The organism is Methylobacterium sp. Leaf85, from assembly GCF_001422125.1.
In the GTDB taxonomy this organism is placed as follows: Bacteria; Pseudomonadota; Alphaproteobacteria; order Rhizobiales; family Beijerinckiaceae; genus Methylobacterium; species Methylobacterium bullatum.
The window spans coordinates 280866-335968 of the sequence record NZ_LMME01000032.1 but is presented as its reverse complement, the minus strand read 5'-3'; the positions used below and the strand labels follow the sequence as shown (position 1 = coordinate 335968).

The following is a 55103-nucleotide window of genomic DNA, read 5'->3' as shown; positions in this document are numbered from 1 at the left end:
CGGCGCTGTAATCGTTCGTCCGCACGTACTCCGCATAGGCTCCGTCGAGGACGAGGAGGACGTTCGGCGGCAGGCCCGCATGCAGGCGCCGGATCTCGGGGAAGGGCAGGTAGGTGCCGGTCGGATTGTTGGGATTGGCGAGGTAGACGATCCTCGTGCGCGGCGTGACGGCGGCGAGGATCGCGTCGACATCGGCGTGCAGATCGCGCTCGGGCACCACCACGGGCGTGCCGCCGGCGGCCAGGATGGCGATGCGGTAGACCAGGAAGCCGTGCTCGGTGAAGATCCCCTCGTCGCCCTCGGAGAGATAGGCGTAGGCGAGGAAGGACAGGAGCTCGTCCGAGCCGGCGCCGCAGACGATGCGGGCGGGATCGAGCCCGTAGCGGAAGGCGATGGCCTCGCGCAGGCGGGTCGAATTGCCGTCCGGATAGAGGGCGAGGCGGAACGCCTCTTCGCGCATGGCCTCAATGGCCAGCGGGCTCGGGCCGAGGGGCGTCTCGTTGGAGGAGAGCTTATGGACCTTCACCGCGCCGGGGGCGCCGCTCTTGCCGGGCACATAGGCCTCGATGGCGAGGATTCCGGGGCGGGGGACGGGACGGGACACGGAGGGAGCGGAGGACATGAGCGCGGGCCGGCTGGAGTTCAGGCTGCCCGTCTAACGCAGCTTGCCCGCCTTGACGAGTGAACCGCCTCTCTCCCGCCTAAGCAGGTTCGCATTGGCAAGCCAACGCTTCACCTCGTTGAGGCCTCTGACGTGTCGCAGGTTTTGGAACGCAAAACCGATGACCACTTTTGCTAAACCTGCTTCTGCGTCACACCCGGAACCGGGCGGCGTGGCTGCCGATCTCGTCGAGGCTTTCCACCCTCGCGCCGGCCCGTTCCAGGGTCTCCCGCAACTGCCGGCCGCCGACTCCGCCCGGCACGGCGATGAGAAGGCGGTGACCGTCCGTGACGGCCGCGCGCGCCACCACCTCGCCGTAGAGGTCCTGCAGGGCACGGGCGCTCTCGGGCGTCCAACTCTCGAGCCGGGCCGCATGGAGCACCCAGTCGCGCTGGGCGGCGGCCGGATCGTCGAGGGGGTTGGCCACCACGAAGACCGGCGTGCCGGCGGGATGGGTCGGCCGCTCGATGAAGGGCAGCCGCGCGATCACCTTGGGCCGGCCCTCGCCGACGAGGCCCTCCCACCAGGGCGCCTCCGGGCTCGGCGGTGCGGACCCGTCGGGGTCGAGGCGGAAGATGCCGAGATCGCCGCGCGAGGCGGCCACGGCCTCGATCACCGCCGCGCAGGTGGGATGCGGCCGGTAGGGCACCGTGAATCCGAAATGGAAGCGCGCCGAGTCGCGCATCGGTGCGTCGCCGCCGGACACGTCGGCATGGACGCTGAACGGGGCCTGGACCCAGGTGAAGGTGGCGATGATGACCCGCCATATCCCCTCCACGGTGTCGAGGGGGAGCAGCCCGCGATGGCGCTCGGCCACGCGCCGCATCATCGAGGCCTCGCGGCCGGGCCGGAAGGCCGAGCCGCTGGCCGAGGTGCGCTTGACCGCGATGAGCCGGTCGATGATCGAGCCGCGCTGGATCAGCAGGGCATGCATCTCCGCGTCGATCCGGTCGATCTCGGCGCGCAGCTCGGCGAGATTGTCGAGGGGCGGTGCGGGTCTCGTGGTGAAGCGCATGCGGGCTGTCGCGTCCGGCGGCGGGTATGGATCGGGTATGGATCTTGCCGACCCCGCATGAGGGAGACGGCCGATCGTGTCTACGTTTCCCGAAGCTCGAGGACCAGAGCACCGGTTGTGACCTTCTCGCGCGCGGCCCCTTTCGTTGACGCCCGTGCATACGCACATTACGCCCACATGTCGTCCGGCTGGGCCGGGCACCGATGGGGATGGACCTTCGCGACGCGTCGATGGGGTGGCGACCGGCCGCCCCCCTCGCATCACCGCGAAAGCGAATCGGCGAACAACGCGCGAAGACGCCTGATGACCATGTCGCTCGACAGTCTCGCAAGGCCCGACGAGGGGAACATCCGCCAGGACGGCATCCCGACGGATGCGCCGCCCTCCCTCGATCCGCGAAGCCCGGTGGCCTCGTTCGGCCTCGACGAACCGCTCGCGATGGATGCCGGCGTCGATCTCGCGCCGTTCCGGATCGCCTACCAGACGGCCGGCACCCTCAACGCCGACCGGTCGAACGCGGTGCTGATCTGCCATGCGCTCACCGGGGACCAGCATTTCGCCCACACCCATCCGGTGACGGGTAAGCGCGGCTGGTGGGAGACCCTGGTGGGACCGGGCAAGCCCATCGATACCGACCGCTATTTTGTCATCTGCTCGAACGTGATCGGGTCATGCATGGGCTCCACGGGTCCGGCCTCCACCGATCCCGCCACGGGCAAGCCCTACGGCCTCGACTTTCCGCTGGTGACGATCCGCGACATGGTGCGGGGTCAGGCGATGCTCCTCGACCGTCTCGGCATCCGCGACCTGTTCCTCTGCGTCGGCGGATCCATGGGCGGCATGCAGGTGCTGCAATGGGCGGCGCTCTATCCCGACCGGGTCTTCGCCGCGATGCCCATCGCCACCGGCGCCCGGCATTCGGCGCAGAACATCGCCTTCCACGAGGTCGGCCGTCAGGCGATCATGGCCGACCCGGCCTGGGCGGAAGGGCGCTACCTGGAGGCCGGCACGCGCCCCGCCAAGGGCCTCGGCGTGGCGCGGATGGGTGCCCACATCACCTATCTCTCCGAGCCGGCCCTGCACCGCAAGTTCGGCCGCCGCTTCCAGGGCGGGTCCGCGCCGACCTTCTCGTTCAACGCCGATTTCCAGATCGAGAGCTACCTGCGCCACCAGGGCCTGAGCTTCGTCGAGCGGTTCGACGCCAACGCCTACCTCTACCTGACCCGCGCCATGGATTATTTCGACCTCGCGGCCGACCATGGCGGCGTGCTCGCCAACGCCTTCCGCAACACCCGGACGCGGTTCTGCGTGATGTCCTTCACCTCCGACTGGCTGTTTCCCACGGCGGATTCCCGCGCCATCGTGCATGCGCTGAACGCGGCCTCGGCCTCGGTCGCCTTCGTCGAGGTCGAGAGCGACAAGGGTCACGACGCCTTCCTCCTCGACGAGCCGGTGATGTTCAACGCCGCCAAGGGCTTCATCGACGCCGCGGCCCGGGCGAGGGGCTTGTGACGTCGGTGAGTCGCGTGGCCCTCGCCCCTTGGAGCACGACCGACACGCTGCCGCGCAGCGACGGCGCCCGCGTCGACCATCTCGTCGTGCTCGGTCTCGTGCCGCCGAGCGCCCGCGTCCTCGATATCGGTTGCGGCGACGGCACGCTCCTGGCGCTGCTGCGCGACCGGCGCGGCGTCGACGGGCGCGGCATCGAGCTCTCCCGCGAGGGCGTCAACGCCTGCCTGGCGCGTGGCCTGCCGGTGATCCAGGGCGACGCCGACACCGATCTCGCCAATTACCCCGACGACGCCTTCGACGTGGTGGTCCTGTCCCAGACCATCCAGGCGACGCGCAACCCGCGCATCGTGCTGGAGCACCTGCTCCGCATCGGCCGGCAGGTGGTGATCTCGTTCCCGAATTTCGGCCATTGGCGGGTCCGCTCGGAACTCGCCTTCCGGGGGCGGATGCCGGTGACCGAGCTGATGCCGGAGGAGTGGTACGAGACCCAGAACATCCACCATTGCACCATCCGCGACTTCGTCGGCCTGTGCCGGACCGTGGGGGCCGAGATCGAGAAGGCCACGGCGCTCAACGCGCGGGGCCGGCCGATGCGGATCTCCATGCCGTGGTGGGTCTGGAACCTGTTCGGCGCGCAAGGCGTGTTTCTCCTGCGGCGCGGTGACGGAACGCCGTCCGACGCCAACTGAGGCGATCCGGGCGCATACCCCTCCCGAAAGCCGGTGCCCGGCATGCGGCAATCTCCACCGATGGCCTGCATGGGCTGCATCCGGCATGAGGGGCGGCCGATGGGGCAGGAGGAGACAGCCTATTGAGAACCGGGGATCGAGACCGGGCAAACGGGGAAGAACCGCGTTCGCCGACGATCGCGCATCTGCAGCAGGCATCGAGCGGCCGGTCCTTCGCCCTGCAGTTGCTCATCGTCCTGGTCCTGCTCGCCACCGCGCAGACCTATGACGGATCGATCCACGGGCTGGGACACTGGATCGTCCTGTCGGTCTATGCCGGGGCCTCGATCCTCCTGGCGCTGCTCAGCCTGCGAACGGCACCGGGTACCGGCATCCCCGTGGGCCCGAGCCGAGGGTGGCTCGGCTGGGGCTCGACCCTCCTCAATGCCAGCGTCGCGATCTACGTCCTCGTCGAGCACATGTTTCTGGGCGCCGCCGACACGGAGGAGGCAGCCGCCGCGGTCAGCCGGATCCCGGCCTTCCTGATCCTGCTGCAGACCGCGCTCACCATGCGCGTCTGGCACACCTGCCTCTTCGCCGGTCTGGTGACGGCGGGGTGGGGCGGCGCCATCCTGTTCGTCTATCTCTCGCCCGAGAGCCATCATCTGGGACCCCACGTCACCCTCGACGAGGAGGTGCCGGGGCTTCTCACCTTCATGGTCGCCAGCCTCGTGGTCCTCGACGGCGTGCGGCGGCTGACCTGGGCGGTGGCGGCGACGTTCCGGCTGGAGCGGGAGCGCCTGATCCTCACCCGCTTCGTGCCGGCCGCCGTCGCCGAGGATCTGGCGCAGGGCGGCGGTCCGGGCGAGGTCCAAGAGCGTCATGCCTGCCTGTTCGCCCTCGACATCCGCGGCTTCTCGGCGCTGACGCGGACACGGCCTCCCCAGCAGGTGGTGGAGGTCCTCATGGAGATGCGCGCCCTGACGCACCGGGCCGTGACGGAACGCGGCGGCATCGTCGACAAGTATATCGGCGACGGGGTGCTGGCCCAGTTCCTCGTCGGCCCTCCCCAGGCGCAGGCGCGCGCGGCCTTCACCTGTGCCGAGGCGGTCCAGCTGCGGCTGGCGGCCCTCAACCGGCGCCTCGCGGAGAAAGGCCTTCCCTCGTTGCGCGTCACCATCGCGCTGCATGCCGGCGACGTCCTCGTCGGCGTGTTCGACGACGGTCATCGCGCGGAATTCACCGTGCTCGGCCCGGCGATGAACACCCTCGCCCGCATCGAGGCACGGGCCAAGGCCGTGGACCTCCCGATCGCCATCTCGGAGGATTTTCGCGATCTCCTTGCCGGCTCCGGCGCGAGCGGCCTCAACTGGATCTCGGCCGGGACGGTGAGCGAGGCTTCCGGGCCCCGGCTCTACGCCGTCGCGCGCTGAATCGTATCCGGTCCGATGCCATCGGCAGGCTCGTCACTGAGTGTCTCTCACAAAACTCCCTCTGCACCGTCGTGCCGTGAGCGAGAACCGACGGTGACCGGGAGTTTTGTGAGGCACTCTTAATCCCGCATGGTTCGTGTGGCGTGGCACGTCATGGAGGAAAGAGACTTCCTATATCAGTTTCATACAGAGCGAAGCGGGCCAAACATCTGGTCCGCACTGTAAAGGAACTTGTAAAACGCCATGATGAACCGTATCGCCGCCGTCGCTACCGCTCTTGTGCTTGGCGCTGCTTCGATCTCTTCTGCAACGGCGTTCGAGCGCCCCTCGCGCTACACCGCTTTCTCGCCCTATGACGTCACCGAGACGGGCTCCCTCAGGGAGGTCAGCCGCCCGCCCGCCTATCTCGGCTGCCCGATGAGCTCGGCCGCCGAAGGCAATGCCAACCAGCAGAATTTCCCGGTCCAGCAATACGGTCAGACCTCCGGCGGAAACCGCTGCTGATCCTCTGAGGCGAGAGGGACGAGCATGGTTCTGAAGGGCTTTTCCTACGCCATGATCGGTGCCTTCGCGGGCGGCCTGATCTGGACGATCGTCGGCACCGCGAGCGTCTTTCTGGCCTCGTAGGTCGGACGTTCACCGAGACCGGAACGCAGTGCGGCGGGGCGAGAGCCCCGCCGTTTCCATGTCAGGGATCGCGTCGGATCTCCAGGGTGGCGACCTCGTACGTGATCGCCGCCCCTCCCCTCTCGAACTGCCTGATCACCGTCCGCAACGCGCCGGGCGACAGGGGACGGACGATGCCCGGCGTTCCCGCCCCGATGGTGCGAAGCGATCGGAGGAAGCCCCGGCCGTCGGCATGTGTCTCGACGACCGGCTTCAGGAACACGTTGCTCGTGCAGCCGGAGAATCGGAGCCGGGCCAGGGCCTCCGCCGTCGGATAGGACGGTGTGGCGGGGCGATGGCCGACGGCGTCGTGCGCCGCGTGCCATTCGCGGAACGTGCCGGACGCCAGGGTCGTCACCGCGAGGAACCCGCCGGGAGCCAGCAGGCCGGAAAGGCGGCCGAGCGCGCTCTCCAGATCCTCGAACCATTGCACCGCCAGGCTCGAACAGATCAGGTCGAAGCCCGGCGCCAGGCAGGGCCGCTCGCCGTCCATGACGAGAAAGGCCAAATCCGGCCGATGCTGCATGCGCTCGCGAGCCCGGCGGATCATGGCGGGGGACATATCCGATGCCACCATCAGGCCGGGCGTCACATGAGCGAGGACGGCCCGCGTGAGGAAGGCGGTGCCGCAGCCGATCTCGAGAATGTGTGGCGACGGGGGAAGGGGCAGGGCGGCGACGCGCTGCGCCAGCCGCGCAGCGACCTCCGCCTGGATAATTCCCGCGGCATCGTAATCGTCCGCCCCGTCGAAGGCCCGGGCCACAGCCTGTTTCCAGGGACGCATCGGTGCCGTCGGCGGGATCATCGGTGAGGCTGCGATAGACCGGGCGCGGGGCGCGCTCAAGCGTCCCGGCGCGACTTGCGCTTCCGGCCGCGCAAGAGGGAAGCCTCGGCCGTCCACACTCATACACAGGTGAGCGATCACTCGGCATCGTTGACGAACGCTTTACGAAAAGCTGCCCATTGTTCCGACATGTGGCGTAGCGTACTCGCGTTTTCCGTTCTCGGACTTATCGGCGCAGGTCTCACCGGCTGTGGACGCAGCCCGTTCGAGAGCCGCGAGGCTTGGCGCGACCAGACCGAACAGGCCTGCAACGCCAAGCGACTGGTGGAGACCACCGAGTTCGTGACGCCGGTGAAGGAGATCGCCGGTCCCGGCGTCTGCGGCATGCTGCAGCCCTATCGGATCACCCGTCTCGGCAAGGGCTCGGTCGCCCTGAAACAGCGGATGACGCTGGCCTGCCCGGCCCTGGCCGAGGCCGAGGCATGGCTGGCGGATACGATCCAGCCCGCCGCCAACCTGTATTTCGGCCAGCCCGTGGCCGAGATCAACGCCGGCTCCTATGCCTGCCGCGGCCGCAACAACCAGGCCGGCGCCAAGCTCTCGGAGCATTCGTTCGGCAATGCCGTCGACATCATGTCGTTCAAGCTCGCCGACGGCTACGTCATCACCGTGAAGGGCGGCTGGCGCGGCACCGAGGCCGAGCAGGGTTTTCTGCGCGAGGTGTTCATCGGCGCCTGCGCACGCTTCTCCACCGTGCTCGCCCCCGGCTCCAACGTGTTCCACTACGACCATATCCACGTGGATCTCGCCCGCCACGACCCGCGCGGCCTCAAGCGCATCTGCCAGCCGCTGCTGAAGTTCACGCCGCAGCTCGGCGCCGACGGCGTGCCCCGGCCGGTCTCCCGCCCGCGCCCGGTGGAGCGCCAGCCCGCCCCGCCCCAGGCCCCCCTCGATGTCGAGGAGGACGATCCCTACGGCGTGGCCCCGATGTCCTCGAACCGGACCCCTGCCAGGACGAGCCCGCAGGTCGCCCGCGCGCCCTCCCCCGCCCTGTCCGCTGCCGCCCCGTCGAATCGGGCGCCTTCCGCCTATGCCTCCACGCCGGCGGCCCGGCCGGTACCGCGCCCGCAGTCCTCGCGTCTGGCCTCCGCGCCGACTTATGCCGAACCGGCGCCGGGCTTCTCGGACGAGCCGCTCTCCCTCGCCGCCCCGGGCCTGTCGGACCCGATCTACTGAGGGCCGGACTGTGTTCCGGTCGCCCCAGGCCGGAATGAAAGCGATGCCGCCCGGCCTCTTGCGCTTGACACCGCCCGGACAGACGCCATCGTCCCCGGATGAACGGACTCCAGCGAAAAGACGCCGGCATGCGCCCGAATTCCCTCGCCACCGCCCTGGCCCTCGGCCTCGTCCTCGCGGGTAGCCTCCAACCCGCCTTCGCCCGCTCGGGCCGCGAGGAGATCACCCCCGCCGAGGAACGTGAGTTTCCCTTCGACGGGCAGATTCCGGGCTGCCAGGATTCCTCGGTGCTGGAACAGATGTCGAGCCAGTTCGCCGAGAAGGAGGCGAAGTTCTGGAACTCGAGCCTCACCATCGTCGGCTATGACCGGATCGAGCGGACGGCCTGGCGCCCCTGGGGCCTCGACACCTACCCCCGCCGCTTCTGCAGCGCGGTGGCGACCACGTCGGACGGGATCAAGCGCAAGGTCGATTATTCCGTCCGCGAGGGCCTCGGCTTCATCGGCGTGACCTGGGGCGTGGAGTTCTGCGTCCACGGCCTAGACCGCAACCTCGCCTATGCCTACGCCACGGCCTGCCGCGAAGCCCGTCCGTGAGACGAGTCGCCGCGCTCGCCGGACTGGCGCTGACGGCTTTCGCCGGAACCGCGCAGGCGCAGGGCTATGGACGCGGCGGCACGCCCGGCGAGTTCGATTTCTATGTGCTGGCCCTGTCCTGGTCGCCGACCTATTGCGAGACGGCCGGACGGCGTGACGCCGACGGCCAGTGCCGGCCGGGTCGCGGCCTCGGCTTCGTCGTCCATGGGTTGTGGCCGCAATATACGCGGGGCTACCCGTCCGACTGCTCCTCCGTGGAACGCTCTCCCACCCGCCAGGCCATGGACGTGGCCGGCGAGGTCTATCCGAGCGAGGGGCTCGCCCGCCACGAGTGGCGCAAGCACGGCACCTGTTCGGGCCTCGATCCGATGTCGTATTTCAAGGCCGCCGCCCAGGCGCGGGAGGCGGTGACCATCCCGGCCGGCTTCGTGAAGCCCGATTCCGACACGCGCATCGCCCCCGTCGATATCGCCCGCCAGTTCGTGGCGGCCAATCGCGGCCTGCGCCCGGACATGATGTCGGTCACCTGCACCCGGGGAGAGTTGCAGGAGGTGCGGATCTGCTTCACCAAGGATCTGCGCGGCTTCGCGCCCTGCCCCGAAGTGGCGCGGCAGAATTGCCGTGCGGGCGAGATCGCCGTCGACGCGAGCCGGTGAGGCCAGGAACCTGCGCCCATGAACTACAGGCACGCCTTCCACGCCGGCAATTTCGCCGACGTGCTCAAGCACCTCGTGCTGACGCGCGTGCTCCATCATCTCCAGGCCAAGCCCACGGGCTTTCGTGCCATCGATACCCATGCGGGCCTCGGTTTCTACGACCTGACCGGTGACGAGGCGGGGCGGACGGGTGAGTGGCACGATGGCTGGGGCCGCCTCGATACGCCCTTCCCCGACGAGGTGGAGGCACTGTTCACCCCCTATCGCGCGGCCGTCGCCGCCACCCAGGCGCGCTATGGGGCGACTATCTATCCCGGCTCGCCGGCGATCATCCGCGAATTCCTGCGGCCCAGCGACCAGGGCGTCTTCGTCGAACTGCACCCCGCCGATGCCGAGATCCTGCGCGAGCGCTACAACCAGGATCCGCGCACCAAGGTGATGCATCTCGACGGATGGACCGCCCTCAACGCGCTGATCCCTCCCCCCGAGCGGCGGGGCGTCGTGCTGATCGACCCGCCCTACGAGGAACTCGGTGAGGTCGACCGGCTCGGCGCGGCTCTGGCCAAGGCCGTGGCGAAATGGCCGACGGGCATCTATCTCGGCTGGTATCCGATCAAGGACGTCGCGCTCATCGACCGCATGGTGGCGGAGCTCGACCGCTCGCTCTCCCGGCCCGCCCTGCGCATCGACCTGATGATCTCGGAGCCCTATCCGAACCGTCTCAACGGCAACGGCCTCATCGTCATCAACCCGCCCTGGCGTCTCGCCGACGAGGCTGCCCTGTTCCTGCCCGCCCTGGCCGAACGGCTGGCGCGGGGCGATTACGGCGCGTTTCGCTGCGATGCGTTCGGCGTCGAGGCTTGAATCCTGTCGTGAAGGTCGTCCCATCGATGAATTCCGCGATTCCCATCGCCAGCGCCGCCATTCCGGGCAGCGTCGAGACGATGCGTCTCGTCCGCTACGACGATGCCTTCTCGATCATGGTCGGCACGGCCGAACTGATGAACGACCGGCACCGCGATTCGGAGCGTGCCCTGGCCACGGTCACCTGCGCGCGGCTCGAGGGAAAACCGGCGCCGAGGATCCTCATCGGCGGCCTCGGAATGGGATTCACCCTGCGTGCCGCCCTCGACGCCCTCGGCCCGCAGGCGGAGGTCGTCGTGGCCGAACTGATGCCGGCGGTCATCGCCTGGGCGAGCGGACCACTTGCCCATCTCTTCACCGGGAGCCTCGACGATCCGCGCGTGAGCCTGGTCGAGGCCGACGTGAACCGCCTCATCCAGTCGGGACAGGCTCAGTACGATGCCATCCTCCTCGACGTCGACAATGGCCCCAAGGGCCTGACGCGCAGGGAAAACGACCGCCTCTACGATGGCTGGGGCCTCAAGCGGGCGCATTATGCCCTGCGACCGGGCGGCATTCTGGCCGTCTGGTCCGGGGGGCCGGACCGCCGGTTCAAGAAGCGGCTCCGGCGCTTCGGCTTCGATGTCGAGGAACACCGCTATCCCGCCCATCCCGGCGGGCGCCGGCACGTGCTCTGGATCGCCGTGAGGACGAACGTACAAGCCGAGGCGGCCCGTGGAACGGGTAGCTCCGTCGCCGGCCCGCCCCGGCCGGATCGATCTCAGTAATTGTAAGACCGACGCGGATAGGCCTGGTTCGGTGCGTAGCCGGCTCCACGCTGCTGCACCCGCGAGCCGTACTCGATCTCGCGCTGCTGCTTGGCGCGGCGATTGGCGAGATAGCGACCGCCGATGCAGCCCGCCACCGCGCCCACCACGCCGCGCTCGGCGAGGTAATGCCCGGCGAGGCCGCCGATGATCGCGCCCTTGATGCAGCCTTTGGCTTCGGCCGCCCCCGTGCTCGCCACGGTGAGCAGCGCCAGGGCCGAGAGCGTTGCAACGATGCGCATGATCATCCTCCACGATTGTGCGGGGAGGAAACACCGGCCCGGAGCTTAGCGTTCCGGGCATGGTTCGGCGGGATGGCGAGAAACCGCGTTGCGCGGCGCGCTGGCCTCAGGCGGCGACGCGCCCCTCCAGCGGGAACACCTTGGCGGGGTTCATAAGCCATTTCGGGTCGAACACGTTGCGGACCCGCATCTGCTGGTCGAGATCGACCTGCGCGTACTGGAAGCGCATGAGCTCGCGCTTCTCGATGCCGACACCATGCTCGCCGGTGAGGCAGCCGCCGACCTCGACGCAGAGCTTCAGGATCTCGTCGCCCGCGGCCTCCGCCTTCTGCAATTCGCCCGGCGTGTTGATGTCGAACAGGATGAGGGGATGGAGGTTGCCGTCGCCCGCATGGAACACGTTGGCGACGCGAAGGCCCTTGTCGGCGCAGATCGTGCCGATGCGCTCCAGCACCAGCGGCAATTGCCCGGTGGGGATCGTGCCGTCCATGCAGATGTAATCCGAGATGCGGCCCGTGGCGCCGAAGGCGGATTTGCGCCCCTTCCAGATCGCGGCGCTCTCGGCTTCGGATTTCGAGACGCGGATGCTGGTGGGCCGGTAGTCGCGGGCGATGGCCTCGATCCGGGCCAGCATCGCCTCGCATTCCTCGTCCGAGCCTTCGACCTCGATGATCAGCATCGCTTCGGCGTCGCGCGGATATCCGGCCTGGGCGAAATCCTCGGTGATGAGGATCGCCTCACGGTCCATGTACTCCATGGCCACGGGGATGATGCCGGCGGCGATGATGGCGGCGGTGCAGGCGCCCGCATCCTCCACCGAGGAGAAGCCCACCAGGGCCGGGCGCGCGCCCTCGGCCGCGCGCAGGATACGCACCGTCGCCTCGGTGACGATGCCGAGCTGACCCTCCGAGCCGCAGATCAGGCCGAGGAGGTCGTAGCCGGCGCTGTCGAGATGCGCCCCGCCGATCTCGGCCACGGTGCCGTCGTTCATCACCAGGGTGACGCCCAGAAGGTTGTTGGTGGTCACGCCGTATTTCAGGCAATGCGCGCCGCCCGAATTCATCGCGATGTTGCCCGCGATGGTGCAGGCGAGCTGGCTCGACGGGTCGGGCGCGTAGAAGAACCCCTCGTGGCTGACGGCGCCCGAAATGGCGAGGTTGGTCAGGCCCGACTCGACCCGAGCGACGCGGTTCTCGAAATCCACGTCGAGGACGCGGGTCATCTTGGCGACACCGAGGATGATCGCGTCTTCCTGGGCGATCGCCCCGCCGGCGAGGGATGTGCCGGCGCCGCGCGCCACCACCCGCACGCCGTTGGCGTGGCAATAGGCCATCACGGCGGAGACCTCGGCGGTGGTCGAGGGCAGGACCACAGCCAGCGGCATCTTGCGATAGGCGGTCAGGCCGTCGGTCTCAAAAGCGCGGCGCTCGTCCTCGGTGACGATCAACGCCTCGGCCGCGACGAGCGGCCGCAGGCCGGCGATGATCGTCTCGCGGCGGGCGAGAATGTCGGGGTCGGGCACGGGAAAGGCGATCGACATGGGCGGGCGCTCCTCGACGCATCGACCTGTCTTCAGCCACCGCTCAGCTTGGAAGGACTAAAAACGAGCCGTGAACCGTTCAGGACAATGGAATTGGAAGACATCTAAACGATAACCGGTTTCGATGCATCAGGATCGGATGCGTCGACGTTTCCGGAGGGCGGAAAGGCCGGTTTTGGGCTTCGTTTCGCCGCACGGACCCTAGGCGAGTTTGGAACGTTCCCAGTCTCGATCTGTTCTAAAACCAAAAGCTCTGCCATAAGCTCGGCTGGCTCATGCCGCCCAACGGAGGAAAAAATACAATGCGTCACCTCATCCTCGGCGCCGCGCTCGCTCTGATGCTTCCGCTCTCCGCACAGGCCCAGGAAGCCGGCGACGCGGCAGCCGGCGAGAAAGTGTTCTCGGCCTGCAAGGCCTGCCACAACTTCGAGAAGAACGGCGTCGGTCCGAGCCTCAAGGGCGTCTACGGCGAGAAGGCCGGCGAGGGCCATGACGGCTACAGCTTCTCGGCTGCCCTGAAGAATTCCGGGATCACCTGGGATGATGCGAACCTGAAGGAATGGCTCAAGGATCCCAAGGCCAAGGTGCCCGGCACCAAGATGGTCTATCCGGGCCTGAAGGACGACAAGAAGATCGCCGACCTCATCGCCTATCTCAAGTCCAAGTCCTGATCTCAAGTCCACGTCCTGAGGGACCGAAGCCGTAGCCGATCACGGCGGTCGCGGCTTCGAGCCTTTGGAAACGGCAGCGTCCCATCGATGGAGGCCGTCCCTGTTCGCTCAGGGGCGGCCTTTTGCGTGATCAAAGCCGCCGGGTGACGGTTCCCTTGAAACGGTTACTTGGAGGTCGGAGATTCCTCGTTGGCGCCGGCCACGTTGTCGTGGAGCGCTCCCCGCAGCATCACCAGCGAGTCGAGGAGCGCTCGGCGTCCGTCTTCCGACATCCCGGTCAGGGCTCCCGCGAGACCGGGGACGCAATCCATCCGTCCCTCGAGCTCGCGCCCCTTTGGCGTCAGGAAGATGCTGACCTGGCGCTCGTCGGCCCGGTCGCGGGCCCGGCGGACATGGCCCGACGCCTCCAGCCGCTTCAGCAGAGGCGTGAGCGTTCCGGAATCGAGGAACAGCTGGGTTCCGATCTCTTTCACCGTCAGCCCTTCCTGTTCCCAGAGGACGAGAAGGACCAGGTATTGCGGATAGGTGAGGTCGTGGGCGGACAGGAGCGCCCGGTAGGCTCGACCGAAGGCGTGGGCCGCCGAATAGACCGCAAAGCACAGCTGACCGTCGACGCCCCGACCCGGGGTCACGACGTCGTCGATGGCATCTGCTTGCGTGATACGTCGGCCTGCCATTCCTGGGGCCTCCCTCATGTTGGTCGCGTCCGGTGTCGGGTCCGGCCCAACCACCCTATCTAATTGATAATGCGGAATGGTCACCAGCGTTCACGGGATTCCCGCATCATGGTTGCGCGCAATCCGGTTTGATGCGATACGGAATATCAGTTGCGCACAATTCGGTTTCGGTTTTCAGCCGGATCTCGTGATGGCGGACGTTTCCCTCCGTCGGACGGGTTTCCCCGTTCTTCTGTGAGACCATCTTTCCTCGACGCGACCCCCTTCGATCTCAAGCAGGATGACCGACCATGAAGGCACTCTACACCGCTCACGCCCATGCCACCGGCGGCCGTGAAGGCTCCGCCTCCACCGACGACAAGGCCGTCGACGTCACCCTGGTGACGCCGAAGGAACTGGGCGGCGGTGGCGGCAACGGCACCAATCCCGAGCAGCTCTTCGCCACGGGTTATGCCGCCTGCTTCCTCGGCGCGATCAAGTTCGTGGCCGCCAAGGACAAGGTGAAGATCCCCGAGGACGCCAAGGTCGAGTCCTCCGTCGGCATCGGCCCGCGTGACGACGGCGAGGGCTTCGGTCTCGTCGTCACCCTGAAGGCCACCCTGCCGGGCATCGAGCGGGACAAGGCCGAGGATCTGGTGAAGCGCGCCGATGTGGTGTGCCCCTATTCCCACGCCACCCGCGGCAACATCCAGGTCGATATCAGCGTCGCCTGAACGCGCTCGTCACGAAGCCGGAGGGGCCTCCGCCCCTCCGGTATCCTACTTCCGTCAGGCCGTCGTCACGGTGAGCACGGTTCCGTCGATCCCGGTGACCCGGATGCGTGTACCGGCCGGTGCATCGGGACCGGAGACGCGCCACAGCGTGTCATTGACCCTGATCCGTCCGAGCCCGTTCGCGATCGCGGCGTCGAGGTGGAATTCCCGGCCGATCAGGCCCTGCGCGCCTCGGTTGAGGCTGTTGGGACGCCCGGTCATCCGCTTCTGCGCGAGCACGACGAGTCCCACCGACAGGACGGCGAACAGGACGATCTGCGCCTGCCACGGCATCGGCACCACGGCGACTTCGAGCCCCGTGACCATGGCCGCCGTGCCGAGCCAGACCAGGAACACGCCCGAAATCGCGAGTTCCGCTCCCATCAGGACCAGCCCGATCAGGATCCAGGTCCAGACCGGCCCCAGCGCCGTCACGCCATCGACGATCACGCGGCCCCTCCCCCGCTCGGGCCGACCTTCGGCGGTAGGCCGGAACTCTTTCTCTGCTGCGTCGCGCCCTCGCCGAACACACCGCGGGTGATCTCGGCAATGCCACCGAGGGTACCGGCGAGGGACGCCGCCTCGATCGGCACCACCACCACCCGCTGGTTGGGCGCGGTGGCCAGCGCCTTGATCGCGTCCACGTATTTCTCGGCCACCAGGAAGTTCGCCGCCGCGAGGTCGCCTTGTGAAATGGCCTCGCTGATGAGGCTCGTGGCGCGGGCCTCGGCCTCGGCGCTGCGCTCACGGCCCTCCGCATCGCGGAACGCGGCTTCGCGCCGCCCTTCGGCTTCGAGGATGGCGGATTGCTTGCGGCCTTCCGCGCGCAGGATATCGGCCTGACGATGGCCCTCGGCTTCGAGGACGGAGGCGCGCTTCTCGCGCTCGGCCTTCATCTGGCGCGCCATGGCGCCGGCGAGATCGGCGGGGGGCAGGATGTCCTTGATCTCGATCCGGGTCATCTTCACCCCCCAGGGCGAGGAGGCCGCATCCATGACATGGAGCAGGCGTTCGTTGATCTCGTCGCGGTGGGACAGCAGCTGGTCGAGGTCCATCGAGCCGACGACGGTGCGGATGTTGGTCATCGTCAGCGTCATCATCGCGGTTTCGAGATTCGAGATCTCGTAGGAGGCCTTGGCCGCGTCGAGGACTTGGTAGAACACCACCGCGTCGATCTTCACCCCCGCATTGTCGCGGGTGAAGGCCTCCTGGCTCGGTACCTCGATGACCTGTTCCATGACGTTCACGCGCCGGCCGATGCGCTCGATATAGGGGGCGATGAGACCGAGCCCGGATTCGAGGGTGCGGGAGTACCGGCCGAACCGCTCCACCGTATAGACGTGGCCCTGCGGGATGATGTTGATGCCGATGGCGAGGGTGACGACCACGAGAACGACGAGCGCCACCGCCACCACGCTCAACCCGATCGAGAGATCCATGCCTGTCCCCACTGCCTTTTCGGAAGGGACATTGAGGCCGAGCGTCTGCCCCTATGCAAGGTGAATCGTCCTCGCGTCAGCGTGCCCAGACCCCCAGACGCTCCGTCCGCGCACGGTCCTCGGCGGCGACGAGATCGGGGGTGGCTTCCGATGAGGCGCGGCCTCCGCCGTTGAAGAGCACGACTTCCGACAGGTCGCGGCCTTCCACCGCGCAGAGATAGGCGGCACTTCCAGCCACGGGCTGGCAGGTCACCGCGCGACCCGCGAGGTAGCGCGTCAGTTCCTCCGGCTGTCCGCCGCGGACCCATTCCACGCCGAACAGGCGCACGAGCTTGCCGCCGACGCGCAGGGTCGCGGTGTCGATCACCTCCGTCTTGCCGGTGATGGCGTTGGACGGCTCCGCCGGCTTCGTCCGGCTCTCCTCCGCCGAGGGTGGGCTCGGCTCCTCGGCGGGAATGCCGGGGGGCGCCGTCGGGGACACCGTTTCGCGCGGATTGGCCATGGTGGAGGGCCGGTTCTGCGCCGGCTGGGACTGGGGCGGCGGTGTCGCCTGGGCCGGATCCTGCGCCTTCGCCTCCTGCCGGGGAGCCTCCGCATCGGGGGTGGAGGCCGGCCTGTCGTCCCCGCCGCCATGGGTGAGAAGCAGGACGAGGGCGAGGCCGCCGAGCAGGCCCACGCCTGCGACGAGCGTGCCCGGCCGGGTCAGGATCGTACCGTCATCCCGGCCAAGGCGGCGCAGCCGGTCGCCGGCGCGGGCGACGAGCCCGGGCCAGCGGGCCGGTTGCCCTCCCTGGACCGGCGTTGCCGAGGGAGAGGCCGCGCCATCCCCGGCGGCGAGGCCCGAGAGACGCTCACGGGCGATGGCGACCGTCTCGCGGGCCCTGTCGCCGAACGAGGCACCGATGCGCATGCCGCGTTCGCGCAAGCTCGGTAGCGGGCTCGAGCCCTGCCCGCCGGTGGGGCGATCCGCCAGGGAGTGACGGATGGTGCTCAGCGTGCCCGCCAGACTCGCCGAGACGGTGGCCGCGGCCGACCTTCCCATGGCGGCCGAGCGGGCCATCACCGAGCGGGCTCGTTCCGACTGCGATTCCACGAACCGCGCCGTCGCCGCCTTGATGTCGTCCGACGCCGTGGGCTCGGGCGGCGCCTCCACCACGGGTTTCGGCGGCACCGGCACGAAGAGAGCGCCATGGCGCTCCCGCAACTCGGCGAACAGGTCCTCCAGGGTCAGTGGGCCGGTCTCACCCTCTCGCGGTGCCCCGGTGCGATCGACGACCCTGTAGAAGGGCGGCTCGGCGGCGGGCTCGACCACGGCCTCGGCCAGGAGCTGCAGCGTCCGGCGAGCCACCGGAAACGCGTCCTGGCGGCGGATCTCCGCTTCGATCATCGACCGGACCGATTCCCGTGCCGCACGCGCGGCGACGATGGTCGAAGCTTCGGCCTCGTCGGACACCGTCGTCGGGGATGTCTTGTCGGATGCGCGTGACGTGTTCGTCGCGCGTGTCTTGGCTGCGGTCGCGATCATCGGTTCGACTGTGTCTCAGGCACCGGGCCGTGTCGATGCGGCGGCGCTCAGCGGTCCCGGTGCGAAGCGGCGCAGGACACGGCTCGACTCGGATACGATCACCGGGCGCGGTCCGGCGAAAGAGATTTCCAAGGTCAGTTCCGCCACGCCCTGCGAGCGGGCACCGTTCCTCGGATTCGCCGCCCGGAAATCGAAGGTGGAGCGCACGATGCAACTGCTCGTGCCGACGCTGCAGGCCGTGCGCGGGGACCCGTCCTGCAGCACGTAGCGGCGGTCCGGCCAGCGTCGGACGAAGCGGCGCTTCTCCGCCATCACCGCGGCCAGCGACAGGGTGCGACCGTGGAAGCGCACGGACTCGGCATAGAAACGCGGTGCGGCGGCGACCATGCCGTCGCCGGGCTGGGAGATCGCGTCGAGATACTCCTCGTTCAGCCTCTGGGCCTTGCGCGCCCATTCGGGAAAGCGGTCCTCGGAGGCCATCGCCATGCTCGGGGATGGTGCGCCCGGGGAGACGGTGAGGGGGAGGGCGTTCGGCGGAACCTGCGAGAGGCGGCGTGGGGAATGCCTGATCCCGGCCTCGGCGTGGCGGCTGCCGCGACGGGAGCGCCGCGGTACCTCCGCGCTCCTCTCCGCGACGGAGGCGGCACTCGGCGTGGTCTCGGGTTTCGCCGCCTGGGCCGGGCTCGCCTGGGGCGCCTCCTGCACGGCCTGGGGGGAGGCGGGCTTCGCGTCGCCCTTCGGTTCGGGCTTCGTATCGGCCTTGGCAGGAGGATCGACCCAGGCCGGACGGCCCTGTGCCCCGGCGCTACCAGTGGACATCAGAGCCCCGAGGAGGGCCGCCGAGCAAGTGGAGAACAATCCGTAGCGCATGGCATCTCACCGCTGTCGCGAGCGACGTGGAGGGTGGGCACGACCGCATGACAGCGTCCGGCCGGAAGGAAACGTCAAGGTCGGGCGTTCGGTTGCCCGCGTCGAGGCGGGCCGTTCGCGACGGGGTCGCGTCGACGCACGAGACCTGTGCGGGTTCGCGTTGGAACACCAACGCTTCACCTCGCCTAGGCCTTTGGAGTGTTGCAGGTTCTGGGACGCAAAACCGGTGACCACTTTTGCTAAACCTGCTTAGCACACGGCATTGCCAGGCGGTTTCGATCGGGCACCGTTCCCCGCGCTATGCCCGCTGTTCCCAGCCATCTGCGATCGGCGTCCGCCGAGGTTGCGCGTGACCATCTTACCGCAACCGGCCTGCCTCCAGAATATTGCCTCTTGCCATCGGCGTGGAAGCGCCCACCTCTGGAGAGCTTGACGGGTCCGGGCCCCTCTGGCGGCCGAGGCGTCGGCCGCGATGTCGGACTCCTTCTCTGCCTTTGCGCTGACGCGGCGCGAACGCACCGGGGGGTTCTGAAACACGTGGTTGTTGCGATGATCTCATGCCGCATCTCGAGATGCCGCTTTCCGGAGGCCGCCTCGTGAGCGCCGCCTCCGCCCGCCGGGCTCTTCTTCTCGTCAACCCGAACGCCCGGAACGGCTCGTTCTCCCTCGATGCCGTGCGGGATGCCTTACGTGCCGCCGGCATCGAGCCGTTCGAGCCGCCGGGCGATCCCGATTGCACGGCGGTGATCAAGCGCCATGCAAAGGAGTGCGATCTCGTCATCCTCGGCGGCGGCGACGGCACCATGAACTCGGCGGCGCCGGCCCTGGTGGAGACCGGTCTGCCGCTGGGCATCCTGCCGCTCGGCACCGCCAACGACCTCGCCCGTTCCCTCGGCCTGCCCACCGACCCGGTGGAGGCGGCCGAGCTCATCGGCACGGCCAAGCCCCAGGCGGTGGACCTCGGCTGGGTCAACGGCCGCTACTATTTCAACGTGGCGAGCATCGGATTTTCGGCCGACCTCGCCGGTGATCTCACCGCGGAATCGAAGAAGAAGTGGGGCACGCTCGGTTATGCCATCGCCGCCCTGCGCGTCCTGCGGCGGGTGCGTCCCTTCACGGTCTATCTCGAACATGACGGGCTGACCGAGACCATCACCACGATCCAGGTCTCGGTGGGCAACGGCCGCCATTACGGCGGCGGGATGACCGTGGAGGAGACCGCCACCGTCGATGACGGCAAGCTCGATTTCTACAGCCTGGAGGTCACGCATTGGTGGCGGCTCATCGCGCTGCTGCCGGCCCTCAGGCGGGGCACCCAGGGCAAGGCCGCCGACGTGCGCGCCTTCAACACCACCGAGATCGTGGTGAAGACGAAGAAGCCTCGGCCGGTGAACACCGACGGGGAACTCTCCACCTACACGCCGGCCCATTTCAAGGTCGTGCCGAAGGCCATCCGGATCTATGCGCCGGAACCCGCCGACCGCCCCGGCATCATCCCCGCCGCGTCCTGATCTTCCGCCGCTTTCCGACCTGACGACGTTCGAGGTTCTCTCCCCGTGGATTCCCTTCTTCAACTCGCCGCAGACCCGACCGCCTGGGTGGCGCTCGCCACCCTCATCGTGATGGAGGTGGTGCTCGGCATCGACAATCTGATCTTCATCTCGATCCTCACCAACAAGCTGCCGGCCCATCAGCAGACCAAGGCCCGCCGCATCGGCATCGGCCTCGCGCTGGTCCTGCGTCTCGGCCTGCTCGGCACCGTCGCCTACATCGTCCACCTGACGCAGCCGGTCTTCGAGATCTTCGGCAAGGCCTTCTCCTGGCGGGACATGATCCTCATCGGCGGCGGCCTGTTCCTCTTGTGGAAGGCGACGAAGGAGATCCACGAGACCGTCGATCCCGATGACGGCCACGAGGATGCGTCCTCCCCGGTGGTGCTGAGCTTCGCCGCCGCCGTCGGGCAGATTCTCGTCCTCGACCTCGTCTTTTCCATCGACAGCATCATCACGGCGGTGGGCATGACCGATCACGTGCCGATCATGGTGATCGCCGTCATCACCGCCGTCACCGTCATGCTGCTGGCGGCCGACCCGCTGGCGCGCTTCATCGATGCCAACCCCACCGTGGTGATGCTGGCGCTCGGCTTCCTCATCATGATCGGCATGACGCTGATCGCGGAAGGTTTCGGCGCCCACGTGCCGAAGGGCTACATCTACACCGCCATGGCCTTCTCGGCCGGCGTCGAGGCACTCAATCTCCTCGCCCGACGCCGGAGACGGAACAAGACGACGGCGGGGTAAGGGCGTAACCCCCTTCCCTTCCGTTTCACGGGAAAACGAAGAAAGGCCCGACCGGGATCAACGGTCGGGCCTTTCTTCGTTTTGGCAAGATCGAAGGGGCTTGGTGGGTGTGTCGGGGCGCGCCCGGCGTGACCCGCGCTCAGGGCCTCGGCCGCCGCCGCGCCCCCGTAGCCGTCTACAGGATGGGTTCGCGCAGGGCCGAGGTCTCGCGGGCACAGATCGCCGCGTCCGGCGGCGAGCCTTCCTGCGACAGGTTCTTGCCGATCTCCGCCCGCGCCTTCTCGAGATCCGCGCGGAAGCCCGGATCGCCCTGGAGCGCGCTGACGACGACGCTGGCCGTCGTGCGGCCGGCTTCCACGTCGCTGGCCCAATGCACGCCGCAGACGATGCGGTTCTCACCGTAGGCCTTGCCGCGGACGAAGAACTGTGTCGCTTTCTCCGGCACCAGTGCGGCGAGGATGGACGCGTAGGCCCACCCTTGAGTCGCGTGGCTGGACGGGAAGCTGAAGGCGTCGCCGAGCTCGCGGGTGCGCGCCACGCAGATCTCGGCCTCGTTGCCGACGAAGGGCCGCAGGCGACGGTAATGCTCCTTGAGCGGGCGGGTGGCCCGGCCGATATCGAGGCGGGTGCGTTCGAGCAGGGTCATCAGTGCCGGGGAGCGGGACTGATCGATCTTGCGGCCGAGCACGCAGGCGAAATCATCGAGTATGGCCGAGGGGCCGTCCGCCACATCCGCCGTGGCGAGTTCCCAGCGCGCGCTGCCCTTCAGGGCGCGGGTCCCTGCGAAGATGGTCTTGTCCGCCGTCTCCGCCGCCGATTGTCCCCGCGGCGGCGGGGGCAGGATCGCGACCGTATCGGGCGCGGTGGCGTCGGACAGATAGGGCGCGCGTGCCGGCATCTCCGGCGTCAACGGCGTCGTGGCGACGGCCGGCGCCGAACGAGGCTTTCCGCTCGTGGCTTTGCTGTCGGCCGTGTTCGGCGCGGGTGCCTGCGCCGAGGCAGGAGCCGCCATCAGGGCGCAGGACGTGAAGGCGAGCGACGCGAGAGCGGGAAACAAAGAATACATGGCGGCGGCTCAGGGTGAAATGCGTCGGGAATGGCAAGCGATAGGGGAGCCATAGGGTTCCTGAACGACACTCGTATGGCACCCTGAGCGCATGACATTTCGCCGATCCGTAACAGGTTTGCCCGCAGGTCCGCGCACGAGACCCCTATCGGATGCCGGCGAGGATCGCGGCGGCGACCTCTCCCGGATATTCCTCATGCGGACTCAAGGCCCCCGGAACCGAAGCCTTGGCCACATGGCCGGCGGCGATGAGAGCGTCCATCTCGGCGCCGGACCGGCGGGGTGCACGCTCCGGACGCAAAACCAGGATCGGCGGAAGTCCGTCCGCCTCGATCAGGGCGAGAAAGTCCTTGCGGACCTTGAACGGATCGAGCCCTCCGGTGACGAAGGCCGCCGTGCCGAAACGGCCCCCCGGCTGCAGCGTCACGGCGTGTTTGTCGGCGATGATGCCGGGCGTGACGTGGTCCGGATCGGCATAGACATGCGCGCGCATCATCCGGCCGATGATCGGAGGACTGATGTTGATGCGGTAGAGCGCCTCGCCCAGCAGCGGAAGTTCGATGGCCTTGCGGATGCCCGAGAGCCAGCCGCGGCGCGAGTCGCCCAGAGCGGTGGGCAGCGGCCCACGCCAGGTGGGTGCAATGAGGACGAGCTGGTCGAACACACCTGGATGCCGCCGTGCGGCCGCCACGAGATAGGGGCCCGCATGACCCGCCGCGATGCCGATGGCGTAGGGGCCGGGCAATGCCGCGAGCAGAGAATCCATGAAGGCGTGGAAGGTCTCCGGCTCCATGGCGATGCGGGACCGCGGATGGTTGCCGAAGCCGGGCCAGTCGGGAATGAGGCAACGGTAGTCGTGGCCCAGAATCTTGGCGAGGGGCCGCATCTCCGCCCGTGCCGAGATCGACGACAGGGCCGGCAGGAGCAGGGCCGCCGGGCCGCTCCCGACGATGTCGCAGGGAGTCGGGACCTTGCGCTCCAGCACGTCGAGCTGAAAGCCACGGGTGGAGTGGGCAGGCTCGATCATCGCTGGCAACGCCTCATCCGGGACGGTCTGTATCGGACGGAAGATCTAACGCGCCGGTCGCTGCCGCACAGGTCGGCCCTGTGTCGCGCCAGGGCCGATGAGGAGCGCCCGCCTCTCCTCTTTCCGCGGCGGGAAAGAGGAGAGTGCCGATCGAATCGGGTGTGAGCGCGTCTCAGGTCCGAAGCAGCTCGTTGATGGCGGTCTTGGAGCGGGTGCCGGCATCGACGCGCTTGACGATGACGGCGCAGTAGAGGCCGGGACCGGGCGTACCGTCGGGCAGGTCCTTGCCGGGCGTCGTGCCCGAGACCACCACCGAATAGGGCGGCACGCGGCCGTACATGACCTCGCCCGTGGACCGGTCGATGATCTTCGTGGAGGCGCCGATATAGACGCCCATGGAGAGCACGCTGCCCTCACCGACGATCACGCCCTCGGCCACCTCGGCGCGGGCGCCGATGAAGCAATTGTCCTCGATGATGACCGGGTTGGCCTGGAGCGGCTCGAGCACTCCGGCGATGCCGGCACCGCCGGAGATGTGGCAGTTCTTCCCCACCTGCGCGCAGGAGCCGATCGTCACCCAGGTATCCACCATCGTGCCCTCACCCACATGGGCGCCGAGATTGATGAAGGAGGGCATCAGCACGGCGCCGGGCGCGATGTAGGAGCCGCGCCGCACGAAGCAGCCGGGCACGGCCCGGAAGCCGGCCTCGCGAAAATGCTTCTTCTTCCAGCCCTCGAACTTCGAGGGCACCTTGTCCCACCAATTGGCGCCATCGGGTCCGCCATGGATGATCTCCATGTCGTTGAGGCGGAAGGACAGCAGCACCGCCTTCTTGAGCCACTGGTTGACCTGCCATTCCTCGCCGACTTTCTCGGCCACGCGGGCCTTGCCGGAGTCGAGGAGATCGAGGGCCTCGTCTACGGCGTCGCGCACGGCACCCTTGGTCGAGACGTCGATGCCGGCACGCTCCTCCCAGGCGGTCTCGATGGTGGTGGAGAGATCGGCGTGGGACATGGTGGCGTTCCGGTCGGTTAGGGGGAAGGGCCGTGCTTACAAAAGGCGGCCCGGCCTGTCACCTCGGCGCGTCAGGCGAGGCGTGGGCTCACTCGCGGCAGCCGTTACGGCTTTCTTCCCGCACGATCTCGCCGACCTTCGCCCGGTCGCGGGCGGAGAGCGGGACGTCGCGGATGTCGGAGAAGCGGCAATTGACGTTGCCGAAGGCCGAGATCGCCCGCTGCGTCTTGAAGCAGTAGCCGGCCTCCGCATAGACCGCGTTGCGCTCGCCCCAGAGTTCCTCGCAGGGGGATGCCGCCAGGGCGGGGGCGGCGGGCAGGAGAGCGAGGCAGAGAACCACGGCGGCGCGCATGAGCACTTCCCGGAAGAGTGTTGAGGGACGGAAGACTTTTGGCCCGTCCCGGCAGGTTTTGCCAGATCGTGCGTCCGGCGAGAGGACGATACGATGTCAGATGGCGTCGATCCTGGCGCGCACGCCGTCGAGATCCTCGATCAACGTGCCGAGGTCGTCATGAAGGGCGGCATGGATCGCCTCGGCCGCATCGGGAAATTCCTCGAGCACCCGGCGCATCAGCGTGGGCGTGATGCGGACGACCTCCGCCGCCGTGACGGCATGGGCATCGGTGGGGCGCTCGCCGCGCAGGAACAGCGCCATCTGCCCGATCAGGGCGGAGCGGCCGACCCTGACGGGCTCGGCACCGGCGCCACGCGGCGCCAGTTCGACCGTTCCGGACATGACGACGTATCCGCCATCGCTGCGCTCGTTGCGGGCGAACAGCACGTCCCCCGGCGTCAGGCTGCGACGCTCAGCGGCAAAGGAGAGCAGCCTCAGGGCGTCCCGCGCCATGAAGCTGAACAGGGGGGCCGCCGCCAGGATCGCGATGTCGTCGTCGAGCCCCAATGCCGTCCGCTCCCTCAAGACGGAGGCGTCCCTCCGGAGGAGCTAGCCTTAGCCGAAGGCGGGCGAGGGGGGAAATCCGGCGCCGCGCCCGCGCAGGGACGGAGCGTCGATCAAACGGATGTCATGAAACCGGTGGATAGACGCGTCTCCCGAGGGCGACGAAGACGGAAATTCCGGTGTCCAATCACTTCTGCCTGGATCCGAACGATCCCTATGCGCAATCCGAGGTCCTCGTCTTCTTCGAGGGCCGATATCCGGATATCCGCCTGCTGTCGGTCATCGATGGGAACGACGACGAAATCTTGTCCGATCTCGTCATCGAGCAGCAACGCGACCTGATTCGGGAAATCGCCGCCTTCCACACATCCGGCGGTGATGCGCCGAATGCGGCCGCCTGATCCTCAGGGCAGCAGCTTGTAGCCGCCGCCTTCCGTCACGAGGATGGCGGTGACGGCCGGGTTCGGCTCGATCTTCTGGCGCAGGCGGTAGATGTGGGTCTCCAGCGTATGCGTGGTGACCTGCGCGTTGTAGCCCCAGACTTCGGCCAGCAACGTGTCGCGGCCCACCACCTCGCGGCCGGCGCGGTAGAGGAAGCGCAGGATCGCCGTCTCCTTCTCGGTGAGCTTCAGCTTCGAGCCACGCTCACAGATGAGGAGCTTGGCGCCGGGGCGGAAGGTGTAGGGGCCAATCTGGAAGACGGCGTCCTCGCTGGCCTCGTGGCTGCGCAGATGCGCGCGGATGCGCGCGAGGAGCACCGCGAACTTGAACGGCTTGGCGACATAATCGTTGGCGCCCGCTTCCAGGCCCTCCACCGTGTCTTCTTCCGAATCCTGCGCGCTCAGCATGATGACCGGGCCGCGATAACCGTTGCGGCGCATGGTCCGCACCGCTTCGCGCCCATCCATGTCCGGCAGGCCGACATCCATGATCGCGAGATCGATCCGATCCTCGGCCACGCGGGCGAGGGCGGATTTCCCGTCCTCCGCGCTGACGGTCACGAACTCCTCGTACAGGTCGAGTTGTTCGATCAAGGTTTCGCGCAGGGACTCGTCGTCGTCGCAGACGAGAAGGCGATGGGTGGTCGACATCGGCCGGGGATACTTTCACACGCAACAGGGATGTGCCCGAACGGGCCGATCCCGAAAACTTGAGAGACGACCGCTTCGTCGGCCGCGAGCCTACACAGCAGAGTGATGGCGGGTTTATGTCAGAACCTTGAACGAGGGCGCGCCGGAGGCGGAGTATGCACGTCCGTGACGGTTCGACCCCCGAAAAAGTTTCGCATGGGTGCCGTCGTCGCGCATCGCCGCCTCAGGAATGGACTGGCTCGGGCCGGTCTGTCCGGTCGATAAGGCCGACATGATCCGTTTGACCCTCTCTCGCATCCGCGTCCGCCGGCTGGTGAGTGATCCCACTCGCGGGCAGATTCTCGCCGCCAATGCGGTCATTCCCTGCGCGCTCGGCCGCTCCGGCATCGGTCAGGTCAAGCGCGAAGGAGACGGCCTGTCCCCGCGGGGCGTCTTCCGCCTGCGGGCCGGGGCCTATCGCCCGGACCATTTCGGGGCCCGCCCCCGCACCGCGCTGGCTCTGCGCCGGACGCGACAGAACGACGGCTGGTGCGACGACCCGCGCGACCGGCGCTACAACCGGCCGATCGTCCTACCCGCCCCCGGTGTCAGCGCGGAGCGGATGTGGCGGGAGGACGGTCTCTACGACCTCGTCGTCGATCTCGACTACAACCGCCAGCCGATCCGGCCGGGGCGCGGCTCGGCGATCTTCCTCCATGTGGCACGGGCGGGATACCTGCCGACGGAGGGCTGCGTCGCGGTGAAGCGAGGCGACCTCGTCCGGCTACTGCGGCGCCTCGGGCCGCACACCCGGCTGCAGATCCTGTGACCCGTGCATCCCTACCCCCGGACCGGCAGGGCGGCGGGCGATGCGTCCGGCCGGTCTCCCGGACGGGACAGGGTCAGGACCAGGATGGCGGCGAGGATGCACAGGGCGCCGGCGGCGAAGAAGGCCGGCAGGTAGCTCGACAGGGCGGTGCGTGACAGGCCGGCGCCGTAGGCGATGGTGGCGGCCCCGAGCTGGTGACCCGCGAACACCCAGCCGAAGACGAGGTTCGCCTTCTCGCGCCCGAACCGGGCGGCGGTGAGCCGCACGGTGGGCGGCACCGTGGCGATCCAGTCGAGCCCATAGAAAGCGGCGAAGACAGACAGGCCGACGAAGGAGAAGTCGGAGAACGGCAGGAACATCAGCGAGAGGCCGCGCAGGCCGTAATACCAGAACAGGAGCCAGCGGTTGTCGTAGCGGTCGGAGAGCCAGCCCGACGCCACCGTGCCGATGAAGTCGAACACGCCCATCGCCGCCAGCACGCTCGCCCCCTGGACCGGGCCGATGCCGTAATCGGCGCAGAGGGGGATGAAGTGGGTCTGGATCAGCCCGTTGGTGCTGGCCCCGCAGATGAAGAACGTGGCGAAGAGCACCCAGAACACACCCGTGCGCGACGCCTCCGCCAGGGCTCCGAGGGCGGAGCCGCTCACGACCGGCGGCGGAGCGGTACCGGTAACTGCGGTCTCGCCATAGGGGGCCAGATCCATGTCCTCCGGCCGGTCCCGCAACAGCGCCGTGACGGCGAGCCCCGCCGTGAGCAGCAGCCCGCAGATCACCAGGAGTGCGGCGCGCCAGCCGAGATGTTCGGTGAGGGCGGCGAGGAGCGGCAGCACGATGAGCTGGCCGGTGGCCGAACTGGCGGTGAGGAGACCGACCACGAGGCCGCGCGAGCGCGAGAACCAGCGGGTCGCGATGGTGGCGCCGAGTACCAGGGCGGTGAGCCCCGTGCCGATGCCGACGACGACGCCCCAGAGCATGACCAGCTGCCAGACCTCGCTCATGAACAGGGAGGTGAGGAGCCCCCCGACGATGAGCAGAAGCGCCAGGAGCACGATGCGGCGCGGGCCGTAGCGGTTCATCAGCTGGGCCGCGAAAGGCCCCATCAATCCGAACAGGACGAAGCGCACGGCCAGCGCCGAGGAGATCGTCGCCGTGTCCCAGCCGAACTCCTTCTGCAAGGGCAGGATCAGCACGCCCGGTGCGCCAACGGCGCCGGCCGTCACCAGCATGGTGAGGAAGGTGACGCCGGCGACGACCCAGCCGTAATGGACGTTGCGGCGGGCAAGCGGCGCGGCAACGGCGTTCGACAACGACCCGAAGGGAGCGGTGATGGTCATACGGCCTCTTCGGGTTCCGCATGCTGGTTCGGTGGGATCACCGGGCGGGCATGCCCGGCACCGCGACGCGGTCGACCCTTGCTTAGGCGCATATGCACGCTTTACACAAGCGCGTCGTCCGCAGACCCCGTGACCCATTCCTCGAGGACTTTTCGCGATGGACCGTCCGGCACCGGTGTCACCGTGCCACTGCCTCGCCCTTCGCCAGGCGTCGCGCCGGCTGACTCAGCATTACGACCAGCATCTCGCGCCGACCGGCCTGCGCACCAGCCAGTACGGTCTGTTGCGCGGTCTCGGCCGTGTCGGGCCGATCTCCATCAACGGCTTTGCCGACATCATGGTGATGGACCGCACTACGATGGGCCGCGCCCTGCATCCGCTCACCCGGGACGGTCTCATCGCCGCCGGTCCGGGACGGGACGGCCGCACGCGCTCACTCACCCTCACGGAGGCCGGCCAAAAACGTGTCGAGGAGGCGCGGCCTTTCTGGGAGCGGGCGCAACGGACGTTCGAGGAACGCTACGGAGCGGTGCCGGCGGACGACCTGCGCCGGGCGGCCGAGCGGCTCGCCCTATCGGTCTGATTGGGTGTCGCTGGGACCCCGTGGAGCGTCCGAATCCTACAGGAAATCCGTGGGGCGCCCCGCGGCCACCACCAGCATCTTGCCGTCGGCGAAGGTGCGGGCACCGGCGCGGCGGATGTCCGCCTGGGTCACGTTCGTCACCATCTCGTTGCGGCGGGCGAAGTAGTCCATCCCCAGCCCCTCGAAGGAGATCTGCACGAGCTGGTGCGCGATCTTGGTCGAGGTGTCGAAGCCGAGCGCATAGGAGCCGGTGAGGTAATCCTTGGCCTTCTGAAGCTCCTCGTCGGATGGGCCGTCGCTGATGAGCCGGCCGATCTCGTCGCCGATCACCGACAGGGCTTCGCCGACGCGCTCGTTCTTGGTGGCGGTGTAGCCCCAGGTCATGGCGCTGGCGCGGTGGCTGACGAGGGAGGTGCCGACCGAATAGGCCAGCCCACGCTTCTCGCGCACTTCCTGGAACAGGCGCGAGGTGAAGGAGCCGCCGCCGAGGATGTGGTTGAGCACATAGGCGGGGATGAAATCCGGGTCCTTCCACGGCACGCCGCCCATGCCGAAGCGCAGGACCGATTGCGGCACGTCGATATCGACGACGACGCGGCGCCCGAGCTGGCCGACCTGGGTCTGCGGCACGGCGTTCAGCGGTCCGGCCTCGTCGAGGACACCGAAGGCGCGGTTGAGGGCATCGGCCAGACGGTCGGCATCGATGGCGCCGACGGCCGCCACTTTCAGACCGCCGCGGCCGATGATCCGCCGGTGCATCGCCACGAGGTCGTCGCGGGTGATGGCCGCGATGCTCTCCGGCGTGCCGGACGAGGGACGGGCATAGGGATGGCCGGCATAGGCTTCGGCGAAGAAGCGGCGTGAGGCCATCACGCCCGGATCGTTCTGCTGGTAGCGCAGGCCGGCCAGCGTCTGGGCGCGCACGCGCTCGATGGCGTCGGGATCGAAGCGCGGCTTGGCGAGCGCCAGGGCGAGGAGGTCGATGGCCTCGTCGGCGTGCTTGACCAGCATCTTGAGGGAGCCGCCCACCGCGTCGGCGCCGGCATGGAACGACAATTCGATGGCCCGCGCGGCCAGACGCTCCTGGAAGGCGTCGGAGGAGAGGTCGCCGGCGCCCTCGTCGAGGAGGCGCGCCAGCATCTGCGCCACGCCGCCCTTGCCTTCGGGATCCTGAGCCGCCCCCCCCTCGAAGGTGAAGGCGAGGGCGATCATCGGCACCACGGGCGATTCCACGTGCCAGGCCTCGATGCCGGCGGCGGCGGCCACCGGAAGCGCCAGCGTGGGGGCGTTCGCGCTGCGGGCGGTGGTATCGACCAGATTGGCTTCGACCGAGTTCATGAGAACCTCATTCTTCTTCTGGGCGCCCGGGCCGGGATCAGCGGGATCGTGCGTGAGGGTCGCCTCACGCAACGGCGGCGTCGGGATCGCGCGTCTTGGTCAGGTATCCGGTGACGGAGCGGGCGGGGATCAGGTAGCGCTCGGCCACGGCGGCGAGGCGATCCCGCGTCACGCCCTCGATGTCGGAGGGCCAGCGGCGGACCTCCTCGATGCTCTCGCCGATGGCGAGCGCCGAGCCGTAGATACGGGCCAGCGACGACTGGCTGTCGGAGGAATAGACCGTTTCGGCGACGAGCCTGGTCTTGGCCCGTTCGATGGCCTCCGGACCCAGGGCCTCGGAGGGGACGCGGCGCAGGACGCGGTCGACCTCGTCCTCCAGGCGCTCCAGGCTCACGCCCTCGGCGGGGATGGCGTAGACCGAGAAGCGCGTGTCGTCGATGGCCGAGCCCATGTACCAGGCGCCGGCATTCACGGCGACGCCGAGCTCCATCACCAGTTTGCGGTAGAGGAAGGACGTGGAGCCGCCGCCCATCACCTCGGCCAGCAGTTCCAGGGCGTGGCACTCGCCGTCGCGGGCGGTCATGCAGGAGGGGGTGAGATAGAGCCGCTGCAGGGTCGGCTGTTCCACCTTCGGATCGACGACGCTGAGCCGGCGGAGCGCGCGGGGCTCGGGCTCCTTGGCGCGCACCCGCACCGGCCGGGCGCCGCGCGGCGTCACGAGCCCGTAGGTGTCGTCGGCGAGCCGCCGGACCTCGTCGGGCGTCACGTCACCGGCCACGACCAGGATGGCGTTCTCAGGGGTGTAGAAGCGGTTGTAATAGTCGAGGGCGTGGGTGCGGTTGAGATCCTCGATTTCGTGCATCCAGCCGATGATCGGCGTGCCGTAGGGGTGATGCACGAACAGCGAGGCGGCCATGGCCTCGGAGAGCTGGGCCGACGGGTCGGTCTCCACCCGCATGCGGCGCTCTTCCAGCACCACGTCGCGCTCCGGCGCCACCACGGCATCCTCGAGGACGAGACCGGTCATGCGGTCGGCCTCGAACTCCATCATGGTCTTGAGATGGTCGCGGGCGACGCGCTGGAAATAGGCGGTGTAATCGTAGGAGGTGAAGGCGTTCTCCTGGCCGCCGAGGCCGGACACGGCCTGCGAGAAGGCGCCGACCGGATGCTTCTCCGTGCCCTTGAACATCAGGTGTTCGAGAAAGTGCGCGATGCCGGACTGCCCGATCGGATCGTCGGCCGAACCGTTGCGGTACCACACCATGTGCGTCACCACCGGCGCGCGGTGATCGGGCACCACGACGACATCGAGGCCGTTATCGAGGGCAAAGGCGGAGACTTCGGGGCCACCGGCCTCGGACCGCCCGAACGGCGCGGCCTCGGCCCGGCCGGCATGGCCGTAGCGGCGGTTGAGCGAGAACCCGGGCGTATCCTTCCGCAACAGATGCATCGTCTTTTCCTTGATACGTCGGCCATGCGTGACCGCCCGTCATGAACGCAATGCCCCTTAGCGCACGCCTCGGATGCCACGAATCCGCAGGCCGAGGTCAGGGCAAATCCCGTACCGATACCCTTCGGGCGCCGGGGGTGGGTGCGGGATCCAGCGGGACGGGGCCATCTCCTCTACGAGCGATGGGACCGTCCGCGGGCTCCTCGCGGAACTCGGCTAGCGACCCCGGATGTAGGCACCCGGATCGGCTTCCTCACGCTCGCGCGAGGGATTATTGATGGGGTCGCTGTTGTTGCGGGCGACCGCCTTCGGGGCCTTGCGGTACCCGTTCGGCGGGTCGGTGAGGGTATCGCGATCGGGCTCAGCGAGAATGGGCTGGGCCTTGTCCTCGCGCTTGCCGAAGATGTCGAAGGGGCTCCAGATCGACGACGAGGCGCCGTCGCTCTCGGGACGGCCCGGCTCGGTGCGCACGCTGGCATCGGCGCGTCGGCCGCCGCGCATCTCGTCGAGCGAAAGCGTCATGTTGTTGTCGTTCATCCGCCCCTGCGCTCCGCGGGAGATCGGCTTCTTCGCGTCGGCGAGTTCACGGTCGCGCTGGACGATCTCGGGATCCTTGGGCCATTGCGGCGTGGCAGTGGCGGCACGCGGCGGCGGCAGCGCCTTGCCGTCGAGCTTGGGCGGCATCACCAGGGGCGCCCGCTCACGATAGGTGATGGCCGGCTTCTCGGGCTCGATCAGGCCGATGCTGCTCAGGGTGTCGCGCATGAACACGCCCTGCTGCGCCTGGGCGCCGCTCGCCGCGAGAAGTCCGGTAAAGCCGAGAATGAACCCGCGATGCCCGATCATGCTGCCCCCAAATTGCGCCGGCCCGCAGAGTGCGCCAGCTCGAATGCGTGCCTGCCCGGAACGTGCTGGCGCGTGTCAGTGTCGGTCGATGCCGGTCTTGCCCTCGTGGCCTGACGGCGGTTTCAGGCGAACGTATGGCGCCTTGACCGCAGCGCACCAGCCTCCCGGCCACAACGATCCGCAATGTGGTTTACGGATCACAGCCGCACGAATCTTCAGGGGCCGCCCGGAGGGGCTTCGTCCCGAGGGTGCCGGACCGGGATCAGGCTGTCGATGAGGAGGCCGACGACACCGGCGACGATGGCCGCGTCGGCGATGTTGAACACGTACCAGGACCATGCGCCCGCATGGAGGTGGACGAAGTCGAACACCGCACCGTAGGCTGCCCGGTCGATGGCGTTGCCGATCGCCCCGCCCGCGATGAGCCCGAGGGCGGCGGCCAGGAGCGCCGACGAGGCACGGCGCATCCAGGCGATCATCCCGATCGAGGCCGCCACGGAGACTGCCACCAGGATCCAGCGGCCTAGGCCGCCCTCCTGCTGGAACAGGCCGTAGGAGATGCCCCGATTCCAGACGACGACGACATCCGCGAAGCCGGTCAGATGCCAGGGCTGCGTCAGCACCAGATCGGTGCCGAAATAGAGCCAGAGCTTGGAGGCCTGATCGAGGACGAGGGTGGCGAGAAGGATAAGGAGGCCGAGGCGGAAGGGGGGCATGCCGGCGCCTTCCCCTCCCCCCAAGTGGGGGGAGGGAAGGCCCGTGTCGGATCGCGAAGCGTTCACGCCACGCCCGACGCGGCGTGCAGCGCGTCCCATTCCCGCAGCGCCTGGGCGTCGCGGGGTGTCACGTCCGGGTAATCGGGATCGGAGCCGACCGTCTCGGAGACGCGCCACGACCGGGCACATTTGCGGCCCTTGGCCGGTCCGGAGACCACGGCCACGCCGCGCACCTCATCGATTCGGAAGGCCTCTTCCGGCCCCTCCCCGTCGACGATCGTGATGCCGGAGGTGATGCAGACTTCCGAGAAATCGATCCCGTCGAGGGCGGAGAGCAGATCGGAATCGGAGACGAAGACGGTCGGTGCCGCCTCGAGGCTGGCGCCGATGCGCTTGGCCGCGCGCTCGATCTCAAGGGCGCCGGTGACCACGCGGCGCACCCGGCGGATCTTCTGCCAGCGCTCCGTGAGGGCGGCATTCCGCCAGGAGGCGGGAGTCTCGGGCAGCGTCTCGAGATGGACGGAGTCGACATCCGACGGGTAACGGTCGAGCCAGGCTTCCTCCGCCGTGAAAGCGAGGACGGGGGCGAGCCAGATCGTCACCCGGCGGAAGGTTTCGTCGATGACCTGCAGCGCGGCGCGGCGGACCTGCGACGAGATCGGGTCGCAGTAGAGCGCGTCCTTCCTCACGTCGAAATAGAAAGCCGAGAGGTCGCCGGTCATGAAGCCGTTGAGGAGCGCCACCACCCGCTTGGTGTCGAAAGTGGCGTATGCCTCGCGGATCTCGCCGTCGAGTTCGCAGAGGCGATGCAGGATCAGCCGCTCCAGCTCGGGCAAGTCGGCATGATGCACGGGTTCGCCCGCCTCGTAATGCGCCAGCGAGCCGAGCATCCAGCGCAGCGAATTGCGCAGCTTACGGTAGGTCTCGGCGAAGGTCTTGATGATCTCCGGGCCGATGCGCAGGTCGTCGGCGTAATCGGAGGCCGCCACCCAGAGGCGCAGGATGTCGGCGCCCGAATCCTTGATGACGCTCTGCGGCGCGACGACGTTGCCCTTCGACTTCGACATCTTCAGACCCTTGGGGTCGAGGACGAACCCGTGGGTGAGGACGATGTCGTAGGGCGCGCGTCCCCGTGTGCCGGCGGATTCCAGAAGCGACGACTGGAACCAGCCGCGATGCTGGTCGGAGCCTTCGAGATACATCACCGTGTCCCGGCCGCCGTCGCGTTTACGCACCACGCCGGAGAGGCCGGGGAACTGGTCCGGGTCGTCGAGAACGAAAGCGTGGGTCGAGCCCGAATCGAACCAGACGTCGAGGACGTCCGTCACTTTCTCATACTCCGCCGGGTCGTGATCCGGCGCGAGGAAGCGGGCGCCGTCCCGATCGGTGAACCAGGCGTCGGCGCCTTCGGCCAGGAAGGCTTCGGCGATGCGGGCATTCACGGCCTCGTCGCGCAGGATCTCGCTGGTGCCCTTCTTCACGAAGACGGTGATCGGCACGCCCCAGGCGCGCTGGCGCGACACCACCCAGTCGGGCCGATTGGCGACCATACCGTTGATGCGGTTCTTGCCCTGTGATGGTACCCACCGCGTCTCGTCGATGGATGTGAGCGCCACCTCGCGCAGCGTCCTCTCACCGAGGGACTCCACCGGCTTGTCCAGCGCGATGAACCATTGCGGCGTGTTGCGGAAGATCACCGGCTTCTTCGAGCGCCAGGAGTGCGGGTAGCTGTGCTTGAGCGTGCCGCGCGCCACCAGGGTGCCGGCCTCCGTCAGGGCGGCGATCACCGCCTTGTTGGCGTCGCCCTTGTCGCCCTTCGGCGTCAGGACGAGTTTTCCCGTGAAACCGGGGGCCTCCTCGGTGAGCGCCCCATCGGCATCGACGGTGTAGGGGATGCGGGTGTCGATGCCGCGCTGGGTGAGCGCGCGGCCATTGGCCATCCACACCTCGAAATCTTCGCGGCCATGGCCCGGCGCCGTATGGACGAAGCCGGTGCCGGCCTCGTCGGTGACGTGGTCGCCCTCGAGAAGCGGAACCTGGAAGTCGTAGCCGGCGGTGTGGCCAGCGAGCGGATGCGAGAGGGTCAGGCCGGCAAGCTCTGAGGCCGACACGTCACGGACGCGCTCGAACGCCTCCACGCGGGCCGAGGCGAAGACCCCGGCGGCCAGGGTATCGGCGAGGAGGTAGGTGTCGCCGGTCTTGGCCCAGTTGTCCTCGGCCGCCGCGGTGACGCGGTAGAGGCCGTAGGCCACCCGCTTCGAATAGGCCACGGCGCGGTTGCCCGGCATGGTCCAGGGCGTGGTCGTCCAGATCACGACGCGCGAAGCGGCCAGATCATCCGGTGCCCCAGCGGTGAGCCGGAACGCCGCGAAAATCGTATCGCTGACATGGTCCTCGTACTCGACCTCGGCTTCCGCCAGCGCCGTCTTCTCCACCACCGACCACATCACCGGCTTCGAGCCGCGATAGAGCTGGCCGGTCATGGAGAAGGTCATGAGTTCGCGCGCGATCGTGGCCTCCGCCGGGAAGGTCATGGTCGCGTAGGGGTGGTCCCAGTCGCCGGTGACGCCGAGGCGCTTGAACTCGGTCCGCTGCGTATCGAGCCACTGACCGGCGAAGGCCCTGCACTCCTGGCGGAATTCGAGGACCGGTACGTCGTCCTTGTTGCGGCCCTTGGCGCGGTACTGCTCCTCGATCTTCCACTCGATCGGCAGGCCGTGGCAGTCCCAGCCCGGCACGTAATTGGCGTCGTAGCCGAGCGCGCCCTGCGAGCGGACGATGACGTCCTTCAGGATCTTGTTGAGCGCCGTGCCGATATGGATGTTGCCGTTGGCGTAGGGCGGACCATCGTGGAGCACGAATTTCGGGCGTCCGGCGGCCTTCATCCTGATACGGCCGTAGAGGTCGATGGCGGCCCAGCGCTCCAGGAGGAGGGGCTCGCGCACCGGCAGGCCGGCCCGCATGGGGAACTCGGTCTTGGGCAGGAACAGGGTCTGCGAATAGTCGCGGGTGGGCAGGCCGGCGTCGGGGGCTGTCGAATCGGTCATGGGGTCTTCTGCGAAACGGTGCGCTGATCTTCAGGACGGTCGGCGTCTGGCCGATGTCGGCGAACGGTGGCGGCGCGGCCGCCCTCCCGGCTCCCGCTCGGGCCGCCGCAGCGGCCGTCAGGCGGAGGCCGGGCTCGTAATTCGAAGGCGGCTCAGGCCGCGCGGGACGTCGAGAACGCGCATTTCCGGCTTCTAGCAGTGCCGGACGGCAGAAACCAGCAGCCGCGAGGCGATCATCCTCCCGCATCGTCCAGCCGGTCACGTGTCGGCCAGGGCCGATCGGGATTCGATGCCACCTTTTGGAAGCTCGGCCGTTATCAGCCTATGCGTGACGGCGCGCCATCCTGGTCGGGAGCGGTGCAGATCCGGACGCTGAAGGTCGATCCGGCCGCAAGACCGCGGCCGGGATTCGAAAAGACGAAGAGGAAATCCCGTCATGAAGAAGGCATTGCTTGCCGCCACCCTCGTCCTGTCCGCTTTCGCCCTGTCGGGCGCGGCAGAAGCCCAGGGCCTGCCCGGTGGCGTCCGCCGCGGCGCGGCCGAGGGTGACCGGGTCGGCGGACCGATCGGCGGCATCGTGGGCGGCGCCGTCGGCGGCGCGGTCGGGACGGTCAACGGCGCTCTCGGGATCGATCCGGGCCGTCGCGCCTATCGGACGCGCATGAACTCGCGTCGCCATTACCGCCACCGTCACCACCGCTGAGCCGAACCCTGACCGGCCCTCCCGCGACCGGGAGGGCCGGCGGTCCTGCTCGAAACGAAGCTCATCAGTTTAAGTTTGTCTTTATGCGAGTGTGACAGCTTCGGTCCTGTGATACCGAAGGGCCGTCCGCGTCATGGCAAAATGGGTTCCCCTGACGGCCCTTTTCGGGCTCGTCTGTCTCATGGTGATCCCGACGCCGGGCGTGATCGGCATCCTGATCGGGAGTGCCTGCGCCCTCGCCATTATCGTCAGCGGCATCCTTATCTTGATCGACCGGCTGGCCGGACGCCTCGCTCTCCGGCTGGAGCGCCGGAAGCAACGACGCGCGCCCAAACGCAAGCAGGGCGTCCATGCCCATTCGGGTATAGCCCGGAAGATCTGACAGCGGAGCTTCCGTCGCGGCGGACATGTCCCCGATTGAGGATAGGAGCCGCCGAGTCTCAGTCGAGGCGATCGCTCTGGATCGGCACGACCAGCGCATCGGGCTCGTCCTCGTCGTTCTCGATATCGGCGTCGCCATCGACTTCGTGGCCGGTCACACCCGAGACGTCGGCGAGGTTGCGGGCTGCCTTGCGCAGGAGCTTGCGCAGGCGGCGTCGCTCCTTGCCGTCGAACCCATCGAGCATCTCCGCTTCGACCTCGTCCCAGAGGCGCTCGATGGCTTCCGCCTTGGCGAGGCCCGCCTCGGTGAGTCGCACGCGGACGATGCGGCCATCCCCTGCCTCTGCGCGCCGCTCGACGAAGCCGAGGGCCGCAAGGCGCGAGATCGTCTTCGAGGCCGTGGGCGGCCGGACCCGAAGGGTGGCGGCGAGATCGCCCATGGTCATCGTGCCGGCAACCGCCAAAGCCTGAACCACCTGTTCCTGCCCGGCGAACAGGTCGAGGGCGGCGAGACGATCCCCCACCCGAGAGCGGTGCAGCCGCGCCGCCTGGACCAGGGCCCACCCGACGCTCTTCGAGCCGGGAGGGCGAATACGTTTGTCGGACTTGCCCATCGTCTGTTCGGTGTCCCTGCCGGCTTTGTCGGTCTTGCCCAACTCGGACTTGGCCAGCTCGGACTTGCCCGATGATATGGCCTTGCCGGACGATACCGCCCCTCGCTCTTCAGCCGAAACCATCGCCGCCCGACTCCACACCCGCAGGAGGCCGCGTTCCCGAGCCGCCGTTTGAGATCCCGGCGAAGGAGGCGGACCATGTGCGTGCAGATGGCGTCCGGCTCGTGAAGCTGAGATGACAGTCGGCTCAAATTCGCGAGGAAACCAACAGCCGGCGAAGAGATGTTCCTCCAGGCAAAGCGATCTTCGCCGGCCGAAACCAGGCCGACGACCGGTTCTGGACTGTCGTCCGGCGTCTCAGCAGGGGATCAGGCTCTGGATCTGCTGGAGGATATCTTCTCCGGTGCAGGGACGGGAAATGAAGCGGGCACCTGCGGGAATCCGCTCCGGGTCGGGGGCGGCACGGCCCGAGACGATGACGATCGGCAGGGTCGGCCGTGCCTCCGACACCGCGTTGGCGAGATCGAACCCGTTGACCTTGCCCGACAGTTCCACGTCCGTGATCAGCCCGCGGATATCCGTGCGGGCCTGGAGGATACCCAGCGCCCGCTCAGCGGATGCGCATTGCACCGTCTCGTAGCCGCCGTCCTCGAGGACATCCCCGAGGTCCATGATCGTCAGGGCTTCATCCTCGACGAGGAGGATCACCGGCCTGTCGTCGTCCGAGCGCGTCGTCTCATTCACCACGATGCCCACCCTTCACCGTTTGACCCAACTTGATCCAACGATAAACATCCGTTCAGGTTGCAGGGCGGGAGCGGACAGATTTCAGGGCCCTGCCTCGGTGTCGGCCGATGTCCGAACCACGTGGGCCACGGCTTCGCATAAACGGTCGAGATCGTCCGGCGCGATGGTCAGGGCCGGCGTCAGGTAGACGATGTCGCCGAAGGGGCGGACCCAGACCCCCTGCTCCACGAAGCACGCCTTGAGCGCAGCGAGATCGGGTGCGCGCGCGAACTGCACGACGCCGATGGCGCCCAGAACGCGGATGTCGGCGATGCCGGGGAGACCGCGCAGGCCGGAGAGTCCCTCTGCCAAGCGGATCTCGATGGCCCGTGCCTGTTCCAGACGCGGCTCGGTCTCGAACAGGTCGAGGCTGGCATTGGCGGCAGCGCAGGCGAGGGGATTGGCCATGAAAGTCGGGCCGTGCATCAGCGCCGCCGAGGGATCGTCGGACAAGAAGGCCTCGAAGACCGGACGCCGCGCGATCGTCGCGGCCAGCGCCATGGTGCCGCCGGTGAGTGCCTTCGACAGGCAGAGGATGTCGGGCACGATTCCGGCCTGCTCGCAGGCGAACAGGGTGCCGGTTCGGCCGAAACCGGTGAAGATCTCGTCGGCGATGAGGGGCAGGCCGTGCCGCTCGGCCGCCCGCGCCACCCGTGCCAGGGTCTCGGGGGCGTGCATCACCATGCCTCCCGCCCCCTGGACCAGGGGTTCGACGATGATCGCCGCGAGGGTATCGCCATGCTCGGCCAAGGCACGGTCGAGGGCGTCGGCAGTGGCGTCGTCGCGCGGAAGATCGCAGAAGACTTGAGTCGGCAAGTAGGCGCCGAAGCGCCGATGCATGCCCTCCTCCGGGTCGCAGACCGACATCGCTCCCATCGTGTCGCCATGGTAGCCGCCGCGGAACGCGAGGAACCGGCTGCGTCCGGCGATGCCCCGGTTGAGCCACATCTGCGCGGCCATCTTGAGCGCCACTTCCACCGCCACCGATCCGGAATCGGTGAAGAACACGTGGTCGAGGTCGCCCGGCGCCAGGGCGGCGAGGCGGGACGCCAGGCGCTCGGCCGGCGCATGGGTGAGCCCCCCGAACATCACATGGGGCATGGCCTCGAGCTGAGCCGCCACCGCCGCACGGATATGCGGATGGTTGTAGCCATGGACCGCGGTCCACCACGAGGCGATGCCGTCGATGAGTTCGCGCCCGTCGGCGAGCAGGATCCGCGAGCCCGAGGTGCGCACGGCCTCGAGGGGCGGCGCCGCGGTCCGCATCTGCGTATAGGGCCGCCAGAGAGAGTTTTTCGCATCCGTAGGCATTCGTGCGGGATGAGCGTGCGCGGCCGAACGGTCAAGGGAGCGAACTGCAACCCGATCTTAAAGCCGTCGGAGGCATGGTCTGCGACCCTGCCCTCCAGGCCATCGACCGGCCCTCCGGAGGGATCTCGTTGTCCGGGACTGTCCTGTGCCTGCCGAGAGACCCGAACTCATCCCCGGCCGGCTTTGGGGCACGTCGCCGCCGACCGTGGCGCTGTTCGCTCTCCTGTTCGTCATCGCCTTGCTCCCGGTGCTGACGATGCCGATCCCGGCGATGGTGGATTATCCCAACCACCTCGCCCGCATGTACATCCTCGTGCGGGACGGAACCCCACAGGCGCACCCCTTCTACCGAGTGACCTGGGCGCTTTATCCCAACCTCGCCATGGATCTCGTCGTCCCGCTCGTCGCGCGGATCACGAGCGTCGAACTCGCGACCCGGCTGTTCCTGCTGGCGAGCCAGATCCTCACGATCACAGGGGCCATCGCCATCGAGCTCGCCGTGAAGCGCCGCTTTCAGGTGAGTGGGTTCCTCGCGTTGCTGGTGCTCTACAGCGTTCCCTTCGCCTGGGGTTTCGTGAACTTCCAGTTCGCCCTCGGCATCGCGCTGTGGGGGATCGCCTGCTGGATCGTCCTGCAGGACCGGGCCTGGCCGCTCCGGCTCGCGCTTCACACCCTCTTCGTGACCCTGCTGTTCGGCGCCCATCTGTTCGCGCTCGGCCTTTACGGTTTCACCCTCGGCATTCACGAGCTCTGGCGTGCCCGGACCCGAAAGCCCGCCCTGCCGACGACGATGGCGCGCTTCCTCACCCTCGCCCTGCCGGCACTCGTCGCCTTCGGGGTCATGAAGGCGACCGGAGGCGCCGTCGGCCAGGAGGGGACCGCCTGGAACGGTCAGACCAAGCTCTTGATGGTGTTCGCCACCCTGAACGGCTACGATCTTTGGCTTTCCACCGGCGGCACGGTGATCCTCGTCGGCCTCATCGGGTCCGCCGCGATGCGAGGCGCGGTCCGGCCGATTCAATCCGGGTGCTGGCTGGCGGCCGGCCTCGCGGCGCTCTTCGTCGTCCTGCCCACGCGCCTGTTCGACACGTCCTTCGTCGATCTCCGGGTGACGGTGGCAGCACTTCTCATCGTTCCCGGCTTCATCGTGGTGTCGCCACCGAGCCGGGCCTGGGGACGACTTGCCGCTGTGGCCGTCCTGGGCGTGACCCTGGTGAACCTCGCCTCCGCCCTCACTGTCGCGGCGATCTACCGGGGCGAGTATGCGGCGCTCGTCGCGTCCTTCGGGCAGTTGAAGCCGGGTTCCCGCGTGCTCGTGGGCCATAGCGGCAGCGGAGAGGACGCCCCCCTCGGCGACCTCTCCGATTATCCGATCTACAACGCGGCGACGCTGGCCGTCGCCTATGCGGATGCGTTCGTGCCGACGCTGTTCACCTCCATCGGCAAGCAGCCGGTGACAGTGATCGATGGCTACCGCCATCTGGCCGTCCCCTATGGCGGCCCGACGGCGATGGTGATCCTGCGCGACATCGCCGAGGGCCGGCCCAACGCGGACGCGCCGGGCTATACCCGCACCTGGACCGAGGATTTCGACTACCTCTACGTCGTCGGCCCCTCGGCTCCGAACCCGATGCCGGGCCTGCTCGTGCCCCTGGCGGCATCCGCGCGCTTCGCGCTCTACCGCATCGAGAGGCGCCGGCCGGGCGAGTGACCATCGCGCGTGCTTGACATCGCGATGGCGCGGGCTTCCTTCCCGCTCCCATGTCCGACCCCGACCGCACCACCAGCCTCGAAGCGTTCGCCCGAGACCATCTCGCCCGCCTCGACGAGACCTCCCTGCGCCGGCACCTCGTTCCCACCACGCGCGGCCCGCAGGCGGCGGCGACGCGACAGGGGCGCAGCCTCGTCTCGTTCTCCTGCAACGATTATCTCGGCCTGTCGCAGGATCCGCGCGTCATCGCGGCGGCTCAGGCCGCGACCGCCCTTTACGGGACGGGGGCCGGTGCCTCCCGTCTCGTCACCGGCAGCCACCCGCCCCTCGCCGCCCTGGAAGAGCGCCTCGCCACCCATAAGGGGACGGAAGCGGCCCTGGTCTTCGGCAGCGGCTATCTCGCCAATCTCGGCATCGTCTCCGGGCTCGCCGGCCCGCGCGACCTGATCCTCGTGGACGCGCTCGGCCATTCCTGCCTCTGGGCCGGGGCGCGGCTCTCCGGCGCGAAGGTGCTGCGGTTCGCCCATAACGACCTCGGTGATCTCGAAGCGCTCCTGACCAAGCACCGCTCCCGCCACCAGCATGCGCTGATCCTCACGGAACGCGTCTACAGCATGGACGGCGACCGGGGGCCGATCGCCGACATCCTGCATCTCGCCGACGCGCACGATGCCTGGACCCTGGTGGACGACGCCCACGGCCTCGGCGTCATCGGGAAGGACGCGCGGGCGCCCCTCGAAATGGGCACTCTGTCGAAAACGCTCGGCTCCTATGGCGGCTATCTCTGCGCGTCCCGCGCCGTGGTCGATCTGATGACGAGCCGCGCCCGCAGCTTCGTCTACACCACCGGGCTTCCCCCGGCCTCGGCGGCGGCCGCCCTGGCCGCCCTCGACATCGTCGAGGCCGAGCCGGATTTCGCCGCGCGTCCGCTCGCCCTCGCCCGCCGCTTCACCACGCATCTGGGCCTGCCCGAAGCACAGAGCCCCATCGTCCCCATCCTCGTGGGCGAGGCGGACGTCGCGCTCGGCCTTTCGGCCGCTCTGGAGGAGCAGGGCTATCTGGTGGTCGCCATCCGCCCGCCCACGGTCCCGGCCGGGACGGCGCGGCTGCGTGTGGCGTTCTCCGCCGCGCATACGGAGGCGCAGGTGGAGGGGTTGGCCGAGGCGGTGATGGGACAATGGCCACGAACCCTCCCCCCTTTGCGGGAGAGGGTTCGCGAGACCTACGCTGCCGCGGTCGACTCGCCGCCGGCCCGCTCGTACGCGAGCTTGACCACGCCGACCTGATCCACCTTGCCGGTGCCCAGCATCGGCAGCTTGTCCAGGACCACCACTTCGGCCGGGATGGCGATCTCGGTGGCGCCCTTGGCCTTGGCGAAGGCCTGATAGGCGGGGCGGGTGGCGTCCTTGCGCTCCGTGAACAGGATCAGCCGCTCGCCCTTGCGCGCATCCGGCACCGCCGCCACCGCACTCGGCGTATCCGGCCAGAGTTCGCCCGCGATGGCCTCGATGCCGGCCAGCGACACCATCTCGCCGGCGATCTTGGCGAAGCGCTTGGCGCGGCCCTTGATCGTGACGAACCCTTCCGCGTCGATGGCGACGATGTCGCCGGTATCGTGCCAGCCCTCCGGCGGCGCTTCCAGCACGCCGGGCTTCTCCGCCCTGAGATAGCCGAGCATCACGTTCGGACCCTTCACCGAGAGACGGCCGCCCTCCTCGATGCCGGGTACCGGTTCGAGCCGGGACTCGATCCCCGGCAGGAGCCGGCCGACCGTGCCGAAGCGGTTGAACATCGGCGTGTTGAGGGCGACCACCGGCCCGCATTCGGTGACGCCGTAGCCTTCGAGGATGCGCAGGCCGAATTTCTCGCTCCAAGTTTTCCGGGTCGCCTGCTTCACCGCCTCGGCGCCGGCCACCACGTAGCGGAGCGAGCGCAGGTCGTAGGAATGGGCCGTCTTGGCGTAGCCGGAAAGGAAGGTGTCCGTGCCGAACAGGACGGTGGCGTTCGAGCCGTAGATGAGTTCCGGCACGATCCGGTAATGCAGCGGCGACGGGTAGAGGTAGACCGGCACGCCGGAGACCAGGGGCAGGATCAGGCCCGCCGTCAGTCCGAAGGCGTGGAACACCGGCAGGACGTTGAACACCTTGTCGCTCGGCCCGAAATCGATGCGGGCCGCGACCTGGGCTGTGTTGGCGAGCATGCAGCGATGGGCGAGCACCACGCCCTTGGGCGTGCCCTCCGAGCCCGAGGTGAACAGGATCGCCGCCGGATCGTCGCCCCGTCGCGCCACGAGGGGTTTGCGGGGGCTGAGGAAGCCCCGGATCTTGTCGCCGGTGGTGACGCTGGCGCGCACGTCCTCCAGATAGACGAGCTTCACTTTGCCCTGGATGGCCTCGATCAGGCCGCCGAGGCGGCCCTTCTCGATGAAGGCGCGGGACGTGAGGATGGTGTCCACCTCTGCCGCGGTGCAGGCCGAGAGGACATTGGCGGGGCCGGCCGAGAAGTTGATCATCGCCGGCACGCGGCCGGCGCTGGCCAGGGCGAAGAACGTCACCGCCGCGCCGTTGGCATTGGGCAGCATCAGCCCGATGGCCTTGCCCTCGGCGGCGAGCGGCATCAGCTTCCGGCCCAGGATGTTGGCGCCCATGACGAGGCGCGAATAGCTGAGCGTGCCCGTGACCGGATCCTCCAGCGCGGTGCGGCGCCAGCCATGGTCGGTGCCCGCCTGGATCAGGGCACTCATCACGCTGCGGTCGATGAAGGCGGTGTCGAAGACGAGATCGGACATGATGTCGTACAGCGCCGCTCCTGCCGCGCGCCGCCGGTTCTTGCCCTTCAGCGCGGGGTCGACGGTAAGCGCCACCGGCGACATCACCGTGACGATGACCTTCGGCCACCAGCGGCGGCGGACCTGATTGCGGGAGAGGCGCGAGAAGGCGGTCTTCTCCAGCCCCTCGATCTTCACCGGAACCACCTTGGCCCCGGATTTCTCGGCGATGAGGCCGGCGCCGTCATAGACCTTCATCAGGCTGCCCGTGACGGTGAGACGCCCCTCTGGGAAGATGATCAGCGTTTCGCCGTTCTTGACGGCATTGATGAGCGTGCGGGTGGCCAGCGGCCGGGTCGGGTCCAGCGGCATCGCCTTGGTCACCCGCAGGAAGGGCTTCACCCACCAGCGCTGCGCGATGCCGTGGTCGACGGCGAAGACCGGCTCCTTGTCGAGGAGCGAGAGGGCCAGCGGTGCATCCAGAAACGAGACGTGGTTGAGGGCGATGATGGCGTTGGGGCCGGCCTTCTCGACATTCTCGAGACCCCGCACTTCGAGCCGGTAGAAGGCGCGGAACAGGATCGAGAGGAAGTCGCGGAAGGCGCTCGTGGGCATCACCTTCAGCACGATCACGCCGGCGGCGAGGTTGGCGACGCCGATGAGGGTGAGGAGCGAGGCCATCGACCAGCCCGCGCCCTGCAGAGCGGCGAGCCCCAGCGCCCCGGTGACCATGAAGGCGGCGGTGAGGACATTCACCGCGCCGATGACGCGGGCGCGCTTGTCCTTGTCGGTCCAGGCCTGCACGGCTGCGAAGGACGGCACGATGTAGAGGCCGCCCGCGATGGCGAGGCCGGCGAAGGACGCCGCCACGCGAAGGCCCGTCCCGGTGGAGAGGAAGGCGCCGGCCCCCATCACCTCGCCGGAGACCGGCGGCAGGTGCGAGACGGTCCAGGCGAGGTCGAGGGCGAACAAGCCCATGAACAGCGCGCCGATCGGCGTCGGCAGCAGGACGATGCGGCCGCTGGCGAGCCAAGAGGCCAGCGCCGAGCCGACGGCGATGCCCACCGAGAAGATCGCGAGCAGCAGGGTGACCACCGTCTCCGAGCCGTTCAGGCTCTCGCGCACCAGCACCGGCAGTAGGGCGAGCACCACGGCGCCCACCAGCCAGAACCAGCTGACGATGAGCGAGCCGCGCCACAGCCGGGTATCGGCGTAGAGGTCACGCAGCAGGGCCACGGTGGAGCGGGCGACGTTGGGATCGATTCTGAGCGTCGGCGCTGCCTCGCCGGTGGAGGGGATCTGTCGGGCCGAAAGCCAGCACAGGATCGCGAACACCATGATCAGCGCGCTGAAGGCCAGGGCATCGCCGCCGAGCGCGCTGGCGAAGCCGGCCACGATGGTCCCGAGCAGGATGGCGAGGAAGGTCGCCGCCTCGACCAGCGCGTTGCCCGCCGTCAGCTCGTTGCGCTTCAGGTGGTCGGGCAGGATGCCGTACTTGATCGGGCCGAACAGGGCCGCCACCGTGCCGAACAGGCCGAGCGCCACGAACAGGATCGGCACCGAGTGGAGGAAGAAGCCGATCGCGGCGGCGGCGGCGGCGAAGATCTCCGCGAATTTGAGGCGTTTGGCGATGAGTGCCTTGTCGTAGCGGTCGGCGAGTTCGCCCCCGAGACCCGACAGGATGAAGAACGGGCCGATGAAGACGGCGCCGGCCAGGGTCACCAGGATGCCCGGATGGGCGGCCTCTCCGCCGGCGCCCGCGACCTTGAACAGGATCAGGAAGACCAGAGCGTTCTTCAGGAAATTGTCGTTGAATGCCGAGAAGAATTGGCACCAGAACAGGGGCGCGAACCGGCGGGTCGTCATCAAGGTACGAAACATCAGGGTCTCCTCGGGGCGGACCATGACTGCCCACCCTGTAACGAACCGTCAAATCCGGCACGGCCGCAATTTTTGAACGTTGTGCAAAATAACTGCCGTTCGCGAAGGCGGCAACGTTGATTTTGTACGGCGTGCAATCTATGCGTCGGCGAGGTGCCGGGCGGCACGCGATGGCGGGGATGGCGTGGCGAAGGCAACGAAACCGGCACGGCGGGGCACCGGCCCACGAGGCGAGCATAACCGCGAGGAATTCGAAGCCCTGGTGACCAAGGCGGCAGAGGGGTTGGTCCGCAGGGAGGGCCTGCGCGGCCTCGGCATGCGCCGGCTCGCCTCGGTGATCGGCTACGCCCCGAACTCGATCTACAATGGTGTCGGCGATCTCGACGCCGTGGTGATGCGGGTCAACGCCCGGACCCTGGAGCGCCTGCACGCGGCCCTCACCGGCGCGATCCGTCCCGACGCCGGTCCGCGCGACAACGCCCTTGCCCTCGCCGATGCCTATCTCGCCTTCGTGGCCTCGGACCCTCAGGTCTGGAGCCTCGTCTTCGAACATTCCCTGGCACCGGACTCGACCTTTCCCGACTGGTACGCCGCCGCCCTCGCCCAGGCGACCGACCTCGTCGACGGGGTGCTCGAACCTCTGATCCCGGATGCGAGCGAGAGACGGCAGGCGGTGGCGACCCTCTGGGCCGGCCTTCACGGGCTCGCCTCCCTGTCCACTTCCAACAAGCTCGCCGTCCTGACCCCCGAGCCGCCGCGCGACCTGGCGCGGCTGCTGGTCGGGCGGTTCCTGCGGCCCTAGGAACCGCGTGTCGCAGCAAGGGAACCCGGCGTTTCCTCTACTGAGGGGCGCTGGCAGCGTATATCTGTCTCTCGCGAAACTTCCGCGGAATCACCCTCTCTTCGGCTGCGGAGGCGGGCAGGGGGCTTTCCGGGGACGGGAAGCCCAGGATGAACTTCGATTGGGATTTGAGCAAGCAGGGCAAGGTTCTGGCGGAACGCGGCATCGATTTCGCGGACGCCGTCACGATCTTTGCGGGTCGCGTCCTCGTGAAGACGGACACGCGGCAGGATTACGGAGAAGTTCGTATGATCGCCATCGGACAGATGAACGAGGTTTTCGTCACGGTTGTCGACACTGATCGTGGCGATACGCGATGGATCATCACGGCTTGGCCAGCGAACCGCAAGGAGCGCGCGGAATGGCAAAGATCACACTTGAAGAAGCCTTGAAACGTCCCGTCACGGTCGATCGCGCCAGATTGGACACGACTACCGAGGAGGATATCCGCCGCTATATGATGGAGGACGGGTTCGACCCGGACGATCCCTCCTACCTCGATGGCGCGGCCATCGTGCTGCCTCCTCGGATGATCCGCGAGCGCCTCGGCATGACGCAGGCGACCTTCGCCGAGGTGATCGGCGCACCTCTGGCGACCCTCAAGAACTGGGAACAGGGCCGCACCATGATCCCGCCCTGCGTCCGCACTCTTCTCAACATCCTGGATCGCGAGCCCGAAGCAGCCCTGCGCGCGATCATGGCGGGACGTCCCGAGGCGGCGTAGCGCAGCGAGAAAGACATTCATGGCCAAGCAGTTTCCGGCCCTCGAACAGCGCCACCTCGATTTCATCGCCCGGCAGCATATCGTCTTCACCGCCTCGGCGGCGGAGGGCACGCGGATCAACCTCTCGCCGCGCGGCACCGATACGTTCCGGATCATCGACCCGAGCACCGTCGTCTATCTCGACCGCACCGGGAGCGGCAACGAGACCGCCGCGCATCTGCGCGCGGATGGACGGCTGACGGTGATGTTCTGCGCCTTAGAAGGCGCGCCGACGATCCTGCGGCTCTATGGGCGCGGGGAGGTCTTGGCGCGCGGCAGCGACGCCTATGCCGGTCTGCTGGCAGGCGCGTATGACGGACAGGAGCCGCCCGGAGCGCGCCAGATGGTGCGCCTCACGATCGATCTCGTGCAGACCTCCTGCGGCTTCGGCGTGCCCGTGTTCGATTACCGCGAGGAACGTCCCACCCTCGACCGCTGGGCCGAGGCCAAGACGGAGGCCGAACTCGACGCCTATCGCCGCCAGAAGAACGCGCGCAGCATGGACGGGCTGCCCACGGGGCTGTTCGCCGACGAGGACGTGGCGGGCTGATATCGCGCGGCGTCGGGTAAGCGGCGCGCCGTCAATCCCGGCTCGCGCACCGTCTCCTCGCATTCCCTCCCCTTCCCCGGCCGGCTGGAGCGCCAGCGGAAGGCGAGACGGGGGCGGGCGCAGGAAGACGCGAAGCGTCCGTCGTCTCAGCGGGCGTTGGGCAGGTGGACCTTCACCGCGCCGCGTCCGTCGGCCTTGAGCGGCGCACCCCATTGCGTCGCCTCGATCCCCGCCTGCCCCCAGCCGGTGGCCAGGGAGATCGTGAGCGGCAACAGCATCGCGCCGCCCGGAACGGGGGCGAGCCGCACGCGGATGTCGTCGTTCTCGGCCATGCGGCGCACGCTGCTGCCATTGGGGCGGTGGCCCGAAATCGGCACCCAGCGCGCCCGGCAATCGAGTGCCGGTCCGCGATAGGGGCCTTCCTGGACCGTCACCAGCACCCCGCGCGAGAGAACGATATCCGCCCGGGCCACCCCGTTGAACACCGGGATGCGGCGCTCGCAGAGGGCGACGTCGAGGGGCGCCGCGCCGAGGGGGATCGCCAGCATGGTCAGGGGATCGACGACACCCACCTTGTCCTGCGGCGCCACCGGGATCCGGTCGGGCGTCGGAGTCGGAGGCGGCTCCACGCTCTCGTCATGCGCGCGTCCGCCCGACAGAACCATGGAGACCCGGACCGGCTTTCGTCCATAGAGACTCTCGGATCGGAACGTGCCGGTGAGCGCTCCGCTCCGCGACCGCTCCCCCGATGCCGACGCCGTCCCCGATCCCTCGAAGAAGACACCGACAAGGCCGCGCAGGCCCGCCTTCAGATCGTAGGCATAGCGCCCACCCGCCTGATCGACGGCGAGGGTGGCCTCGCCCACGGGAAGGTCGAGGAACGACAGGCGATAGGTGATGGAGAAGCGTTGAGGCTCGGGGGCAGCCGAAGCGGGGGCCGGCACGGCGAGGGCCAGAAGCGCTGCGCCGATCACCGCAATGGAGCGCGTCTCCCAAGCATCATTGGACGAGGCGACCATGCGCTGCCCTCCTGCATGCCGTCATCCCTTAAGAGATGCCGCCACGTGTGCTGGTGCGGACCGGCACCTGCCGGGTGATCGTCGCATTCGAGAACCGGACGGCAGGCGCGCTTTGCGCTTCCCTTCAGTTCTCACCTGTCTCCATCTGCCGATACACCCGCCCATGCTCGCAATAGCCGGCGACGATGCGGGTCATCATCGCGCGCTTGTCCGCGTCGAGGGGGCCGAGGATGCGGGCGGGGCGGCCGCCCCAGAGATGGCCGCTCTCTAGGAGCTGGCCCGGATCGGTGGTGGAGCCGCCGGCGAGCAGCACGTCGTCGGCCACCACGGTGCCGGGGGCGAGCACGCAGCCGATGCCGATGAGGCTGCGCGCGCCGATCCGGCAATCGGCCATCCGCACGTTGTGCGCGATCGTGGTGTCGCGCCCGATGACGACGCCCTCGGCCCGCGCTCGGATGACGGTGTTGTCCTGGATGTTGGTGTCGGCGCCGACGAGGATGGGGCCGACCTCCGCATGCAGGTCGCAGGAGAACAATACGCTCGACCCAGCGCCGAGGGCGATGCGGCCGCGCAGGCGCGCGGTGCTGGCGACGTAGACACTCGGATCGACGTCGATCTCGTCGCCGGCGACGGGCGACGGGGTATCCCCCGTGGCCTCGCGCACGCGCTCGGCCCGCTCGGCGATCTCGGCCGCGGTGATGGGACGCTGGGGTTTCGCCGGGCTGCCGGCATAGGCGAAGCCCGCGGCGAGGTGCGAGCGCGGGAAGACGGTGGCCCCGGCCTCGATGAGCACTCCGTCCTCCACGGTGGCGCCGTCGAGGACGATGACGTCGTCCTCTATCACCACGTCGGACCCCACCGTGCAGGCATGGACCACGGCGTTGCGGCCCACCGTCACCCGGTCACCGACGAGGGTGGGATGCGAATCGGTGGCGATGTGGAGCGTCGAGCGATGGCCGAGCCAGAAGCGCTCACCGACGGTCACCGCCTCGCCGTCGGCACGGATCACGCTGTCGTCGCCGAGCCAGGCCTGGGCACCGATCGTCGCGGCGCCGATGACCGTGCTTCCGCGCCCGCACCAGACCGGACGGGCCGAGAAGACCGGCAGGACGCCGTCATGGGGCAGGATCAACTCAGGCGTCACGCGAGGGGGTTCCTTCGAAGACGATGGCGTGGACCGGCCATGGGACCGGCGGGGCATGGAACCCATGCCGGTCGAGTGGTAAGGCCGGACGCCGGAATGTTGTTGCCTGAACGACGCGCAACAGCGTGAAACCACCGCGCGGACTTTGCAATGTCGCGCATCCCTTAAGGGGGATCAAACCCGGTCGCGAGGGCTTTCGCGCCGATGCGTCAAGGAATCGACGGATGTCAGCAGGCGAGACGACGGCGAACGATCGGGGCGCAGCCGCGATCAGCATCCAGAGCGCGCCCTTCGACGTGGCCGCGGAGATGGCCGCGCTGAGCGGTACGCTTCAAGGCAGGACCGGGGCGATCGTCACCTTCACCGGCCTGTGCCGCGACGAGGGCGGGCGCCTGACCGGACTCGAACTCGAACACTATCCCGGCATGGCCGAGGGGGAGATCGGCCGGGTGGTGGAGGCGGCGCAGGACCGCTGGCCGCTCCAGGCGGTGCGGGTGATCCACCGGCACGGCCTCGTCGCGCCGGGCGACGGCATCGTCCTCGTGGTGACGGCGGCAAGCCACCGCGTGGCCGCTTTCGAGGCGGCGAGCTTCCTCATGGACTACCTCAAGACGAAGGCTCCGTTCTGGAAGCGCGAGCATCTGGCCGACGGCACCATGGGGGGCTGGGTCGAAGCCACGGGCGCCGACGACGAGGCCGCGTCACGCTGGGCGTGAGGGCGGACCGGCGGCGATTCGCCTCCGGTCCGTCCACAGAGGAGGGCGCGCCCCAGCCCGTGCGCCCCTTGCCTGTGACGGGTTTCGCGCGCCCGTTCGCACCGCGCTTCGGTAGACCGCGCGAGGGGACGGGCAGATGCAGCAGGGTACGCCGATCAAGGACGAGCCGGGTCCGCACCCCGCCAACTGGTCGCCGGCGGCCTCGGGAATCGCGGTGGTGGCGTTCATCGCCCTGCTGATCGTCGCCTGGACCGCCGCCTCGACCCTGCTCCTGATCTTCGCCGGAATCCTGCTCGGGGTCTTCCTCGATGGTCTGACGCGCCTGCTCGGCCAGGTGATCGGGCTCGGTCGCGGGCTCCGGCTCACCATCGTCAGCCTGGTCCTCGGCGGGCTCACCCTCGGCTTTCTCGCCTTCGGTGGCGCGACGGTGGTGCAGCAGGGCAGGGAGCTCGGCCAGACCGTCACGAAACAGGCGGGGTCTGTCCGTGACCGCCTGAAGGAATACGGGATCGATCTGCCGGCCTTCTCGGCACCGGAGCCGACGCCGAGCGACCAGGGCCCCGACAAAGCCAATGACAACGAGACCGACAAGGACAAGAAGGCCGGGGGCCTCGGCGGCCTCGCCTCGGGGGCGATCAAAAGCCCCGGTTCCCTCCTTTCGGATGCCGGCAGCATGCTGGGACCGGCGGCCGCCGTCGTCACCGAGCTGTTCAGCGCGCTGGGCAACGTCCTGGTGATCGTGTTCCTCGGCCTCGCCTGCGCGGCCGATCCCGCCAGCTACCGCGACGGTGCCGTCCGGTTCGTGCCGCCTCGCTACCGCCCGCGCGCCACCGCTCTCCTCGACGGCATGGGCGAGACCCTGCGGCATTGGCTGTTCGGCCAGTTCATCACCATGGCGGTGATCTTCGTCTGCATCTGGGCGGGCTTGAGCTTCCTCGGTATCGGCGGCGCCCTCATCCTCGGCCTGCAGGCGGGGCTCCTCGCCTTCATCCCCACCATCGGCCCGCTGATCGCCGGTGTCATCATCGTGCTGGCGGGCCTCGCCTCCGGCACCAATGCGGCGCTCGGCGCCTTCGGTGTCTACCTCGTGGTGCAATGCCTGGAGAGCTACGGGCTGACGCCCTTCATCCAGAAGCGGGCTCTGGACATCCCGCCGGCCACCATCTTCGCCGGCCAGCTCGTGCTCGGTGTGCTGTTCGGCCTTTGGGGCATCGCCCTCGCGCTGCCGCTGATGGCGGTGATCAAGGTCTTGCTGGAACAGGTCTATATCGAGGACACGCTCGACGAGGAGGCGGATGTGTAAGCGCGACGCTGTCGGAACGGCCTGACGACAACAGCCGGGACGTCGACGCGGGGCGGATGGAACAACGGTCCGCCATGGCATTCGCATTGCTGTCTTAAATGGCCATCGTCATTCAAAAGATCGCCCTCGTTCAATAATCGTAAAGCAGCGCCGGAGATCCGTGATCGAGATCGAGGCGTCTCCACCGGGAGGCTTGGAAACACCGATCAATAACACCGACGATCATCCTACAATCTCACGTTGCGGTGAGGATGGTTCTTCGAGAAATATTGCGATCATATCAAAAGTTAGATATCTGTTGTTTCAGGTCGTCGTTCCCTCGGCTGGGCCGTAGCTCCGACGATTGTCGTGAGCTCGCGGTTTAACAATGAATGGTGGGATACCGAGAAACCTTTGGTATGACGTTCCAAGCCAGATCAAACATTTTGGCAACGTCGGTCATTGGCACTGGGATTTCGTCGACAACACTCATTTCTGGTCGCCCGGACTCTATCCGATCCTAGGGCTTCCCAATGGCCTCATCAGGCCCGATTACACGCTTCTGTTCCGGCTCATTCATCCGGACGATTGCCCTCCGACCATGGAACCCGACCTGGTCAGGCAATCGGAAACGGTACCGCCCTCGATCTTCCGCATCGTCCGGCCGGATTCCGGAATCTGTACTGTCATGAGCCGCGTGGAGGTAACGACCACGCCCAATGGCCGGCCCTTGAGCGCGCATGGCATCCTCGCCGACATCAGCGATCCTGCCATGCTGGCCCGCGCCGAGGCAGCACAGCGGCAGCGAGACCAGGCGATCTTCGATTCCGTCCGGGCCTTCACGTCGACCGCGTACACATTTCCATTCATAAAATTCTCGCAGAAATGGCTCGACCTCGTCGGCCTTCCCGAGAGCGAGCTCCTGCAGGACCCCACACGACCGTTCGTAAAGGCCGAGGGCGTGCCATGGTCGGCGCGTATCGGGGGGATGTACGCGTCCAATCACGCCTCATACCTCCTGCCGGACCTCAGGTTGGCGAACGGCGACACCGTGAGATACCGCCTTCTCTTGGTTCCCGTGCTGAACGATGCGGGGCATATCGAAAGCTGGACTCAACTGATCGGTCCGATCCAGCTGCGGATCAGACCCTCCGGACGCCTTCGGCTCGGCCTCGAACAGCACCTCGAATCCGGTCATGTCCGTGCGGCGCGCGCATTGCTCGACTGGTCGATGGCGGATCTGAGCGGAGCTTCGGGAGTGTCGCTTTCGACGATCCGGCGGCTCGAAGGCTCCATTGCCTCCGTCTCGGTCGCCAACCGCAATCAGGTGATCGGCGCCCTGCGCAGCGCAGGTATCGTGTTCTCGCTCATGGATGGGGCGACGATCGCGGTCAGCAAGGGGAGGCAGATCGCCGGATGAAACATGGCCGGAACGGCGCGGTGGCCCGTTCAGGCGGGCGCTGTACCGGATTCGGCCGGGTCGTCCATGAGGGGGTGGAGATCGCGGACCATGCTCTTCAGGCGCTCGTCGAGGACATGCGTGTAGATCTGGGTCGTCGAGATGTCGGCATGGCCCAGGAGTTCCTGCACGATCCTGAGATCGGCCCCGTTCTGCAGGAGATGGCTGGCGAAAGCGTGGCGCAACACGTGCGGACTCACGCGGTCCTCGCGGATCCCGGCCGCCGCCGCCGCAATCTTGAGGTCGCGGGCGAAAGCCTGCCGGGTCAGGTGACCGCTCTCGCTGTCGGAGGGGAACAGGAAGGGACCGTCGCCGGTGAGATGAGTGAGGTGCTCGCGCATGGCGGCGCGCGCCAGATCGGTGAGCGGCACCAGCCGTTCGCGCCCGCCCTTGCCCTTCACCACGAGGTAGCGCTGCTTCGTGGTGGCGGCCGCGCGCGGCAGGGCGACGAGTTCCGAGACGCGCAGGCCGGTGGCGTAGAGGGTTTCCAGCAGGCACAGCATCCGGACCGCGCGTCGCCGCTCGCCCGGCGTCTCCTCGGCCGGCGTCGCCACGGCCCGCTCGCGGGCGGTGCGCAAAAGGTCGTCGACCTCGGTCACCGACAGCACCTTGGGCAGGGTGCGCCCCCTGCGCGGGCCGCCCACCGGCGCGCTCGGATCGGTCTCGGCGAGGCCTTCGGCGTACAGGAACTTGTGGAAGCCGCGAATGCAGGACAGCCGGCGCGCGGCGGACGAGGCCTTCAGTCCCTGGGTCTCGAGATCCGCCAGATAGGCGCGGACCTCGCCCGCATCGGTATCGAGCGGATCACGTCCCGAGGCGGACAGGGCCGCGAGGTAATGGTCGAGGTCGCGGCGATAGGCGGCGAGCGTGTTGGCGGCAGCGCCACGCTCGGCTGACAGCATTTCGAGATAGGCAACGATGAGGTCCGGACCTTCGGCGCCCGCCACGTCACCAGTCACCTCGTCAGCCTTCTCCGACCCCGTCACCGGCCGGGCGGCTGCAGCTTCGCAGAGGGAATGCTGACGCTCATTTCCCGGGGCGTG

General features: G+C 68.2%; 57 protein-coding genes (2 of these 57 cut by a window edge). 27 read left to right on the top strand and 30 right to left on the bottom strand.

The window, feature by feature from the left end:
• Positions 1 to 622, bottom strand: the 5' portion of a protein-coding gene (locus ASF08_RS19430; protein WP_056148710.1) for a pyridoxal phosphate-dependent aminotransferase. Its footprint begins 500 nt before the window's first position; 622 of the gene's 1122 nt are visible here — the first part of the coding sequence; its start codon is at positions 620 to 622; its stop codon lies beyond the left edge, outside the window.
• A 190-nt stretch (positions 623 to 812) separates the two neighbouring features.
• On the bottom strand, positions 813 to 1676 hold the full coding sequence (locus tag ASF08_RS19425) for a chorismate mutase (protein ID WP_056148708.1): 864 nt from the start codon (positions 1674 to 1676) through the stop codon (positions 813 to 815).
• Between the two features lie 303 nt (positions 1677 to 1979).
• On the opposite strand from ASF08_RS19425, the gene metX reads away from it, so the two are divergent.
• The 4 genes from metX to ASF08_RS19405 all read left to right on the top strand — a co-directional run bounded on the left by metX (position 1980) and on the right by ASF08_RS19405 (position 5793).
• Entirely contained in the window at positions 1980 to 3188 is a 1209-nt protein-coding gene (gene metX, locus ASF08_RS19420; protein ID WP_056148706.1) for a homoserine O-acetyltransferase MetX, read from the top strand.
• Between the two features lie 5 nt (positions 3189 to 3193).
• Positions 3194 to 3877 (top strand): methionine biosynthesis protein MetW, encoded by a 684-nt coding sequence (metW, locus tag ASF08_RS19415; RefSeq protein WP_051074443.1) that lies wholly within the window; start codon positions 3194 to 3196, stop codon positions 3875 to 3877.
• 122 nt (positions 3878 to 3999) lie between these two features.
• Positions 4000 to 5289, top strand: a complete 1290-nt coding sequence (locus ASF08_RS19410) for an adenylate/guanylate cyclase domain-containing protein (RefSeq protein ID WP_238254228.1) — start codon at positions 4000 to 4002, stop codon at positions 5287 to 5289.
• A gap of 243 nt (positions 5290 to 5532) precedes the next feature.
• Positions 5533 to 5793: a hypothetical protein gene (locus tag ASF08_RS19405; RefSeq protein ID WP_018045910.1), complete on the top strand. Its 261-nt coding sequence runs from the start codon at positions 5533 to 5535 to the stop codon at positions 5791 to 5793.
• Positions 5794 to 5977: 184 nt separating this feature from the next.
• Here ASF08_RS19405 and ASF08_RS19400 read toward each other — a convergent pair whose 3' ends face one another.
• Complete coding sequence (locus tag ASF08_RS19400) at positions 5978 to 6739, bottom strand: methyltransferase (protein ID WP_244474585.1); 762 nt, start codon at positions 6737 to 6739, stop codon at positions 5978 to 5980.
• A gap of 189 nt (positions 6740 to 6928) precedes the next feature.
• Between ASF08_RS19400 and ASF08_RS19395 the strand changes: the two genes are divergently transcribed.
• The 5 genes from ASF08_RS19395 to ASF08_RS19375 all read left to right on the top strand — a co-directional run bounded on the left by ASF08_RS19395 (position 6929) and on the right by ASF08_RS19375 (position 10858).
• The gene (locus tag ASF08_RS19395; protein ID WP_056148704.1) at positions 6929 to 7975 is read left to right on the top strand and encodes an extensin-like domain-containing protein; all 1047 of its coding nucleotides are present in this window, start codon (positions 6929 to 6931) and stop codon (positions 7973 to 7975) included.
• A 128-nt stretch (positions 7976 to 8103) separates the two neighbouring features.
• A complete protein-coding gene (locus tag ASF08_RS19390) occupies positions 8104 to 8571 on the top strand; it encodes a hypothetical protein (protein WP_056148702.1) in 468 nt (155 codons plus the stop codon).
• On the top strand, positions 8568 to 9227 hold the full coding sequence (locus ASF08_RS19385; RefSeq protein WP_018045905.1) for a ribonuclease T2 family protein: 660 nt from the start codon (positions 8568 to 8570) through the stop codon (positions 9225 to 9227). Before ASF08_RS19390 ends, ASF08_RS19385 begins: the two co-directional genes overlap by 4 nt.
• Before the next feature lie 18 nt (positions 9228 to 9245).
• Entirely contained in the window at positions 9246 to 10091 is an 846-nt protein-coding gene (locus ASF08_RS19380) for a 23S rRNA (adenine(2030)-N(6))-methyltransferase RlmJ (RefSeq protein WP_056148700.1), read from the top strand.
• A gap of 80 nt (positions 10092 to 10171) precedes the next feature.
• A complete protein-coding gene (locus ASF08_RS19375) occupies positions 10172 to 10858 on the top strand; it encodes a spermidine synthase (RefSeq protein ID WP_425324819.1) in 687 nt (228 codons plus the stop codon).
• Here ASF08_RS19375 and ASF08_RS19370 read toward each other — a convergent pair.
• Positions 10852 to 11139, bottom strand: coding sequence for a hypothetical protein (locus ASF08_RS19370; protein ID WP_026176297.1), 288 nt, complete (start codon positions 11137 to 11139; stop codon positions 10852 to 10854). The two genes, ASF08_RS19375 and ASF08_RS19370, sit on opposite strands and share 7 nt — an antisense overlap.
• A gap of 106 nt (positions 11140 to 11245) precedes the next feature.
• Positions 11246 to 12679 carry an FAD-linked oxidase C-terminal domain-containing protein gene (locus ASF08_RS19365; protein WP_056148695.1) on the bottom strand — a complete coding sequence of 478 codons (1434 nt, stop codon included), beginning with the start codon at positions 12677 to 12679 and terminating at the stop codon, positions 11246 to 11248.
• 302 nt (positions 12680 to 12981) lie between these two features.
• Between ASF08_RS19365 and ASF08_RS19360 the strand changes: the two genes are divergently transcribed.
• Positions 12982 to 13350: a c-type cytochrome gene (locus ASF08_RS19360; RefSeq protein WP_018045900.1), complete on the top strand. Its 369-nt coding sequence runs from the start codon at positions 12982 to 12984 to the stop codon at positions 13348 to 13350.
• Positions 13351 to 13514: 164 nt separating this feature from the next.
• Here ASF08_RS19360 and ASF08_RS19355 read toward each other — a convergent pair whose 3' ends face one another.
• Positions 13515 to 14027, bottom strand: coding sequence for a MarR family winged helix-turn-helix transcriptional regulator (locus tag ASF08_RS19355; RefSeq protein ID WP_018045899.1), 513 nt, complete (start codon positions 14025 to 14027; stop codon positions 13515 to 13517).
• A 290-nt stretch (positions 14028 to 14317) separates the two neighbouring features.
• Between ASF08_RS19355 and ASF08_RS19350 the strand changes: the two genes are divergently transcribed.
• Positions 14318 to 14740 (top strand): organic hydroperoxide resistance protein, encoded by a 423-nt coding sequence (locus tag ASF08_RS19350; RefSeq protein WP_056148692.1) that lies wholly within the window; start codon positions 14318 to 14320, stop codon positions 14738 to 14740.
• Between the two features lie 54 nt (positions 14741 to 14794).
• On the opposite strand, the gene ASF08_RS19345 is transcribed toward ASF08_RS19350, so the two are convergent.
• From ASF08_RS19345 to ASF08_RS19330, 4 genes are all read right to left on the bottom strand, one after another.
• Complete coding sequence (locus ASF08_RS19345) at positions 14795 to 15229, bottom strand: NfeD family protein (RefSeq protein ID WP_056148690.1); 435 nt, start codon at positions 15227 to 15229, stop codon at positions 14795 to 14797.
• Positions 15226 to 16218 (bottom strand): SPFH domain-containing protein, encoded by a 993-nt coding sequence (locus ASF08_RS19340; RefSeq protein ID WP_018045896.1) that lies wholly within the window; start codon positions 16216 to 16218, stop codon positions 15226 to 15228. Before ASF08_RS19340 ends, ASF08_RS19345 begins: the two co-directional genes overlap by 4 nt.
• Before the next feature lie 76 nt (positions 16219 to 16294).
• Positions 16295 to 17743: a hypothetical protein gene (locus ASF08_RS19335; RefSeq protein WP_056148688.1), complete on the bottom strand. Its 1449-nt coding sequence runs from the start codon at positions 17741 to 17743 to the stop codon at positions 16295 to 16297.
• A gap of 15 nt (positions 17744 to 17758) precedes the next feature.
• Positions 17759 to 18562 (bottom strand): hypothetical protein, encoded by an 804-nt coding sequence (locus ASF08_RS19330; RefSeq protein ID WP_238254230.1) that lies wholly within the window; start codon positions 18560 to 18562, stop codon positions 17759 to 17761.
• Positions 18563 to 19170: 608 nt separating this feature from the next.
• Between ASF08_RS19330 and ASF08_RS19325 the strand changes: the two genes are divergently transcribed.
• Positions 19171 to 20124, top strand: coding sequence for a lipid kinase (locus ASF08_RS19325; RefSeq protein ID WP_244474584.1), 954 nt, complete (start codon positions 19171 to 19173; stop codon positions 20122 to 20124).
• Between the two features lie 45 nt (positions 20125 to 20169).
• Complete coding sequence (locus ASF08_RS19320) at positions 20170 to 20913, top strand: TerC family protein (RefSeq protein ID WP_018045892.1); 744 nt, start codon at positions 20170 to 20172, stop codon at positions 20911 to 20913.
• 175 nt (positions 20914 to 21088) lie between these two features.
• Here the strand turns inward: ASF08_RS19320 and ASF08_RS19315 are convergent, their stop codons facing one another.
• The 5 genes from ASF08_RS19315 to ASF08_RS19295 form a co-directional block, all read right to left on the bottom strand.
• Positions 21089 to 21979 (bottom strand): acid phosphatase, encoded by an 891-nt coding sequence (locus ASF08_RS19315; protein WP_018045891.1) that lies wholly within the window; start codon positions 21977 to 21979, stop codon positions 21089 to 21091.
• A 145-nt stretch (positions 21980 to 22124) separates the two neighbouring features.
• Positions 22125 to 23006: an alpha/beta fold hydrolase gene (locus tag ASF08_RS19310; RefSeq protein WP_056148683.1), complete on the bottom strand. Its 882-nt coding sequence runs from the start codon at positions 23004 to 23006 to the stop codon at positions 22125 to 22127.
• A gap of 172 nt (positions 23007 to 23178) precedes the next feature.
• The gene (gene dapD, locus ASF08_RS19305; RefSeq protein ID WP_018045889.1) at positions 23179 to 24021 is read right to left on the bottom strand and encodes a 2,3,4,5-tetrahydropyridine-2,6-dicarboxylate N-succinyltransferase; all 843 of its coding nucleotides are present in this window, start codon (positions 24019 to 24021) and stop codon (positions 23179 to 23181) included.
• 88 nt (positions 24022 to 24109) lie between these two features.
• Positions 24110 to 24373 (bottom strand): YARHG domain-containing protein, encoded by a 264-nt coding sequence (locus tag ASF08_RS19300; protein ID WP_018045888.1) that lies wholly within the window; start codon positions 24371 to 24373, stop codon positions 24110 to 24112.
• Between the two features lie 96 nt (positions 24374 to 24469).
• A complete protein-coding gene (locus tag ASF08_RS19295) occupies positions 24470 to 24922 on the bottom strand; it encodes a cyclic nucleotide-binding domain-containing protein (RefSeq protein ID WP_056148680.1) in 453 nt (150 codons plus the stop codon).
• A 176-nt stretch (positions 24923 to 25098) separates the two neighbouring features.
• Between ASF08_RS19295 and ASF08_RS19290 the strand changes: the two genes are divergently transcribed.
• Positions 25099 to 25320, top strand: coding sequence for a hypothetical protein (locus ASF08_RS19290; protein WP_018045886.1), 222 nt, complete (start codon positions 25099 to 25101; stop codon positions 25318 to 25320).
• 3 nt (positions 25321 to 25323) lie between these two features.
• On the opposite strand, the gene ASF08_RS19285 is transcribed toward ASF08_RS19290, so the two are convergent.
• The gene (locus ASF08_RS19285; RefSeq protein WP_018045885.1) at positions 25324 to 26010 is read right to left on the bottom strand and encodes a response regulator transcription factor; all 687 of its coding nucleotides are present in this window, start codon (positions 26008 to 26010) and stop codon (positions 25324 to 25326) included.
• Positions 26011 to 26281: 271 nt separating this feature from the next.
• Between ASF08_RS19285 and ASF08_RS19280 the strand changes: the two genes are divergently transcribed.
• On the top strand, positions 26282 to 26818 hold the full coding sequence (locus ASF08_RS19280) for a L,D-transpeptidase family protein (RefSeq protein WP_056148859.1): 537 nt from the start codon (positions 26282 to 26284) through the stop codon (positions 26816 to 26818).
• A gap of 11 nt (positions 26819 to 26829) precedes the next feature.
• On the opposite strand, the gene ASF08_RS19275 is transcribed toward ASF08_RS19280, so the two are convergent.
• Positions 26830 to 28152, bottom strand: coding sequence for an MFS transporter (locus ASF08_RS19275; RefSeq protein WP_056148679.1), 1323 nt, complete (start codon positions 28150 to 28152; stop codon positions 26830 to 26832).
• 157 nt (positions 28153 to 28309) lie between these two features.
• Here ASF08_RS19275 and ASF08_RS19270 point away from each other — a divergent pair, with 157 nt between their 5' ends.
• Positions 28310 to 28735 carry a MarR family winged helix-turn-helix transcriptional regulator gene (locus ASF08_RS19270; RefSeq protein ID WP_056148676.1) on the top strand — a complete coding sequence of 142 codons (426 nt, stop codon included), beginning with the start codon at positions 28310 to 28312 and terminating at the stop codon, positions 28733 to 28735.
• Between the two features lie 36 nt (positions 28736 to 28771).
• Here the strand turns inward: ASF08_RS19270 and ASF08_RS19265 are convergent, their stop codons facing one another.
• From ASF08_RS19265 to ileS, 5 genes are all read right to left on the bottom strand, one after another.
• A complete protein-coding gene (locus tag ASF08_RS19265; protein WP_056148857.1) occupies positions 28772 to 30073 on the bottom strand; it encodes a M16 family metallopeptidase in 1302 nt (433 codons plus the stop codon).
• Between the two features lie 64 nt (positions 30074 to 30137).
• Positions 30138 to 31523 (bottom strand): M16 family metallopeptidase, encoded by a 1386-nt coding sequence (locus ASF08_RS19260; protein WP_018045880.1) that lies wholly within the window; start codon positions 31521 to 31523, stop codon positions 30138 to 30140.
• 216 nt (positions 31524 to 31739) lie between these two features.
• On the bottom strand, positions 31740 to 32369 hold the full coding sequence (locus tag ASF08_RS19255) for a hypothetical protein (RefSeq protein ID WP_018045879.1): 630 nt from the start codon (positions 32367 to 32369) through the stop codon (positions 31740 to 31742).
• 215 nt (positions 32370 to 32584) lie between these two features.
• Positions 32585 to 33085, bottom strand: coding sequence for a signal peptidase II (gene lspA / locus ASF08_RS19250; RefSeq protein WP_056148673.1), 501 nt, complete (start codon positions 33083 to 33085; stop codon positions 32585 to 32587).
• A 62-nt stretch (positions 33086 to 33147) separates the two neighbouring features.
• A complete protein-coding gene (gene ileS, locus ASF08_RS19245; protein ID WP_056148671.1) occupies positions 33148 to 36132 on the bottom strand; it encodes an isoleucine--tRNA ligase in 2985 nt (994 codons plus the stop codon).
• A 436-nt stretch (positions 36133 to 36568) separates the two neighbouring features.
• Here ileS and ASF08_RS19240 point away from each other — a divergent pair, with 436 nt between their 5' ends.
• A complete protein-coding gene (locus ASF08_RS19240; RefSeq protein ID WP_018045876.1) occupies positions 36569 to 36835 on the top strand; it encodes a hypothetical protein in 267 nt (88 codons plus the stop codon).
• 133 nt (positions 36836 to 36968) lie between these two features.
• Positions 36969 to 37217 carry a hypothetical protein gene (locus ASF08_RS19235; RefSeq protein ID WP_018045875.1) on the top strand — a complete coding sequence of 83 codons (249 nt, stop codon included), beginning with the start codon at positions 36969 to 36971 and terminating at the stop codon, positions 37215 to 37217.
• Between the two features lie 58 nt (positions 37218 to 37275).
• On the opposite strand, the gene ASF08_RS19230 is transcribed toward ASF08_RS19235, so the two are convergent.
• The 3 genes from ASF08_RS19230 to ASF08_RS19220 form a co-directional block, all read right to left on the bottom strand.
• Positions 37276 to 37830, bottom strand: a complete 555-nt coding sequence (locus ASF08_RS19230; RefSeq protein ID WP_056148855.1) for a MarR family winged helix-turn-helix transcriptional regulator — start codon at positions 37828 to 37830, stop codon at positions 37276 to 37278.
• Positions 37831 to 38187: 357 nt separating this feature from the next.
• A complete protein-coding gene (locus ASF08_RS19225) occupies positions 38188 to 38577 on the bottom strand; it encodes a response regulator (protein WP_056148853.1) in 390 nt (129 codons plus the stop codon).
• Between the two features lie 81 nt (positions 38578 to 38658).
• A complete protein-coding gene (locus ASF08_RS19220; protein ID WP_056148666.1) occupies positions 38659 to 39927 on the bottom strand; it encodes an adenosylmethionine--8-amino-7-oxononanoate transaminase in 1269 nt (422 codons plus the stop codon).
• Positions 39928 to 40072: 145 nt separating this feature from the next.
• Between ASF08_RS19220 and ASF08_RS19215 the strand changes: the two genes are divergently transcribed.
• Together ASF08_RS19215 and ASF08_RS19210 are read left to right on the top strand one after the other, a co-directional pair.
• Entirely contained in the window at positions 40073 to 41638 is a 1566-nt protein-coding gene (locus tag ASF08_RS19215) for a hypothetical protein (RefSeq protein WP_244474582.1), read from the top strand.
• Positions 41639 to 41688: 50 nt separating this feature from the next.
• Positions 41689 to 42924 (top strand): aminotransferase class I/II-fold pyridoxal phosphate-dependent enzyme, encoded by a 1236-nt coding sequence (locus ASF08_RS19210; protein ID WP_056148662.1) that lies wholly within the window; start codon positions 41689 to 41691, stop codon positions 42922 to 42924.
• On the opposite strand, the gene ASF08_RS19205 is transcribed toward ASF08_RS19210, so the two are convergent.
• A complete protein-coding gene (locus ASF08_RS19205) occupies positions 42861 to 46286 on the bottom strand; it encodes an acyl-[ACP]--phospholipid O-acyltransferase (protein ID WP_056148849.1) in 3426 nt (1141 codons plus the stop codon). The two genes, ASF08_RS19210 and ASF08_RS19205, sit on opposite strands and share 64 nt — an antisense overlap.
• Before the next feature lie 184 nt (positions 46287 to 46470).
• On the opposite strand from ASF08_RS19205, the gene ASF08_RS19200 reads away from it, so the two are divergent.
• The 4 genes from ASF08_RS19200 (at position 46471) to ASF08_RS19185 (ending at position 48440) form a co-directional block, all read left to right on the top strand.
• The gene (locus tag ASF08_RS19200) at positions 46471 to 47088 is read left to right on the top strand and encodes a TetR/AcrR family transcriptional regulator (protein WP_056148659.1); all 618 of its coding nucleotides are present in this window, start codon (positions 46471 to 46473) and stop codon (positions 47086 to 47088) included.
• A 167-nt stretch (positions 47089 to 47255) separates the two neighbouring features.
• Positions 47256 to 47519: a BrnT family toxin gene (locus tag ASF08_RS19195; protein WP_244474581.1), complete on the top strand. Its 264-nt coding sequence runs from the start codon at positions 47256 to 47258 to the stop codon at positions 47517 to 47519.
• Complete coding sequence (locus ASF08_RS19190; RefSeq protein ID WP_056148653.1) at positions 47489 to 47851, top strand: helix-turn-helix domain-containing protein; 363 nt, start codon at positions 47489 to 47491, stop codon at positions 47849 to 47851. Before ASF08_RS19195 ends, ASF08_RS19190 begins: the two co-directional genes overlap by 31 nt.
• A gap of 19 nt (positions 47852 to 47870) precedes the next feature.
• Positions 47871 to 48440: a pyridoxamine 5'-phosphate oxidase family protein gene (locus tag ASF08_RS19185; RefSeq protein ID WP_056148649.1), complete on the top strand. Its 570-nt coding sequence runs from the start codon at positions 47871 to 47873 to the stop codon at positions 48438 to 48440.
• A gap of 146 nt (positions 48441 to 48586) precedes the next feature.
• Here the strand turns inward: ASF08_RS19185 and ASF08_RS19180 are convergent, their stop codons facing one another.
• Both ASF08_RS19180 and ASF08_RS19175 read right to left on the bottom strand, forming a co-directional pair.
• Complete coding sequence (locus tag ASF08_RS19180; RefSeq protein ID WP_056148635.1) at positions 48587 to 49459, bottom strand: DUF3108 domain-containing protein; 873 nt, start codon at positions 49457 to 49459, stop codon at positions 48587 to 48589.
• A gap of 124 nt (positions 49460 to 49583) precedes the next feature.
• Positions 49584 to 50603, bottom strand: a complete 1020-nt coding sequence (locus ASF08_RS19175; RefSeq protein ID WP_056148632.1) for a gamma carbonic anhydrase family protein — start codon at positions 50601 to 50603, stop codon at positions 49584 to 49586.
• Positions 50604 to 50827: 224 nt separating this feature from the next.
• Here ASF08_RS19175 and ASF08_RS19170 point away from each other — a divergent pair, with 224 nt between their 5' ends.
• The 3 genes from ASF08_RS19170 to ASF08_RS19160 all read left to right on the top strand — a co-directional run bounded on the left by ASF08_RS19170 (position 50828) and on the right by ASF08_RS19160 (position 54021).
• The gene (locus ASF08_RS19170; RefSeq protein WP_056148627.1) at positions 50828 to 51319 is read left to right on the top strand and encodes a molybdenum cofactor biosynthesis protein MoaE; all 492 of its coding nucleotides are present in this window, start codon (positions 50828 to 50830) and stop codon (positions 51317 to 51319) included.
• 136 nt (positions 51320 to 51455) lie between these two features.
• The gene (locus ASF08_RS19165; RefSeq protein WP_056148625.1) at positions 51456 to 52622 is read left to right on the top strand and encodes an AI-2E family transporter; all 1167 of its coding nucleotides are present in this window, start codon (positions 51456 to 51458) and stop codon (positions 52620 to 52622) included.
• A gap of 367 nt (positions 52623 to 52989) precedes the next feature.
• Positions 52990 to 54021, top strand: coding sequence for a helix-turn-helix domain-containing protein (locus tag ASF08_RS19160; RefSeq protein WP_056148622.1), 1032 nt, complete (start codon positions 52990 to 52992; stop codon positions 54019 to 54021).
• A 29-nt stretch (positions 54022 to 54050) separates the two neighbouring features.
• Here ASF08_RS19160 and ASF08_RS19155 read toward each other — a convergent pair whose 3' ends face one another.
• Positions 54051 to 55019: a site-specific tyrosine recombinase XerD gene (locus ASF08_RS19155; RefSeq protein WP_373321267.1), complete on the bottom strand. Its 969-nt coding sequence runs from the start codon at positions 55017 to 55019 to the stop codon at positions 54051 to 54053.
• Positions 55020 to 55042: 23 nt separating this feature from the next.
• Positions 55043 to 55103: the final stretch of a hypothetical protein gene (locus ASF08_RS19150; protein WP_018045858.1), read on the bottom strand. It continues 92 nt past the right edge of the window; only the last 61 of its 153 coding nucleotides appear in the window; its start codon lies beyond the right edge, outside the window; it ends in the stop codon at positions 55043 to 55045.

Excerpts from the sequence above, each read along its gene's own strand:
- ileS (WP_056148671.1), bottom strand. The coding sequence starts at position 36,132 with ATGACCGATTCGACAGCCCCCGACGCCGGCCTGCCCACCCGCGACTAT.
- ASF08_RS19240 (WP_018045876.1), top strand. The coding sequence starts at position 36,569 with ATGAAGAAGGCATTGCTTGCCGCCACCCTCGTCCTGTCCGCTTTCGCC.
- ASF08_RS19360 (WP_018045900.1), top strand. The coding sequence starts at position 12,982 with ATGCGTCACCTCATCCTCGGCGCCGCGCTCGCTCTGATGCTTCCGCTC.
- ASF08_RS19185 (WP_056148649.1), top strand. The coding sequence starts at position 47,871 with ATGGCCAAGCAGTTTCCGGCCCTCGAACAGCGCCACCTCGATTTCATC.
- ASF08_RS19340 (WP_018045896.1), bottom strand. The coding sequence starts at position 16,218 with ATGGATCTCTCGATCGGGTTGAGCGTGGTGGCGGTGGCGCTCGTCGTT.
- ASF08_RS19180 (WP_056148635.1), bottom strand. The coding sequence starts at position 49,459 with ATGGTCGCCTCGTCCAATGATGCTTGGGAGACGCGCTCCATTGCGGTG.
- ASF08_RS19310 (WP_056148683.1), bottom strand. The coding sequence starts at position 23,006 with ATGATCGAGCCTGCCCACTCCACCCGTGGCTTTCAGCTCGACGTGCTG.
- ASF08_RS19395 (WP_056148704.1), top strand. The coding sequence starts at position 6,929 with ATGTGGCGTAGCGTACTCGCGTTTTCCGTTCTCGGACTTATCGGCGCA.
- ASF08_RS19260 (WP_018045880.1), bottom strand. The coding sequence starts at position 31,523 with ATGCATCTGTTGCGGAAGGATACGCCCGGGTTCTCGCTCAACCGCCGC.
- ASF08_RS19425 (WP_056148708.1), bottom strand. The coding sequence starts at position 1,676 with ATGCGCTTCACCACGAGACCCGCACCGCCCCTCGACAATCTCGCCGAG.
- ASF08_RS19355 (WP_018045899.1), bottom strand. The coding sequence starts at position 14,027 with ATGGCAGGCCGACGTATCACGCAAGCAGATGCCATCGACGACGTCGTG.
- ASF08_RS19405 (WP_018045910.1), top strand. The coding sequence starts at position 5,533 with ATGATGAACCGTATCGCCGCCGTCGCTACCGCTCTTGTGCTTGGCGCT.
- ASF08_RS19235 (WP_018045875.1), top strand. The coding sequence starts at position 36,969 with ATGGCAAAATGGGTTCCCCTGACGGCCCTTTTCGGGCTCGTCTGTCTC.
- ASF08_RS19160 (WP_056148622.1), top strand. The coding sequence starts at position 52,990 with ATGAATGGTGGGATACCGAGAAACCTTTGGTATGACGTTCCAAGCCAG.
- ASF08_RS19365 (WP_056148695.1), bottom strand. The coding sequence starts at position 12,679 with ATGTCGATCGCCTTTCCCGTGCCCGACCCCGACATTCTCGCCCGCCGC.
- ASF08_RS19210 (WP_056148662.1), top strand. The coding sequence starts at position 41,689 with ATGTCCGACCCCGACCGCACCACCAGCCTCGAAGCGTTCGCCCGAGAC.
- ASF08_RS19325 (WP_244474584.1), top strand. The coding sequence starts at position 19,171 with ATGCCGCATCTCGAGATGCCGCTTTCCGGAGGCCGCCTCGTGAGCGCC.
- ASF08_RS19270 (WP_056148676.1), top strand. The coding sequence starts at position 28,310 with ATGGACCGTCCGGCACCGGTGTCACCGTGCCACTGCCTCGCCCTTCGC.
- ASF08_RS19315 (WP_018045891.1), bottom strand. The coding sequence starts at position 21,979 with ATGTATTCTTTGTTTCCCGCTCTCGCGTCGCTCGCCTTCACGTCCTGC.
- lspA (WP_056148673.1), bottom strand. The coding sequence starts at position 33,085 with ATGCCCCCCTTCCGCCTCGGCCTCCTTATCCTTCTCGCCACCCTCGTC.
- ASF08_RS19285 (WP_018045885.1), bottom strand. The coding sequence starts at position 26,010 with ATGTCGACCACCCATCGCCTTCTCGTCTGCGACGACGACGAGTCCCTG.
- ASF08_RS19165 (WP_056148625.1), top strand. The coding sequence starts at position 51,456 with ATGCAGCAGGGTACGCCGATCAAGGACGAGCCGGGTCCGCACCCCGCC.
- ASF08_RS19205 (WP_056148849.1), bottom strand. The coding sequence starts at position 46,286 with ATGTTTCGTACCTTGATGACGACCCGCCGGTTCGCGCCCCTGTTCTGG.
- metX (WP_056148706.1), top strand. The coding sequence starts at position 1,980 with ATGACCATGTCGCTCGACAGTCTCGCAAGGCCCGACGAGGGGAACATC.
- ASF08_RS19370 (WP_026176297.1), bottom strand. The coding sequence starts at position 11,139 with ATGCGCATCGTTGCAACGCTCTCGGCCCTGGCGCTGCTCACCGTGGCG.
- ASF08_RS19190 (WP_056148653.1), top strand. The coding sequence starts at position 47,489 with ATGGCAAAGATCACACTTGAAGAAGCCTTGAAACGTCCCGTCACGGTC.
- ASF08_RS19230 (WP_056148855.1), bottom strand. The coding sequence starts at position 37,830 with ATGGGCAAGTCCGACAAACGTATTCGCCCTCCCGGCTCGAAGAGCGTC.
- dapD (WP_018045889.1), bottom strand. The coding sequence starts at position 24,021 with ATGTCCCACGCCGATCTCTCCACCACCATCGAGACCGCCTGGGAGGAG.
- ASF08_RS19265 (WP_056148857.1), bottom strand. The coding sequence starts at position 30,073 with ATGAACTCGGTCGAAGCCAATCTGGTCGATACCACCGCCCGCAGCGCG.
- ASF08_RS19350 (WP_056148692.1), top strand. The coding sequence starts at position 14,318 with ATGAAGGCACTCTACACCGCTCACGCCCATGCCACCGGCGGCCGTGAA.
- ASF08_RS19335 (WP_056148688.1), bottom strand. The coding sequence starts at position 17,743 with ATGATCGCGACCGCAGCCAAGACACGCGCGACGAACACGTCACGCGCA.
- ASF08_RS19170 (WP_056148627.1), top strand. The coding sequence starts at position 50,828 with ATGTCAGCAGGCGAGACGACGGCGAACGATCGGGGCGCAGCCGCGATC.
- ASF08_RS19300 (WP_018045888.1), bottom strand. The coding sequence starts at position 24,373 with ATGCGCGCCGCCGTGGTTCTCTGCCTCGCTCTCCTGCCCGCCGCCCCC.
- ASF08_RS19220 (WP_056148666.1), bottom strand. The coding sequence starts at position 39,927 with ATGCCTACGGATGCGAAAAACTCTCTCTGGCGGCCCTATACGCAGATG.
- ASF08_RS19275 (WP_056148679.1), bottom strand. The coding sequence starts at position 28,152 with ATGACCATCACCGCTCCCTTCGGGTCGTTGTCGAACGCCGTTGCCGCG.
- ASF08_RS19330 (WP_238254230.1), bottom strand. The coding sequence starts at position 18,562 with ATGTCCACTGGTAGCGCCGGGGCACAGGGCCGTCCGGCCTGGGTCGAT.
- ASF08_RS19400 (WP_244474585.1), bottom strand. The coding sequence starts at position 6,739 with ATGCGTCCCTGGAAACAGGCTGTGGCCCGGGCCTTCGACGGGGCGGAC.
- ASF08_RS19280 (WP_056148859.1), top strand. The coding sequence starts at position 26,282 with ATGATCCGTTTGACCCTCTCTCGCATCCGCGTCCGCCGGCTGGTGAGT.
- ASF08_RS19380 (WP_056148700.1), top strand. The coding sequence starts at position 9,246 with ATGAACTACAGGCACGCCTTCCACGCCGGCAATTTCGCCGACGTGCTC.
- ASF08_RS19375 (WP_425324819.1), top strand. The coding sequence starts at position 10,172 with ATGCGTCTCGTCCGCTACGACGATGCCTTCTCGATCATGGTCGGCACG.
- ASF08_RS19390 (WP_056148702.1), top strand. The coding sequence starts at position 8,104 with ATGCGCCCGAATTCCCTCGCCACCGCCCTGGCCCTCGGCCTCGTCCTC.
- ASF08_RS19255 (WP_018045879.1), bottom strand. The coding sequence starts at position 32,369 with ATGATCGGGCATCGCGGGTTCATTCTCGGCTTTACCGGACTTCTCGCG.